Annotated in this window: 50 protein-coding genes and 4 tRNA genes (1 of these 54 running past the window's edge); 13 read left to right on the top strand and 41 right to left on the bottom strand. The window is 41.6% G+C overall.

Features of this window, described 5'->3' with window-relative positions; translation table 11 throughout:
• The 3 genes in view from ACFX4H_RS19450 to ACFX4H_RS19440 are tightly spaced (at most 7 nt apart) and all read right to left on the bottom strand, a layout consistent with a single transcriptional unit that may run on beyond the window.
• On the bottom strand, window positions 1–1297 hold the 5' portion of the coding sequence (locus ACFX4H_RS19450; protein WP_377436052.1) for an IucA/IucC family protein. 506 nt of this gene lie to the left of the window's left edge; only the first 1297 of its 1803 coding nucleotides appear in the window; its start codon is at window positions 1295–1297; its stop codon lies off the left edge, out of view.
• Window positions 1298–1299: 2 nt separating this feature from the next.
• On the bottom strand, window positions 1300–2808 hold the full coding sequence (locus tag ACFX4H_RS19445) for a pyridoxal phosphate-dependent decarboxylase family protein (RefSeq protein ID WP_377436051.1): 1509 nt from the start codon (window positions 2806–2808) through the stop codon (window positions 1300–1302).
• Between the two features lie 7 nt (window positions 2809–2815).
• A complete protein-coding gene (locus ACFX4H_RS19440) occupies window positions 2816–4168 on the bottom strand; it encodes an aspartate aminotransferase family protein (protein ID WP_377436050.1) in 1353 nt (450 codons plus the stop codon).
• Window positions 4169–4355: 187 nt separating this feature from the next.
• On the opposite strand from ACFX4H_RS19440, the gene ACFX4H_RS19435 reads away from it, so the two are divergent.
• From ACFX4H_RS19435 to pepT, 3 genes are all read left to right on the top strand, one after another.
• Window positions 4356–4556 (top strand): hypothetical protein, encoded by a 201-nt coding sequence (locus tag ACFX4H_RS19435; protein WP_377436049.1) that lies wholly within the window; start codon window positions 4356–4358, stop codon window positions 4554–4556.
• A gap of 497 nt (window positions 4557–5053) precedes the next feature.
• A complete protein-coding gene (locus ACFX4H_RS19430) occupies window positions 5054–6517 on the top strand; it encodes an alpha-amylase (RefSeq protein WP_063589602.1) in 1464 nt (487 codons plus the stop codon).
• Between the two features lie 143 nt (window positions 6518–6660).
• On the top strand, window positions 6661–7896 hold the full coding sequence (pepT, locus tag ACFX4H_RS19425) for a peptidase T (RefSeq protein WP_377436048.1): 1236 nt from the start codon (window positions 6661–6663) through the stop codon (window positions 7894–7896).
• A gap of 63 nt (window positions 7897–7959) precedes the next feature.
• On the opposite strand, the gene ACFX4H_RS19420 is transcribed toward pepT, so the two are convergent.
• Window positions 7960–10029 (bottom strand): catalase, encoded by a 2070-nt coding sequence (locus tag ACFX4H_RS19420; RefSeq protein WP_328138557.1) that lies wholly within the window; start codon window positions 10027–10029, stop codon window positions 7960–7962.
• A 483-nt stretch (window positions 10030–10512) separates the two neighbouring features.
• Window positions 10513–11961: a DEAD/DEAH box helicase gene (locus tag ACFX4H_RS19415; protein ID WP_377436047.1), complete on the bottom strand. Its 1449-nt coding sequence runs from the start codon at window positions 11959–11961 to the stop codon at window positions 10513–10515.
• 294 nt (window positions 11962–12255) lie between these two features.
• On the opposite strand from ACFX4H_RS19415, the gene ACFX4H_RS19410 reads away from it, so the two are divergent.
• The gene (locus tag ACFX4H_RS19410) at window positions 12256–12588 is read left to right on the top strand and encodes a heme oxygenase (protein ID WP_057278265.1); all 333 of its coding nucleotides are present in this window, start codon (window positions 12256–12258) and stop codon (window positions 12586–12588) included.
• A 59-nt stretch (window positions 12589–12647) separates the two neighbouring features.
• On the opposite strand, the gene rlmN is transcribed toward ACFX4H_RS19410, so the two are convergent.
• The 25 genes from rlmN to ACFX4H_RS19285 form a co-directional block, all read right to left on the bottom strand.
• Window positions 12648–13715, bottom strand: coding sequence for a dual-specificity RNA methyltransferase RlmN (gene rlmN, locus ACFX4H_RS19405; protein WP_377436046.1), 1068 nt, complete (start codon window positions 13713–13715; stop codon window positions 12648–12650).
• Window positions 13716–13796: 81 nt separating this feature from the next.
• Window positions 13797–14276, bottom strand: coding sequence for a 23S rRNA (pseudouridine(1915)-N(3))-methyltransferase RlmH (gene rlmH / locus ACFX4H_RS19400; protein ID WP_034316119.1), 480 nt, complete (start codon window positions 14274–14276; stop codon window positions 13797–13799).
• Between the two features lie 361 nt (window positions 14277–14637).
• Window positions 14638–14799, bottom strand: coding sequence for a CxxH/CxxC protein (locus tag ACFX4H_RS19395; RefSeq protein ID WP_065310847.1), 162 nt, complete (start codon window positions 14797–14799; stop codon window positions 14638–14640).
• Between the two features lie 175 nt (window positions 14800–14974).
• Entirely contained in the window at window positions 14975–16195 is a 1221-nt protein-coding gene (locus ACFX4H_RS19390) for a S1C family serine protease (RefSeq protein ID WP_377436045.1), read from the bottom strand.
• A 272-nt stretch (window positions 16196–16467) separates the two neighbouring features.
• Window positions 16468–17262: an MBL fold metallo-hydrolase gene (locus ACFX4H_RS19385; protein WP_063574578.1), complete on the bottom strand. Its 795-nt coding sequence runs from the start codon at window positions 17260–17262 to the stop codon at window positions 16468–16470.
• 6 nt (window positions 17263–17268) lie between these two features.
• The gene (locus tag ACFX4H_RS19380) at window positions 17269–18063 is read right to left on the bottom strand and encodes a two-component system regulatory protein YycI (RefSeq protein WP_328138559.1); all 795 of its coding nucleotides are present in this window, start codon (window positions 18061–18063) and stop codon (window positions 17269–17271) included.
• Window positions 18050–19384 carry a YycH family regulatory protein gene (locus ACFX4H_RS19375; protein WP_377436044.1) on the bottom strand — a complete coding sequence of 445 codons (1335 nt, stop codon included), beginning with the start codon at window positions 19382–19384 and terminating at the stop codon, window positions 18050–18052. The genes ACFX4H_RS19380 and ACFX4H_RS19375 overlap by 14 nt, the downstream gene beginning before the upstream one ends.
• On the bottom strand, window positions 19381–21213 hold the full coding sequence (gene walK, locus ACFX4H_RS19370; protein ID WP_328138561.1) for a cell wall metabolism sensor histidine kinase WalK: 1833 nt from the start codon (window positions 21211–21213) through the stop codon (window positions 19381–19383). Before walK ends, ACFX4H_RS19375 begins: the two co-directional genes overlap by 4 nt.
• Before the next feature lie 5 nt (window positions 21214–21218).
• On the bottom strand, window positions 21219–21926 hold the full coding sequence (gene yycF, locus ACFX4H_RS19365) for a response regulator YycF (RefSeq protein ID WP_034316131.1): 708 nt from the start codon (window positions 21924–21926) through the stop codon (window positions 21219–21221).
• A 281-nt stretch (window positions 21927–22207) separates the two neighbouring features.
• On the bottom strand, window positions 22208–23626 hold the full coding sequence (locus ACFX4H_RS19360) for a peptidoglycan DD-metalloendopeptidase family protein (RefSeq protein ID WP_377436043.1): 1419 nt from the start codon (window positions 23624–23626) through the stop codon (window positions 22208–22210).
• 409 nt (window positions 23627–24035) lie between these two features.
• Window positions 24036–24108: transfer RNA gene (locus ACFX4H_RS19355), tRNA-Phe, on the bottom strand.
• 29 nt (window positions 24109–24137) lie between these two features.
• Window positions 24138–24213 (bottom strand) — tRNA-Asp (locus tag ACFX4H_RS19350).
• Between the two features lie 23 nt (window positions 24214–24236).
• Window positions 24237–24308, bottom strand: a tRNA-Glu gene (locus ACFX4H_RS19345).
• 9 nt (window positions 24309–24317) lie between these two features.
• Window positions 24318–24393 (bottom strand) — tRNA-Lys (locus ACFX4H_RS19340).
• Window positions 24394–24660: 267 nt separating this feature from the next.
• On the bottom strand, window positions 24661–25953 hold the full coding sequence (locus tag ACFX4H_RS19335; RefSeq protein ID WP_034316136.1) for an adenylosuccinate synthase: 1293 nt from the start codon (window positions 25951–25953) through the stop codon (window positions 24661–24663).
• 281 nt (window positions 25954–26234) lie between these two features.
• A complete protein-coding gene (dnaB, locus tag ACFX4H_RS19330; RefSeq protein WP_034316139.1) occupies window positions 26235–27599 on the bottom strand; it encodes a replicative DNA helicase in 1365 nt (454 codons plus the stop codon).
• 140 nt (window positions 27600–27739) lie between these two features.
• Window positions 27740–28189 (bottom strand): 50S ribosomal protein L9, encoded by a 450-nt coding sequence (gene rplI, locus ACFX4H_RS19325; RefSeq protein WP_034316140.1) that lies wholly within the window; start codon window positions 28187–28189, stop codon window positions 27740–27742.
• Entirely contained in the window at window positions 28186–30156 is a 1971-nt protein-coding gene (locus ACFX4H_RS19320; RefSeq protein ID WP_377436042.1) for a DHH family phosphoesterase, read from the bottom strand. The genes rplI and ACFX4H_RS19320 overlap by 4 nt, the downstream gene beginning before the upstream one ends.
• A 41-nt stretch (window positions 30157–30197) precedes the next feature.
• Window positions 30198–31145, bottom strand: coding sequence for a YybS family protein (locus ACFX4H_RS19315; RefSeq protein WP_034316145.1), 948 nt, complete (start codon window positions 31143–31145; stop codon window positions 30198–30200).
• Between the two features lie 226 nt (window positions 31146–31371).
• Window positions 31372–31611 carry a 30S ribosomal protein S18 gene (gene rpsR, locus ACFX4H_RS19310; RefSeq protein WP_053348323.1) on the bottom strand — a complete coding sequence of 80 codons (240 nt, stop codon included), beginning with the start codon at window positions 31609–31611 and terminating at the stop codon, window positions 31372–31374.
• Between the two features lie 48 nt (window positions 31612–31659).
• Window positions 31660–32184: a single-stranded DNA-binding protein gene (ssb, locus tag ACFX4H_RS19305; protein WP_057278276.1), complete on the bottom strand. Its 525-nt coding sequence runs from the start codon at window positions 32182–32184 to the stop codon at window positions 31660–31662.
• 69 nt (window positions 32185–32253) lie between these two features.
• Complete coding sequence (rpsF, locus tag ACFX4H_RS19300) at window positions 32254–32538, bottom strand: 30S ribosomal protein S6 (RefSeq protein ID WP_034316153.1); 285 nt, start codon at window positions 32536–32538, stop codon at window positions 32254–32256.
• A 194-nt stretch (window positions 32539–32732) separates the two neighbouring features.
• Window positions 32733–33833, bottom strand: a complete 1101-nt coding sequence (gene ychF, locus ACFX4H_RS19295) for a redox-regulated ATPase YchF (RefSeq protein ID WP_377436041.1) — start codon at window positions 33831–33833, stop codon at window positions 32733–32735.
• Between the two features lie 166 nt (window positions 33834–33999).
• The gene (locus ACFX4H_RS19290; protein WP_034316158.1) at window positions 34000–34197 is read right to left on the bottom strand and encodes a DUF951 domain-containing protein; all 198 of its coding nucleotides are present in this window, start codon (window positions 34195–34197) and stop codon (window positions 34000–34002) included.
• A 20-nt stretch (window positions 34198–34217) separates the two neighbouring features.
• Entirely contained in the window at window positions 34218–35054 is an 837-nt protein-coding gene (locus tag ACFX4H_RS19285) for a mechanosensitive ion channel family protein (RefSeq protein WP_098185079.1), read from the bottom strand.
• 371 nt (window positions 35055–35425) lie between these two features.
• On the opposite strand from ACFX4H_RS19285, the gene yyaC reads away from it, so the two are divergent.
• Entirely contained in the window at window positions 35426–36061 is a 636-nt protein-coding gene (gene yyaC / locus ACFX4H_RS19280; protein WP_053536995.1) for a spore protease YyaC, read from the top strand.
• 48 nt (window positions 36062–36109) lie between these two features.
• On the opposite strand, the gene ACFX4H_RS19275 is transcribed toward yyaC, so the two are convergent.
• The 11 genes from ACFX4H_RS19275 to rpmH all read right to left on the bottom strand — a co-directional run bounded on the left by ACFX4H_RS19275 (window position 36110) and on the right by rpmH (window position 46506).
• Window positions 36110–36811 (bottom strand): DUF554 domain-containing protein, encoded by a 702-nt coding sequence (locus ACFX4H_RS19275; RefSeq protein ID WP_377436040.1) that lies wholly within the window; start codon window positions 36809–36811, stop codon window positions 36110–36112.
• A gap of 52 nt (window positions 36812–36863) precedes the next feature.
• Complete coding sequence (locus tag ACFX4H_RS19270) at window positions 36864–37724, bottom strand: ParB/RepB/Spo0J family partition protein (RefSeq protein WP_057278280.1); 861 nt, start codon at window positions 37722–37724, stop codon at window positions 36864–36866.
• Window positions 37717–38478 (bottom strand): ParA family protein, encoded by a 762-nt coding sequence (locus ACFX4H_RS19265; RefSeq protein ID WP_034316249.1) that lies wholly within the window; start codon window positions 38476–38478, stop codon window positions 37717–37719. Before ACFX4H_RS19265 ends, ACFX4H_RS19270 begins: the two co-directional genes overlap by 8 nt.
• Before the next feature lie 260 nt (window positions 38479–38738).
• On the bottom strand, window positions 38739–39599 hold the full coding sequence (gene noc, locus ACFX4H_RS19260) for a nucleoid occlusion protein (protein ID WP_034316169.1): 861 nt from the start codon (window positions 39597–39599) through the stop codon (window positions 38739–38741).
• A gap of 380 nt (window positions 39600–39979) precedes the next feature.
• Entirely contained in the window at window positions 39980–40696 is a 717-nt protein-coding gene (rsmG, locus tag ACFX4H_RS19255) for a 16S rRNA (guanine(527)-N(7))-methyltransferase RsmG (RefSeq protein WP_034316171.1), read from the bottom strand.
• A 29-nt stretch (window positions 40697–40725) separates the two neighbouring features.
• Window positions 40726–42612, bottom strand: a complete 1887-nt coding sequence (gene mnmG / locus ACFX4H_RS19250) for a tRNA uridine-5-carboxymethylaminomethyl(34) synthesis enzyme MnmG (RefSeq protein WP_054398447.1) — start codon at window positions 42610–42612, stop codon at window positions 40726–40728.
• 21 nt (window positions 42613–42633) lie between these two features.
• Window positions 42634–44019: a tRNA uridine-5-carboxymethylaminomethyl(34) synthesis GTPase MnmE gene (gene mnmE / locus ACFX4H_RS19245; protein ID WP_034316175.1), complete on the bottom strand. Its 1386-nt coding sequence runs from the start codon at window positions 44017–44019 to the stop codon at window positions 42634–42636.
• A 335-nt stretch (window positions 44020–44354) separates the two neighbouring features.
• Complete coding sequence (gene jag, locus ACFX4H_RS19240; RefSeq protein ID WP_034316177.1) at window positions 44355–44975, bottom strand: RNA-binding cell elongation regulator Jag/EloR; 621 nt, start codon at window positions 44973–44975, stop codon at window positions 44355–44357.
• Window positions 44972–45760: a YidC family membrane integrase SpoIIIJ gene (gene spoIIIJ, locus ACFX4H_RS19235; RefSeq protein ID WP_034316178.1), complete on the bottom strand. Its 789-nt coding sequence runs from the start codon at window positions 45758–45760 to the stop codon at window positions 44972–44974. The genes jag and spoIIIJ overlap by 4 nt, the downstream gene beginning before the upstream one ends.
• A 174-nt stretch (window positions 45761–45934) precedes the next feature.
• Window positions 45935–46291: a ribonuclease P protein component gene (gene rnpA / locus ACFX4H_RS19230; RefSeq protein ID WP_034316181.1), complete on the bottom strand. Its 357-nt coding sequence runs from the start codon at window positions 46289–46291 to the stop codon at window positions 45935–45937.
• Window positions 46292–46371: 80 nt separating this feature from the next.
• Window positions 46372–46506, bottom strand: a complete 135-nt coding sequence (gene rpmH, locus ACFX4H_RS19225; protein WP_034316183.1) for a 50S ribosomal protein L34 — start codon at window positions 46504–46506, stop codon at window positions 46372–46374.
• Between the two features lie 931 nt (window positions 46507–47437).
• Between rpmH and dnaA the strand changes: the two genes are divergently transcribed.
• From dnaA to ACFX4H_RS19185, 8 genes are all read left to right on the top strand, one after another.
• On the top strand, window positions 47438–48787 hold the full coding sequence (gene dnaA / locus ACFX4H_RS19220) for a chromosomal replication initiator protein DnaA (protein WP_034316187.1): 1350 nt from the start codon (window positions 47438–47440) through the stop codon (window positions 48785–48787).
• A 192-nt stretch (window positions 48788–48979) separates the two neighbouring features.
• The gene (gene dnaN / locus ACFX4H_RS19215; protein ID WP_034316189.1) at window positions 48980–50116 is read left to right on the top strand and encodes a DNA polymerase III subunit beta; all 1137 of its coding nucleotides are present in this window, start codon (window positions 48980–48982) and stop codon (window positions 50114–50116) included.
• Window positions 50117–50338: 222 nt separating this feature from the next.
• A complete protein-coding gene (gene yaaA, locus ACFX4H_RS19210; protein WP_034316192.1) occupies window positions 50339–50551 on the top strand; it encodes a S4 domain-containing protein YaaA in 213 nt (70 codons plus the stop codon).
• A gap of 21 nt (window positions 50552–50572) precedes the next feature.
• Window positions 50573–51691: a DNA replication/repair protein RecF gene (gene recF, locus ACFX4H_RS19205; protein WP_034316194.1), complete on the top strand. Its 1119-nt coding sequence runs from the start codon at window positions 50573–50575 to the stop codon at window positions 51689–51691.
• A gap of 12 nt (window positions 51692–51703) precedes the next feature.
• Window positions 51704–51967, top strand: a complete 264-nt coding sequence (gene remB / locus ACFX4H_RS19200; RefSeq protein WP_034316197.1) for an extracellular matrix regulator RemB — start codon at window positions 51704–51706, stop codon at window positions 51965–51967.
• Between the two features lie 75 nt (window positions 51968–52042).
• Window positions 52043–53968 carry a DNA topoisomerase (ATP-hydrolyzing) subunit B gene (gene gyrB / locus ACFX4H_RS19195; protein WP_034316251.1) on the top strand — a complete coding sequence of 642 codons (1926 nt, stop codon included), beginning with the start codon at window positions 52043–52045 and terminating at the stop codon, window positions 53966–53968.
• Window positions 53969–54063: 95 nt separating this feature from the next.
• Complete coding sequence (gene gyrA, locus ACFX4H_RS19190; protein ID WP_063574565.1) at window positions 54064–56616, top strand: DNA gyrase subunit A; 2553 nt, start codon at window positions 54064–54066, stop codon at window positions 56614–56616.
• Between the two features lie 67 nt (window positions 56617–56683).
• Complete coding sequence (locus ACFX4H_RS19185; RefSeq protein ID WP_377436039.1) at window positions 56684–57175, top strand: HD-GYP domain-containing protein; 492 nt, start codon at window positions 56684–56686, stop codon at window positions 57173–57175.
• Window positions 57176–57671 lie beyond the last annotated feature (496 nt).

Genomic DNA, 57671 nt, shown 5'->3' with positions numbered 1-57671 from the left:
CATACTCTTCAAATAGCCAAAGCATCGGTTTCAATGTCATTGACAGATAGGTTTTGAACCAATCCTCACTTACTACTTCGGTACTGCGGTCTTCATCAGCTGATAATTTCCGGATGATCGCTCCAAGCCTTGATGGTGCACCATAGGCATTATCCTGACATAAGCCGGCAATCAGGCTTGCTTGTTTATCGTTTTCATAAAAAGGATTTTCCCGGATATCAACATCGAATCCCGATTCTTGCTCGGTCGTTTTAATCGTTAAGTAAGCAGGGTCCTTGATGATACGGAAGGAGGGGTGCCGTTCTTTTAGATCGTCGCCCACTTTAGAATCTATTAATTTTGCAATTTCGACACCACGATCTAATTCTTTTTGCAGATTTGCACGTAAAGAATTCGTGATTTTTACCGGAACGGAAAATTTGTACATATATCTCGATGTGGCACTATATACCGTTCTAAATGAAGAGGTGGCCGTGAATTTTTTCCCAAGCGGTCCTGCATAAACTAGTGTCCCTTGCTCGATCAGCCTCTTGACCTCCTCTTTTTCGATAAGGGCTTTTGCCTGGAGCGGGTGTGCCGGGATAATGATGTATGGGCTTTCCTTTTGGCAATACGTGTCACGAAATTCACTGGAAATCTCCAAGTCACCGGCTAATTCCTGTTTAATGATTTCACTTGCCGATCGGCCTTCACTGGAATCCTGGATGACGATCGAAGGTTCTGCCAGGAAGTAGTGCAGCTGGAACTCCCCTTTTAATTCAGGAGAATAGATCCATTCATCTTTTGCCGAAATGCCTTGCTTGCTTTTCGGTGTCGGATGGAACAGATGTCCGAATAAAAGTGACTGCTCTGCTTCGATGTAGGTGAAATCAGGACTTTGAAGGGCATCAGCGTCTTCCGTCCTCGCTTCCACATACCGTTGAATGTTTTGGCTGCTAAGGATGACACGCAGCATCAATTCATCTTCACTATCCGTCCGGCCCTGTTCATTCAATAATTCTTTAGAAACGATCGAGACCATTGTCACGTAATCTAATTCAAGTACTTGCTTGGATGCCGTTTGATAGTAAATCGGGAAGTTGAAAATATGACGCCCCGTTTCCGACCAATATTTCAGCGGAACAAGCATTGCAATATCTTGGGACATGAGCTTACTGACCACTAATGAATCCCGGATGGCCCCATCTAAGTTTGGCCAGTTTTTCGTTTCTTCTAAATTGTAATTTCCGGTTTCCCGGAAATAACAATTCAGAAAGCTTTGCATCGTTGCCCTTTCAGCTATTTGCTTACCATTCATCTTCATTCCTCCATTATCTTGAACATTTCACCTAATACTCGGATTTCATCTAAAATTCCCTCTATGTGTTCAAGGCTTGTCATTGGATTCAATAGTGTCATTTTTAAATATACCTGTCCGTCAAAACGCGTTTTTGCTAAAAATGCCCGTCCGCTTTTCAGTAACTCCTGCTGAATCTGTTTATTTAATAGATTGACTAACTGATCACTTTCTCCCTCGGGATTATAACGGAATACAACCGCATTCAATTCGGGTTCTTTATTTAATACTGTGAATCCTTCCTCCTTATCAATCTTCGCTGCCACTTTACGTGCAAGATGACAAGTATAGTCGATCATTTCGGCAAAGGTATCCAGTCCAACGACCTTCAATGACATCCAGAGCTTCAATGCGTCGAACCTTCTCGTCGTTTGAACCGATTTATTGACTAAATGAACCATGCCCTCGGCTTCATCTTCCTGTGGATTCAAGTAATCGGCGTGATGCTGGATATATTGAAATGAGTTGCTGTCAGAGACAAGAAAAGCACCACAACTGATGGGTTGATAGAATAATTTGTGAAAATCAACCGTAATCGAGTCGGCCCGTTCAATTCCGCTGATTAACTCTTTGTAATCCTTACTTAAAATCATCGCGCCTCCATATGCGGCGTCCACATGCAGCCATATCCCATTTTTCCTTGCCGCTTCGGACAATTCATGTAAAGGATCGATTGAACCGAAATCCGTTGTTCCACAAGTTGCAACGATGGCAAATGGCAGTAAACCCTGTTCCTCTAAAATCGACATTTGATGATTTAATTCATCCATGGACAGACGGTGGTTTGAATCCGTTTTAATCGTGACTACAGACTGTTCACCAAGCCCCAGCTGTGCCGCTGATTTACGGACCGTAAAGTGGGCAGCCTCGGAGCATAGGATCCGCAATTTTTTCGCCTCGACTGGCAAACCTTGCTGCTGAACATCCACACCCCAGAAACGCTTGCAATAAGCGTCCCTCGCCAATAGCAGTCCCATATAATTGGATTGGGTTCCACCGCTTGTGAAAATCCCATCCGCTTGTTCAGGTAACCCCACCTGGCTGCACAGCCAATCTATTAAACGCTCTTCAACGAAGGTGGCAGCAGAGCTTTGGTCCCATGAATCCATGGATTGATTCAACGTGCCGATAATCATTTCGGCAGCCACGGCAGGTATTAATGTCGGGCAATGCAAATGTCCGATACAAGCGGGGCTGTGTACATTGATGCTGTCATTAATAACAAACTCCGCCAGCTCATCCGCTACAGCTTCCATTGTCTTCCCTTTTGGAGAAGCAAGGGATAGCTCGTTTAATCTTGCTTCGATTTCATACGGTTTTTTCCCAGAGTATGGTGAATCGTTCCCTTTTAAAAAGTCTGTCAGCCTTTTTTCAATGATTTTCAATGACTGGCTGTAGTTGTTGAAGCCTTCTTCGTTATTCAAGAAAATCCGAGAATATGCAAAATCCGTTTTATTTATCATTTCGATCATTGATCATTCACCCTCTTGCAACTGCTGCACGAACAGCTTGTTCAAAAATTGCAGTGGCTTCGCGAAGCTGGGATTCCGTTACGATCAATGGAGGCAGGAACCTCACTACACTTCCATGTCTGCCGCCAACTTCCAGAATCAACCCTCTTTGAAAACATTCCTGTTGAATGGCACTGGCAAGTTGCGAATCAGCAGGATGGCTTCCATTCGCATTTTGCGGTTCTTCATGATTGATCATTTCTACACCGACCATTAATCCCCGGCCCCTGACATCGCCGATTTGCTTAATATCTTTTTGCAAATCTTTAAGAATATCCTTTAAGATTTCTCCCATTTTAGCGGCATGCTCCACAAGATTCGTCTCTTTCATGTATTTTAAAGTCGCTGTTCCTGCTGCCATCGCCATTTGATTTCCGCGGAACGTACCGATATGTGCACCTGGTGACCATAGGTCCAGCTCTTTGTTATAAATCACCACCGATAATGGAAGACTTCCGCCTATTGCTTTGGATAGGACAAGAACGTCCGGGACAATACCTGCATGTTCAAAGGCAAACATCTTCCCTGTACGGCCGATACCTGATTGAACTTCGTCGATAATAAGCGGAATGCCCTTCTCTTTCGTTATTCTCCTGATTTCCTTAAGCCATGGAATTGGAGCTGGAATGGAACCTCCCTCGCCTTGTACTGCCTCCAAAATCATCCCTGCAGGTGCCAATAATCCTGATTCGGGATCATTCAATAGATTTTCGATATACTGGCTGCTGATTTTATGGCTTTCTTCTCCGCCTACTCCGAAGGGACACCGATATTGATAGGGATACGGCAGAAATTGCACATCTGGCATTAACCCTTGGATTTTTTCCTTTGGTTTTGTATTGCCGCTAATTGACATCGTTGCATGCGTTGCCCCGTGGTAAGCTCCCTGGAAAGATAAAATGCTTCTGTTGCCTGTCGCTGTCTTAACCAGTTTAAGTGCTGCCTCGATGGCATCTCCGCCAGTAGGTCCGCAGAATTGAATTTTTGCATTTTTTCTGAATTCCTCTGGCAGGCATTCAAAAATTTCATCGACGAATTGTTCTTTGATCGGCGTCGTAAAGTCCAATGTATGTAAAGGACGTTTATCCTTAAGAACTTTTTCCATTGCTTCAAGCACTGCCGGATGATTGTGTCCGAGCGCTAATGTTCCAGCCCCGGCAAGAAAATCGATATATTGTTTCCCATCCATGTCTGTCAGGTAAATTCCCTCCGCCTGATCAATCGCCATGGGTAATCTTCTAGGATAAGACCGGGCATTTGATTCCCTTGTATTTTGTTGTTCCAGTAGTTGGTCATTTTTTGTGAGCGTGTTCGTTATCATAGTGAACCTCCATGTATTGAATTAATTGAGAATAATTATCATTATCATGAACCTTATTTTACTGATAATGATAATTGTTCTCAATGAGTAAATCCACTCATTTTTCTTCTAGTAAATTCCAATAAAATTAAGAAAAGGTTAAAAATGGGGCCTATTCTCTATTTATCTATTAAATATAAAAAAGTTTGTGGAAGCCAAGACAGAAAGCAGTATGGGCGGCGGAGCGAATGGTGCACCTCCTGGTATAAACGGGAACATGGGCCAAAAGGGGGCAGGTAACAGCAGCTCCTCAAAAGATATGATCATTCTATCTTCCATGCTCCTAATCTTATTATTAGGTGCAATGGCTTTCGCCCACTTCTTTAGACGAAGAGGTAAAAAAGGATAAGGGCGATACCCTTCCAATATGAACAAGCCATCCCAAAATATTCGGGGTGCCTTATTTTATAGGCAAAAGAGATTCTACTAAATTTCATAACGAAGTGGATTGAAACGGAGGGTGCGAGACTACTGCGGGAGATACGCGTACATGGGAGACCCCACAGGCGCAAAGAGCCGAGGAGGCTCCCGGACCGCCCGCGGAAAGCGAGCGGCCGCAGTGGAAAGGAACGATTGATATCCACCCACTCCCCCAAAATTATTGAATGGGCGTCTAGACTTTTCCCGGTTATTCCTACACATTTGAATTATTTTTAGCTGCTAACCAATATAAAATATCCTTATTTGGTATAAAATAGTAAAATAGAGGGGTGAATGAACCTCACTCAAGAGGGTTATTCACTTGTTTATCATTTGAATTTAGGGGGTAAAGATTTTCATTATTACTTTATCCGATCGTACAGTTTCACTTTTGTTAAAATCGGGTCGGTGTCAGGGGGGAAACGGATGAAAAGAAATCATACGATGATGCAATTTTTTGAGTGGCATCTTGAGGCAGATGGTTCTCATTGGGACAGATTGAAATACGCAGCCTCTAAGTTGAAGGATATAGGAATTGATTGCGTTTGGCTTCCGCCAGTTACCAAAGGGCAATCCGTTGGGGATAATGGATATGGAATATATGACGGTTACGATTTGGGGGAATTTGACCAAAAAGGAACAGTTCGTACCAAATACGGGACCAAAGATGAATTGCTGCAAGCAATAGCCACTTGCCATAACTACGGACTTTGCGTTTATATCGATTTAGTCATGAACCATAAAGCAGGAGCTGATGGAACCGAAAAATTTGAAGTGATTGAAGTCAATCCAGACAACCGGATGGAAGATATCTCAGAACCATTTGAAATGGAAGGCTGGACAAAATTCGATTTCCCGGGCCGTAAAAATAAATACTCTGACTTTAAGTGGAACCATACCCATTTTAACGGTACAGACTATGATGCCGAGAACGACAAAATGGGTGTATTTCGAATCACAGGCGAAAATAAGCACTGGAATCAGCATGTCATTGATGAATTCGGAAACTATGATTATTTAATGTTTGCCAACATCGATTACAGCCTGCCGGAAGTTCGTCAGGAAATGATTCGCTGGGGAAAATGGATGGTTGATACGTTAAAGTGTGATGGTTTTCGTTTGGACGCCGTTAAGCATATCGATTATGAATTCATCAATGAATTTCTCCAAGAACTCATTCCTTATACAAAGGAACATTTCTTCATGGTCGGCGAATTTTGGAAGGCGGATGTTAAAGCTTGTCAAACTTACTTAGAGCAAACCAATCATGACCTCAACTTGTTCGATGTTTCCCTGCATTATAAATTTCATGAGGCCTCAAAAGCAGGAGCTGACTTCGACCTCTCAACCATCTTTGATGATACCCTCGTCCAAACCAATCCGGCACAGGCCGTCACTTTTGTCGACAACCATGACTCCCAGCCTCATGAATCACTGGAATCTTGGGTAAAGGACTGGTTCAAACCATCGGCATATGCACTTACCCTGCTTAGACTTTGCGGTTATCCTTGTGTCTTTTACGGGGACTATTATGGAATCGGCGGACCTTCTCCCGTGCCTGGGAAAAAGGATATCCTGGATCGCCTACTATATGCCAGGTATGAAAAAGCTTACGGAGAACAGACCGACTACTTTGATGATCCAAATACGATAGGATGGGTCCGGCACGGAGTTGAAGAGCTAGAAGGCTCGGGGTGTGCCGTCATTATCTCCAATGGAGATCACAACAGTGAAAAAAGGATGTTCGTCGGTGAACATCGTGCTGGTGAAATCTGGATTGATTTAACTTGTCATAAAGATGACCACATTACCATTGAAGAAGATGGTTTCGCGACCTTCCCCGTTCATGGGAAAAGCGTATCCGTATGGGCCTTGAATAATCCACTCTAAAAAGGGGATATCAAAGAACGGCATGTCGCTTTCAGATATGCCGTTCTTTGCTGATGACACCGCCCTTGAGGATTTCAAATAAAGATAATTTTTCCATTTTAATTAATCATGGTAAGATAAGGGCGAAAGGAGTTGAAGGAAAAGTGAAAAATGAAATCATTGAAAGATTCACTTCTTATGTGAAAGTGGATACCCAATCAAATGAGGAAAATCCCTCATGCCCCTCTACACCCGGACAGCTGACATTGGCAAATGCATTGGTCAAGGAACTTCAATCCATTGGGATGAAGGAAGTGACTATTGATCCGAACGGCTATGTCATGGCAACCTTGCCAGCCAATTCAAATAAGGATGTCCCGACAATCGGTTTCTTGGCCCATGTCGATACAGCAACGGATTTCACTGGAAAAGATGTAAAACCGCAAATCGTTGACAACTATGATGGCAAAGATCTTACTCTACATGAAAAACTGGATGTCATTCTTTCACCTGATGATTTTCCTTCGCTTAAGAACTATATAGGGCATACCTTGATTGCAACGGATGGGACAACCCTGTTGGGAGCAGATAATAAGGCTGGAATTGCCGAAATCATGACTGCCATGGATTATTTGATCCAGCATCCGGAAATCAAGCATGGAAAAATCCGTGTTGCTTTTACTCCCGATGAGGAAATCGGCAGGGGACCCCATAAGTTTGATGTAGATGCCTTTGATGCCCAATTTGCCTACACCGTGGACGGTGGCCCGCTTGGAGAACTTGAATATGAGAGCTTCAATGCAGCATCGGCCAAAATCCTGATCAAAGGGACGAATATTCATCCTGGAACGGCTAAAGGGAAAATGGTGAATTCGGCGAAAATCGCCATGGAATTCCATAATAAGCTCCCAGCGGCAGAAGCACCGGAATATACGGAGGGTTACGAAGGATTTTTTCACCTGCTTTCCTTTCATGGTGATGTGGAAGAGACCAAGCTTTCTTACATCATCAGGGATTTCGACCGCCAAAAATTCAATGAACGCAAGGAATATATAACAAAAGTAATCGAAGATTTGAAAGAAAAATATGGGCAAAACCGAATCCAGCTCGAATTACACGATCAATACTTCAACATGAAGGAAAAAATTGAGCCCGTGAAGGAAATCGTGGATATCGCCCATGAAGCAATGGAGAAACTCAATATAAAACCGAAAGTCTCGCCAATACGCGGTGGTACGGACGGATCTCAATTATCGTATATGGGCCTGCCAACACCCAACATCTTTACGGGCGGGGAGAACTTTCATGGAAAATATGAGTTTATTTCCGTTGATAATATGATACTGTCCACTAAAGTGATCGTTGGCATTGCATCACTTTTTGAAGAAAAAGCAAAGTAGCTTGATACGAAATATCTATTGAAATAAACCCCCAGACTTCAAGTCTGGGGGTTTTCAATAATATTAAGCGCGTTTCCAGTGACGGTGCTTGGCAATTGCCTCGATAAAGGCAGAACCGCTATTTTTATCCGTAATAGCTACAATGCCTGAAGCTGGATCATTGGAAACGATGCCTGCTTTCGATAAGATCATGGCTCCTTCTCTTCCCGCACCAATCGCTTTGAAATGATTGTAGGCTTCATCAACAAAGTAAATGGGTTCCTTGGATGCCATTAAAGCATCGACACTCTCCTGCCCCCCTGCTACATATACAGCATCGAAAAGTACCGAATCGGCTGTCAGGAATGTCTGGTTCACCTCGACCTGCTGTCCTTCAGAACTTGTAACCACTCCACGATTATGACTGATGAATTCAGCCGTTATACCTGCCGATTTAAATGATTCCAAGACTTGATTAACCTCTGAACCGTTGAAACCATCTGCAGCCAAGATTGCCACTTTTCTTGTTGCGGCCGTGTTCACTTTCATTTGCTCCTGGCTTAAAGCCGGAGAAGCCAAGTCCATTTGAACCTCACTTTTGTTGGCTGGAGGATTCACGCCCACTCCCATGGCAATCGTTTTGGCCAGTTCAACATCCACATTGCTGAACATCTCGACAATTTGCTGCTGAACATCCTTACTTTTCACTTTTCCCACTTCAAAGTGGAAGGCCTGAATAATATGCTCCTTCTCCACTTCCGTCATGCTATTCCAAAATAATTTAGCCTGGCTGTAATGATCCTTGAAGCTTTCACTGCGCTGCCGGACCTTCCTGCCATCAACCTTTTCCTGGTAATGTGCATAGCCGCCTTCCCCTTCCGAAGCAGGTTCAGGAGAGTTGCCTGCAAGGGAATTTTTGTGGTAGCTGACCGGCCCTGGATTTATTGACATCCGGTGCATGCCATCGCGCTGATTATTATGAACGGGGGCAACCGTCCTATTAATCGGTAGCTCATGGAAGTTCGGTCCTCCCAATCTGGATAGCTGGGTATCGGTGTATGAGAATAAACGTCCCTGAAGCAGCGGATCATTTGAAAAATCAATACCCGGTACAACATGCCCCGGATGGAAAGCTATCTGTTCCGTCTCTGCAAAAAAGTTATCCGTATTTTGATTCAAAACCATTTTTCCGATTATTTTAACCGGGATTTGTTCTTCCGGCCATAGTTTAGTAGGATCAAGGATATCAAAGTCGAATTTGAATTCATCTTCCTCCTTAATCATTTGGACGCCAAATTCAAATTCAGGATAATTCCCGGTATCTATCGCTTCCCACAAATCTTGGCGGTGAAAATCAGGATTCTTCCCTGCAATTTTCTGTGCCTCATCCCAGACAAGGGATTTAACTCCCAGTACAGGCTTCCAATGGAATTTAACGAAATGGGCCACGCCTTGTTCATTTACAAAACGGAATGTATGAACACCAAACCCTTCCATCATCCGGAAACTTCTCGGTATGGCCCTATCAGATAGATGCCACATGACCATATGTGCCGTTTCTTCATTGTTGGCGACGAAATCCCAAAACGTATCATGAGCAGATGCGGCCTGAGGTATTTCGTTATGAGGCTCCGGTTTAACCGCATGAATTAGATCCGGGAACTTAATGGCGTCCTGGATAAAAAATACCGGAATATTATTTCCCACCAAATCATAGTTTCCTTCCTCCGTATAAAACTTTGTGGAAAATCCTCTTACATCACGGACCGAGTCTGCCGATCCGCGGGAACCTGCCACCGTGGAGTAACGAACGAATACTGGTGTCTTGACTGAAGGGTCTTGAAGAAACTTGGCTTTTGTATATTCGGTCATCGGTTCATATACCTGAAAATATCCATGTGCCCCTGATCCACGCGCATGGACAATCCGCTCAGGAATACGCTCATGGTCAAAATGAGTCATTTTTTCACGAAAATGAAAATCCTCCATCAAAGTTGGACCACGGGTTCCCGCTTTCAAAGAATGCTCATCCTCAGAAACACGCAAACCTTGGTTAGTCGTCATCTTTTTCCCATTATCGTCCACTCGATATTGATCCAACTGCCGCTGCTTACTTTGCCCATCGATTCTTCCGCTTTCATTTGCTTTCGTCATCCCACTCAATCCCTCCATGTCTAAGAATTCAGATTAAATCGCGTTGTTTATTATCTACAGGATCGTTGACTTCCACTCCAGGCACTCACTGTCGGCGGGCGGTCCGTGAGCCTCCTCGGCGCCTTTGCGCCTGCGGGGTCTCCCCTGGACTCGCTTTTCCCGCAGGAGTCCCGCACCTAACGTTCCAATCAACTTTGTTTTAAAATTAGATAAACCCTTTTTTCTACAAACAGATGTATTTATTGTTTCGAAATAATCGCGTAATCCTTCTTCATATACCACTCTGTTTTAATGGATAAACAGAATTTAGAGAAAGAATCTTAACCTCCTCATAAACAAAAAAACTACTATTTCAGTAAGGACGGATTATTTCGGGGGAGGTCGAATCATCTGTGTATGGGTCGAAAAATTCCTGTCCCAAGTCATATAAAAAAGAAGCGGAAGACCGATTTTCGGTCTTCCCGCTTCTTTCATTCGACATCTTTAGTTCTTAAAGGCCTCTGAAACCTTCAAAAGCTTGCCTTTCACTTTCGTATTTTTCATCACTTTCAAGACAAGCGGTCCTTTTTCATTCAATATTTCCACATAAGAAACATTATCCTGGATCGTTATGATCCCGATGTCCTCTGCATTCACTCCATCAATCTTTGCGATGGTTCCGACAAAATCCACAGCCCTGAGTTTCTTTTTCTTGCCGCCATTAAAATACAGCTTCATGATTTGTTTATTCAATTGTTCACTTTTATCTTTTTTGATTTTTGGACGGGCTTCCAGTTTGGCTTCGAATTCCGTTTTTTTATTGGAAACTTCCTCTTTAGATGGAGCAGTCATCTTAGGGACTTCAAAACCGATATATCCTTGGATCTCGGTAAGGAATTTGTCTTCGTACGGCGTCACAAAAGTAATGGCTTTTCCTTTTTTACCGGCACGGCCCGTTCTTCCCGTTCGATGTACGTAACTTTCCTTTTCCAATGGCAGGTCATAGTTAATTACATGGGTTATATTGTCGATATCAATTCCACGGGCAGCAACATCTGTTGCAACCAAATAGCGGAATTCACCTCTTCTGAATTCATTCATCACTGCAAGGCGATCTTCCTGAAGCATGCCGCCGTGAATCATGTCACACGGATATTCCAGTTCCAGCAGCTGTTCACATACTTGGTCCACCCTATCTTTCGTCCGGCAAAAAATGATGCAGCTATCGGGGTTTTCCGTGATGGTTACGTCTCTAAGCAGGGAAAACTTGTCATCTTCTTTCACTTCTATAAGGGCATGTTCAATTTTCTCCGTCGTTAAACCCTTTGCTTTGATTTCAATATCCAAAGGATCCTTCATATATTGCTTGCATAGTTTTTTTATACTCTCAGGTAATGTAGCAGAGAACAGCATGGTTACTCTATCTTTCGGAAGCTCCTTAATAATGGCTTCCACTTGTTCGATGAAGCCCATATTCAGCATTTCATCCGCTTCATCAATAACTAAATGAGTTAAGCGTTCCAAGGCAAATGTCCCTTTCTCGATATGATCCAGAACACGACCCGGGGTTCCGACGACTACATGGCTTTTTTGTTTCAATTCCGCTTTTTGCAGTGCGAATGGATGTTTTCCATAAACTGCAGTAGCCTTTATCCTCTTAAATCTGCCAATATTCGTAATATCCTCTTTTACCTGCACGGCGAGCTCACGTGTCGGTGTTAAAATAAGCGCCTGAGGCTTATTCTCTTCCCAATCGACCATTTCGCAGATCGGTATGCCGAATGAAGCGGTCTTGCCGCTTCCTGTTTGCGATTTAACGACAAGATCCCGCTTTTTCAGCGCCACTGGAATCACTTCGCGCTGTACTTCGGTTGGATGTTGATATCCCAAGCTTTCTAATGCCCTAACAATTTCATCGCTTAATGTATAGTCAGTAAAACTCAATTCATTCATATAACAGCCTCTTTTGTTGTTTAGTATGTTGCTTTATTGTTCCCATAATCGTAATTTCCTTATACAGAGTTCTATTATACGCGATATGCACCAATAAACCTTGTAATATCCAAATTCAATAGTTCTATTTCAATATAATGAAACGTCCGTCTTCATTGAAACAATGTCTTCAGGGCCCACATGATTGGAGTTAATCAAAATGGACCCTGCTTCTTTCAATATGCTAAAATATGTATGAAATTGCGGAAATAAAGGGTGTATATTCCAAACCGATGGCCAAAAGGAGGACTCATTATGATAATCGTAACGAATAGAATCAGAGTCAAAAAAGGGATGGGTGCAGTCATGGCCCCAGGATTTACTGCACCAGGTCCACTTGATACGATGGAAGGCTTCGTAAAAGTTGAAGTATTATTAACGCAGAATTTGACGGATCACGATGAGCTTAGCGTTAATATGTACTGGGAAAACCTTGATAACTTTACGGCTTGGAGAAATAGCGATGCATTCAAAGCTGCACATAAACGGCCTGAACCAGGTTCCGGTGAAGCAAAAAAAGAATCTCCAATTCTAGGCAGCGAGCTTACAACGTATGAAGTCGCCTCGGTAAAGGAAATAGCTAAATAATGAAATCACACAAAAAAGAGGCCGCAAAATATGCGTCCTCTTTTTGTTTTTTAATGAATTTACTTAGCTTCGGCTTTTTTGATTTGTTTACTTCTAAGCTGACCGCAAGCTGCATCAATATCCGTTCCATGTTCTTGGCGGATTTTACAATTGATGCCTCTCTTTTTCAGCGTATCATAAAACGAGAGAACGGACTCTTTGTCACTTCTTTGGTATTGGCTATGCTCATCTACAGGATTATATGGGATCAGGTTGACATAAAGACGATGTTTTTTGTCATCAAGAAGATCGGCAAGTTGCTCGGCTTCTTCTTGATGGTCATTGACATCTTTCAATAGGATATATTCGATCGTAATTCTCCTATTCGTTTTCTCTAAATAATAATCAAGAGATTTCATCAATTTTTCTATCGGGATGCCTCGGTTTATCTTCATGATTCTTGTCCTGAGCTCATTATTCGGCGCATGCAATGAGATGGCCAGATTCACCTGTAATTGAGTATCTGTGAATTCATAGATTTTATGGGCAAGACCGCTTGTCGAAACAGTAATGCGCCTGCCCGCGATAGCAAGACCCTTATGGTCCATGAGCACTTTCAAAAAGTCTAACATATTTTCGAAGTTATCGAACGGTTCGCCAATACCCATTACAACAACATGGCTTACAACATCACCTTGTTCCAATTTATCAAGATGCAGTTGGACGTTCATGATTTGTTCCACTATCTCCCCGCTGGATAAATCACGGCTTTTGGCCAATAATCCACTTGCACAGAAACTGCAGCCAATATTACAGCCCACTTGGGTGGTGACACAAACCGAAATTCCATATTTATGTCTCATCATGACCGTTTCGATAAGGTTGCCATCCTGTAATTTAAACAGAAACTTGATCGTGCCATCCGCTGCTTCTTGCTTGACGTGCTCAGTCAAAGTCTGGATGACAAAGTGCTCTTCAAGTAATTTTATGCACTCTTTATTAACATCCGTCATTTCAGAGAAACTCGTCACACGTGTTCTATAAAGCCACTCCCAGACTTGGGAAGCTCTGAATTTTTTATGGCCATGGTCCGAAAGCCACACTGTCAATTGTTCGAATGTTAAACCATAAATGGACTCTTTATTCATTCGTTACCCTCTTTTCATTACAGTAAGATTTAATACTTTAACCCATTACATTAAGGGGAACTCCCCCGGGATCAGTCTCTATCATTTATGATATGGTTCATTTCTATTTATCCGAAAAGCCCGATATATTTGCTCCACAAGAACCAATTTCATTAATTGATGCGGAAAGGTCATTTTCGAGAAGGAAAGGGCATAATCGCTTCTTGATAACACCTCGGTGCCAAGTCCAAGCGACCCGCCAATAATAAAGGCAATTTTGCTCTTTCCATAGGTGGCGAGCTGATCCATATGAGTGGCCAGCTGTTCTGAGGTAAGCTGTTTTCCATTGATCTCAAGCGTTATTACGTAGGTGTCCGGGCTGACTTTTGCCAGGATTCGTTCACCCTCCTTTTGCTTTACAATGTCCATGTCCGCTGTACTCAGGTTCTCCGGAGCCTTTTCATCCGGTACTTCGACAAGTTCTATATTAGCATAGGCGCTTAACCTTTTTGTATATTCAGCAATTCCTTGCTTTAAGTATTTTTCCTTTAGCTTGCCAACAGTAATAATCGTTATTTTCATATATATCCTCTAGCTTTCATTATGTTTTTACTATCAATTGTTGGATTTGCCTACCTATTATCATACCTTACAGTGACCTATAAGCAAAACAAGCATATCCTTTCCAATTTTTTATGCTTTTAAAATAAAAACCGCTGCCCCCTGAAAGCGGCAACGGTAACTTTCATTATTGAAGAAATTCGGCTGGACTTAGTTCCAATCCGAACAATTATCTTGATTATTCGTATAACAAATGCTTGAATCTAAACCATTCCACCCGCCGGATTAATCTTCGGAAAATGTTAAGAACAGGTTACAAACATGTTATCCACAAAAGTTATCCACATATCCACAAAATCTATCCACATCTTGTATGGGAATATTAGTTCCCTACTAGATATATTGCCACGTTTCGACAATATTCACAGGTTGTTGATAACTGATTTTCTTCGGGAACAAGCGTTAAAACAGGATAGGTTTCACATTCGTATACCACTTCATCCAGCGCCATGTCCACGTGTTCCTGACAGCAATATAATTTCATCTTACATATCTCCTTTCCCATTCATTATTCCCAGTACTTCCATTCCCAATTATCCACAAGTCACTTGAGATCTTTAATTTCACTATATATCCACAGGTAATCGTAACAAAAAATAAGAAAAGCGCAAGGAAATAGAAAGGACAGGAGGCATTTTTGCCCCCTGTCCTTTTGTGCTTTAAATTTCGCTGCTTGAAAGCGTGACTTCCGTTGTTTCTTTCTTTCCGTCACGGTAATAAATGATTTTAACTTTATCACCGACTTGTTTTTCATTGTAAAGGTATTTTCTTAATTCCACGACATCATGGATTTTTTCATTATCCATTCCAACTACGACGTCAAATTCCTTCAATCCTGCTTTTGATGCTGGAGAATTGCTTTGAACGCCTGTTATTGCAACGCCTGAAGTAACTTTCCTTGGCAGCTTTAATGTATTTTGTTGATGATATTGGGAAATTTCTTCTACAGATGCCAGGTTAACACCCAAGAAAGCACGTTTCACTTCACCAAATTCCTCTATATCATTAATAATCGGGATTACTGAATCGATCGGAATGGAAAGACCGATTCCTTCCACTGCATTTTCTGCAATCTTCATCGAATTTATTCCGATGACCTGCCCTGACATATTAACGAGTGCCCCTCCGCTGTTACCTGGATTAATCGCCGCATCGGTCTGGATGACCTCCGCATTCCAATCCACTTGTCCGTCCTCGTTGATATCCACCTCTATCGTGCGCTCCAAACCGGAGATGATCCCTTGTGTGATCGACCCGGAGAATTGAAGGCCTAATGGATTACCAATGGCAATGACGGGCTCACCAGGTTTCAATTTGCCGGAGTTTCCGAATTCAGCAATGGTTTTGACTTTTTCACCATTAACGACAATGACAGCTAAATCAGTCCATGGGTCACTGCCTTGTAGTTCAGCTGGCAATTTAGTGCCATCACTTAATGTCACTTCAAGTTCATTAGCTCCTTCAATGACGTGATTATTCGTGACGATATAGGCCTTGCCGCCATCTTTCTTGTAGACGACTCCAGATCCAGTTCCGGCTTCTGCCGAACTGTCCTCGGCGTTGCTCCCTTGACCCCAGAAGTTCGTTTCCTGAATGTTAGTGATGCCGACCACTGCGTCGCTGGCTTTGTCAACGGCATTGGTGACGGCACTTGTTACATCAAGAGTAAGGTTTTGCTGGGACTGCTCCGTGGTCCTTCTCTCCGTTGATTTTTCCGTTGTAGTTTCTTTTTCATCGTTATTTAACAGTCCGCTTCCCGGAAAGGCTAATAAAATAAGTAAGGCCCCGATGATGGCGCCCCCCAAGCCTGCTAGAAAATAGCTCGTATGGCTTTTTTTCCGTTTATTTTGGTTCTCATCATTCTGATCATAATAACCCAAGACCGCCCCATCCTCTCATTTTAGGAATGTATTATAGCAATTCTATTGTTTGGTATCCTCCCTCAATTATACTCAATTACCGAAATTTTTCTAAAAAAATGCATGCTTAATTTAAGGGGCAACATAAAATTGACTAGTATCAGCCCTTTTCCTTTTACCTATACAGTTCTAACCAAACGATACCCCTTTTAATCCGATTCGTAACTTACGAATCGAAATTTTTTAAAAATAAAAAAGGAATGAACAAGGTATCCCTCATCCATTCCTTTCATTTATAATGTAACAAGTTCCGTTGGTCTTTTCGGGTCAGTATCATATAAGGAAAATTGTTCACCCACGATGATCCCCTTTGTCTTTAACGTCTGTTCCACCGACATTCTTGCTAGATCCTTCATATTGTTATCAAGGCTTAAGTGGGCCAAGTAAATCCGCTTGGTCTTATCACCGGCCACTTCGCTCATTGCAAGGGCAGCGTCTTCATTACAAACATGTCCGACATCACTTAAAATCCGGCGCTTGATGCTCCATGGATATTTTCCCATCCTCAGCATGGACACATCATGGTTACTTTCGAATACATAAGCATCGGCATTTGAAATGATTCCTTTCATCCGATCGCTTACGTACCCTGTATCGGTAATGACCACAAGTTTCTTATCTTCATGATGAAAGACGTAAAACATCGGCTCTGCCGCATCATGTGAAACGCCGAAAGATTCTATATCAAGGCTGCCGAACGTTTTGACCTGTTCCATTTCAAATGTGAATTTTTGTTCAGTTCCAATTTCACCGATCGATCGCTCCATGGCATTCCATGTTTTTGCATTCGCATATATCGGGAGTTTATGTTTTCTGGCAACCACGCCAAGACCTTTAATATGGTCGCTGTGTTCATGGGTAACAAGGATACCGGATAGCTTGGACATATCACGGCCTATATCCTGAAACAATGCTTCCAGGGCTTTACCGCTTAAGCCGGCATCGACGAGGAATGATTGATCCTCCGTTTCCACGAAAAAGGCATTTCCCGTACTCCCGCTTGCGAGAACACTAAAATGCATTGTCATCTATACTCACTCCAGTATTTTTTCTTCTGTATTCAATTCAATGACCTCTCCATCAAAAGCATTCACGAAGAGATCCGTTTCGTCATCAATGACCACCCACCATGTTGGCACAAGTAAATGTGACACAGATGTCGTCTGCAGCGAATTGTAATATCCCAATTTTACATTCGTGACTTTACTTTTGGGATTAATATCACCATTGTCATACAATGCTCCAATAGCAGTTATGGCAGATTTCAATTCTTTAGGTTTATTGAATTTTTTGATTTCCTCTAAATACATCTGTTCATAGGAAACGATTTCACCCTTCTTGTTCAGATATAAAGTGACCTTCCCTTTACTATTATTATAAAACATCTTTTTATCTTCCACTTGATAGCAGGTGATGGTCTGGCTGATTTCATCAAAGCTCCAGAAATGATACTCACTTCCATTTAATATATACTCCTTCAGGAATATATCAAGGTCTGCAGCATTAATTTCCGCTTTCATGCCAACCGGTGTTTTAAATGTACCAACAAGCTTCTTATCATCGATGATTTTTGCTTTTTGATTTTTCAGGTACTGTATATCTTTCTTCTCGAAAGTCTTGCTTTGGGCAATCAGGAATTGATCCGACTTTTGTTTCGGAAGTGAGGTTTCTATGGAAATCTCATCTTCTTTCAACAGTTCTTCCGTAGTGGACTCCGTGAAACTTTCATATTGGGAGTCATTAATCTTTTCCAGGAATTGATAAAGAAGAAAAATATTCAAAACGAAGAAAACCATGATGAAAATCGACTTTGTATTATTCCAATCCACTTCGATCGCCTCCCGTGTCATCAAAAGGCACAATAAACCATTTATCGCCGATACGATAATACCAAGTGGGCTCAAGTGTAACTAGAGTTACAAGTTTGGAATCCAGGGATTTATCCAGTTTATAGCCTATCGAGATGTCCTCCACGCTTTTGAAATCGATATTATCTTTCGATTTCAGCTGATTCACTACTTCTTTACCGCTTCGTAAAGTCTTTGCCGATCCTACTGAAGGGAGGACTGAGTCCAGTTTAAAATATGGACGGTCATAGCTATAAATTTCTTCTTTCCCCCAAATTTGCTCGATTTCCGTCATTCCGGATTCATTGAAGGCCGGATAACCATTCACGAATAAGCGGAATACCACTCGTTGCTCATTCTCCGACATATAGGCAAAGCGGTAATTGTTATTTTCCCAACCGGCATGTTCATTGATGAAATCAATGCTTTTTTGCAAAAGGTCACTGGAACTGTCAAATAACTTGCTCTTTTGTGCCGGATTGATATAAGAAATTAAGTAATTATCTTTATTGACCGTCATCAGTCTTGTTCCATCCGTATATTCCTCACCGACCGAAACCGATTCCTGGCGAACGAACTTCGGAAAACTAAATAACGCATTTTTCAAGTTTCCAATATCCAAAGGGTCAATATAATATTCAAGTTTGTTGATTTCCACTGGGTTTTCCGGGACGAACAGTGTCCTTTTACTGTTTATCGTTTCGGCCGTGTATTCAGGATACTTATCGTAAGAACCCCGATAAAATGAATCCATGAAATTCCTTAGTTTTTTAGAGTTGACCATACCTTGATAAATCTTCCCGTGATCGTAGGAAACAAAATAAACAGCAGATTCATTACCACTGATATCCTTTTGTTTAATGATGATTCGATCAAACGAAAATTTAGGCACTTCCGTATCCGTTATATTCAATACCGTTTTATAAAGGGCAATGGGAATATCATCGGAAAATTCGATTTCAATCGATCCATCTTCATGGACAAAATCGTCAAATTTCCTTTGCAGCCTGTTTACGGATACCTCTTTTAGGCCTCTGAAACGCCATTGCGAAAATTCCTTTTCCATTTCATTGATTTCTGCCGGATTGGAAGTCTGGAAATGCTGCCCATTGCCATGGAAAAGGATACTGACTGGTTTAATGACATCACTGACAATCTGGACATCGCTTTTAATCTTTATGAATTCCGACGATTGTTCAAATGAATCATACTCAGGCTCGTACGTCCAAATGCTCCATGTCAAAAAAATGCTTGTCCCAACCAAAATAATCAGTATGATACTTTTTGCACGTTCAAAATTCATGACCAATCATCCTCTTCTTCCTGTTCGTAAGGAAGTGTAAAGAACACGGTAGTTCCTTTTCCATCCACACTTTCCGCCCATATTTTCCCGCCATGCGCCACGACCATCTCTTTTGCAATCGCTAAACCAAGCCCTGTCCCGCCTAAGTTACGGGCCCTTGCTTTATCCACACGGTAGAAGCGGTCGAATATTTTATCAATGACGTTTTTCGGGATACCCACTCCTTGATCTGTAATGCTCACAATGATAAAGCCATCAGATGCCCTGACGCGGAAAGTCACTTGACCCCCTTCAGGTGAATACTTTAATGAGTTGGAGATTACATTATAGAGAACCTGGGTGATTTTATCTTCATCAATATCCACAAAATAAGCTTCCTTTGGCAAATCACGCTTAAACGTGATGTCATCATTTTTCGACATTTCAAAACGATCGATGATGTGGTCGTAGAATTTATTGAAATTCACCCAGCCGGTTTTAAGCCTATAATCTTTACTGTCCATTTTCGAAAGCTGTAACAGATCATTAACAAGCCTGATCATTCGCTCCGTTTCATTTTGGGTCACACTTAAAAACGATGGAGCGATTTCCTCGTCCTTCCATGCCCCTTCCGCCAATGCTTCCAGGTAACTTCTCATCGTCGTTAGCGGAGTTCGCAGTTCATGTGATACATTGGCAACGAATTCCCTGCGTTCGCTCTCGATTTTTTCCTGCTCTGTTATATCATGCAAAACAGTGATCAAACCATTAACGAATCCCGTTTCCTTTTGAATGACCGAAAAATTCCCCCTCAAAATGAAAGGCCGATTTTTTTTGCTGTAATCAAGGATAATGGACTCTCGCTCTTCCAATAAATCCTCAAATTTATATTCTTCTTCAAGACCCAAAACCTCAATGATCGGTTGGTTCATGACGGTTTCACTCGAGACATTCAATAATTGTGCCGCCGGTTCATTAATCAAGTTCACCCGACCGCGCCTGTCCGTTGAAATTACGCCATCCGTCATATTGGCAAGGACGGATGATAGCTTTCGCCGCTCTCCCTCTGTGCTTGATTGCGACTCTTGAAGCTTTTTGGTCAAATTATTGAAAGTGACGGCAAGCTGGCCAATTTCATCATCGCCATATACCCTGACTTTTCTGGAGAAATTCCCTTTCGCCATCACCAGTGCCTGTTTTCTCATATCAGACATGGGTCTGGTGATCGTTCTTGCAAGCAGGATCCCCAAGATGGCCGTAATGACCAAAGCGATGGCCGTACCCGTCATGAAGATGCTATTGATTTCATCCATCTGCTCAAAGACATTTTCCATCTCCGCTATTACATAGACGGCGCCAATGACCTCCCCATTTGCTTCAATGGGTGTCGAAAGGACCCAGAGCCGCCTGCCTGATTTCTTATCCCGAAATATATCACTATCTTCTTTTCCAAAAGTGAGCGTATTCTTGATAAGGACCTCTGTCGTCCTCTTCCCTACAATATCCTGGTTACCTCGGGCTGAAGTTCCGATCACGCGTCTGCTGCGGGTGTCGATGACACGTACTTCCGAAATATCATTCGATGAATTATCCCGGTCTCTCAATATCGCATCAATCGCTTCTTCGAGGGTCGGATCTTCCTCTCCCCTCTCTTTTTCCATTTCTTCACCAATACTGTAGGTAAGCAGGTTAACGTGACCTTTTATTGATTTCGTAAAGTTCCCGACAAGATTTTCTTCCAATTCCCCAACAAAATATACCCCGATTATTTGCATCGCCACGAAAATGAGCAATACATAAATCAGAACAAATTTAAAATGAATTGAGCGAAAAAAACCAACCTTTTTCATAGAAACTACTCCTGTTCAGGGTTACGCAGGTAATAACCGACCCCTCTTCTAGTTACAATCCAGCCAGGATGGCTTGGATTGTCTTCAATCTTCTCACGAAGACGTCTGACCGTTACATCGACCGTCCGCACATCACCAAAATAATCATAGCCCCACACGGTTTGTAATAAGTGCTCCCTTGTCATGACCTGACCGATGTGCTTCGCTAAGTAATGAAGCAACTCAAATTCACGATGCGTCAATTCTATCGTATCGCCGCGCTTGGATACCACATAGGCATCCGGATGGATAGTGAGCGTGCCTATCGTAATTTCCTTCGGTTCATTTTCTTGATCGGGAACCGGAACAGCTTGCTGACGTCTAAGGTTCGCCTTAACGCGGGCAATTATTTCCCGGGTACTAAATGGCTTTGTCACATAGTCATCTGCACCAAGCTCCAATCCTAACACCTTATCTATCTCCGAGTCTTTTGCCGTTAGCATGATGATCGGCGTCTCATACTTCTTCCTTACTTCCCTGCATACTTCCATCCCATCGCGCTGCGGCAGCATGATATCAAGTAAAATCAAATCAGGTTGCCGTTCTTCCACCATTTTGAGGGCTTCATTGCCATCATAAGCACAAAAAACTTCGTAGCCCTCCTTTTTTAGATTGAATTGTAATATATCAGCAATTGGCTTTTCGTCATCCACTACCAGAATCTTTTTATCCATGTACTTATCTCCTTTTTAATAACTGAACTAAATCTATTAAAAACCGTGTCCTTATCCGGGACCTTATTCACTTTTCCTTCTGCTTGCACAAAGCTTCGCAACCTAGTTTCGGCAAAGTTACATATATATACCCAATAAAAGGGGCTGAACACCGGAATGAAAGCAAATTGTCTCTATTCTACTTTATCATTTTATAGGCATTAAATCACCTTTTTCCTATTATTCTCATCTATGAATGAAGCAGAAGAAGTCTTCGAATAATTTTCGAAGACTTCCAGCGATTACTGACTTATATAGTTTAGCGGATTAACGAGAGACCCGTTTTTATATATTTCAAAATGGAGGTGGACACCGGTCGAGTGACCTGTTGAACCCATCATGCCAATTTTCATGCCTTTTTCAATCTTTTGTCCCGCTTTTACATCTATTGAATCCAAATGGGCATACACTGTCTTATACCCATTATTATGATTGATCGTTATCTTATTTCCATATCCTCCGGAATTCCCGGCAGTTTCGATTATCCCATGATCTGCAGCCGTTATGGTCATGGTGGCTGGCCGTGCAATATCGATACCTTTATGAAGTTTCCCCCAGCGCTGGCCCTGCTTACTGGAAATATAGCCCCCATCTGCAGGCCATGAATATGTACCGCTGCCCTGTGAAGGTATGACCTTGGTGCCTTTTCTGGTGATTTCCGTTTTAGCTTCTTCCGTGACTTCTTTTTTTACGATCGTTTCACTGATTTTCTTTCCATTTGTTTCAGATACATTATAGGTGAACGCAAGAATCCCCTCATTCCCCATTTGTTCAGTAATGAGTTCGCCCTTTGGAAGTTCGTCATCCTCCTTCACTTTCTTTTCAAAAGGAATCCTCTCTTCCTTTAATACTTCTCTTTCTACCATTACGTTCACATAGGGGGTACGTTGGGTCACATAGAGACGCTCGCCCTCTTTAACACCTTTGTCCTCATCCTGTCCCGGATTCAGCTCCAGCAGTTGATCCAGGTCCATATCATGGCTAGTGGCAATGGCTTCAAGATCTTCATCTTCCTTAGCCTCATAGATCGTCGTTTCTTCCTTTCCTTCTTCTATCATGGAAAGGGTTTTATCGACACTCTTGATTTCGTCTGGATATACCATTGTCTCTTTAAACGTAACGGGAAGTGAAAATTCGATGTCCAGAATTCTGCTTCCTGGCTCTTTTAACGAATCGGCATCTTTTTCACTTTCCTTTTTACCTGATTCGTATTCAGCGTATTCCTCTTCATTTACATATAATAAAGTGATTTTCTCCAGAACGTCCTCTGCATCTTCCTTTGACGCAACATAAGCGACCGCCTGGTTATCTATGTCGATTTCATATGCCTCGGCCTTCACATTCAACTGATCTTGAATTCCCTTAACAGCCTGTTCCTCTTTAACATCTTCATCGAATACCTCTTCAGGTACGAACTTCAGCTGTGTCTCCTTATCGAATGTAAAGTCAGGATAATCTTCCTGTGCTTCCTCTACCTTATCGGCTACGATGTTTTCGATTTCCGTTTCATCCGTTACACTGCCGACGAACTCATCATTAAGATAAACATGCTGTATGGTTGTAGTTTCCGATATCCCAGCAGCAGTTACCCGATTGCCCGCAAGCACCAAAATGACGGAAACCATCAACAGGATGATCCCCTTGCCTTTTGAGCTAAACATATATTGTCCTCCTTAACGGCTCAGTCACCAATTAAGAAACTAATCAAATTTATTTGAGATTTATTAGTCCAATTTAAATATCCAGATGCTTATGACTGATTTCTATAATGATTTTTATCACTCATAACTCTACCATATTAAGAAAAAAAACAAGAAACAGACTTCATAATGTAATAGAACTGTATAAATGGTGACAACATGTACCAATGGATATGGTAATGGGGACAGTTCAATAAACTGCGGAAAAAGGAGTGGGCCTAAGCCCAGCAAGGGGAAAAGCGAGTTTTATTCCGAATTGGCCGAAAATGGTATGTTACAAATCGTTAACAATCTATTAACAAGATTTCATTCATAATCCTCTGGACGCATAACAAAAAAACGCCCTAAAGGAAAGGCGTTTATACAAGGATGGCTCAGGACGGAATCGAACCGCCGACACAAGGATTTTCAGTCCTTTGCTCTACCGACTGAGCTACTGAGCCAAATATTCTATTTTAGAATAAAAATAAAATGGCGGTCCCGACGGGAATCGAACCCGCGATCTCCTGCGTGACAGGCAGGCATGTTAACCGCTACACCACGGGACCAGTAAAGCATATATATAAAGAAGTGACCCATACGGGATTCGAACCCGTGTTACCGCCGTGAAAGGGCGGTGTCTTAACCGCTTGACCAATGGGCCGGAAAAAAATGGTGAGCCATGAAGGATTCGAACCTTCGACCCTCTGATTAAAAGTCAGATGCTCTACCAACTGAGCTAATGGCTCGTTCTAATGAAATGTTTCTTTGCTGGATGTTAACCAGCTTGTTAATGGCTTGTTCTATTGTGACGACGCTTTTGATAATATCATGGTTCTTATAGTTTAGGCAATAGTTTTTTGAAATAAAATTATTTTTTTCTTATCTTTTTTATTTTCCCTCCAGTTTTTATCCACATTCATTCGGCAACCCGGTCCTCCCTAACGTGACATATAATGCATCGATCTTAAAAATGAAAGAAGAGCCGGCAAAAAAAGCCAGCTCCTTTTCATGAATTACGCTAGACGCCAAGGGCTTCTCACGACATTTGTTTGGTTACGGTCAGGACCGACAGAGAAAGTGGTCAAAGGAATGCCTACCAATTGAGATACGCGCTCTACATAGTGGCGAGCGTTCTCTGGAAGCTCATCCAATGATTTGCAGCCTGTGATATCTTCTGACCAGCCTGGCAGCTCTTCATAGACTGGTTTACATTCGCCAATCGCTTTCAAAGTCGCTGGTACCTCATGAATGATTTCGCCTTTGTATTCATAGGCCACACAAATTTTGACCGTATCAAGACCTGATAATACGTCAATCGAGTTCAATGATAAATCGGTAATCCCGCTGACACGGCGAGCATGGCGAACGACAACAGCGTCAAACCAGCCTACACGGCGCGGTCTGCCTGTAGTTGTACCATATTCACGGCCAATTTCCCGGATTTGGTTACCGACTTCATCATGCAATTCTGTAGGGAAAGGACCATCGCCCACACGGCTTGTGTATGCTTTACATACTCCAACCACATGGTTGATCTTCGTAGGACCTACACCCGAACCGATTGTAACTCCACCTGCAACGGGGTTGGAAGAAGTGACGAATGGGTATGTTCCTTGATCGATATCAAGCATGACACCTTGTGCCCCTTCGAATAATACCCGTTTTCCTTCATCAAGTGCGTCATTCAATACAACGGATGTATCACAAACATATTTCTGCACTTGTTGTCCGTACTCATAGTATTCTTCCAAGATATCTTCGATTTTGAAACCTTCCGTTTCATAGAAGCGTTCGAACATACGGTTTTTTTCGACAAGATTTTGAGACAATTTTTCCTCGAAAATTTCACGGTCCAAAAGGTCTGCCATGCGGATTCCGTTACGAGCAGCTTTGTCCATATATGCAGGGCCGATTCCCTTTTTAGTCGTTCCAATTTTGTTGGCGCCTTTACGGTCTTCTTCGACTTCATCCAATTTGATATGGTAAGGAAGAATGACATGTGCACGGTTCGAGATACGAAGATTATCCGTACTCACCCCATGGCTATGTAAATAAGCAAGCTCCTCTACAAGAGCTTTTGGATCAACTACCATACCGTTTCCAATGACACAAATCTTATCACTATAAAAAATCCCTGACGGAATTAAATGCAGTTTATAGGTAACGCCGTTAAATTTAATTGTATGCCCTGCATTATTCCCACCTTGATAACGAGCGATGGCTTCCGCATTCTGGGATAGAAAATCTGTTATTTTACCTTTACCTTCGTCTCCCCATTGTGTACCGACTACTACAACTGATGACATCTGAATAAAGCACCTCCAAAGGTTCACGTAATACCGATCATTAACCGGTTCTTATCAAACAAACCTATTTTATCAATAATCCAAACTGGAAGTCAATACAAAATCCGAACAATACACTTTTTAAAAAATTCTTTGTTCGTAAATATAAGAAATTTCTTTCCGGTTTTTTTAGGATCGTCAATCATTATTGTACCCTTTGATTTCTTTTTCTATTATCATTAGGACCTTTCTTTTTCCCGAAACAGGGAAAGCCCGCCATTGCATGAATGGCAGGCAGTCCCCTATGCGCCGGGAGACATCGAATCATCATCGAAACGGCGTTCGAGATTAACGAATTTATTATATTCTTTTACGAATGCAAGCGAAACCGTGCCGACCGGACCATTACGCTGTTTCGCTATAATGATTTCAATGATATTTTTATTCTCGGATTCTTTATCATAATAATCATCACGGTATAAGAATGCGACGATATCAGCATCTTGCTCGATACTCCCGGACTCCCGGATATCAGACATCATCGGGCGCTTATCCTGACGCTGCTCCACTCCCCGCGATAGCTGGGAAAGGGCGATGACGGGCACTTTAAGTTCACGGGCCAGCGCTTTGAGTGAACGTGAAATCTCGGATACCTCTTGCTGACGGTTGTCGCCTGAACGGCCATCGCCTTGAATTAACTGCAGGTAATCGATCAATATCATGCCAAGGCCATGTTCCTGCTTCAAACGACGGCATTTTGAACGGATTTCACCAATCCTGACACCTGGCGTATCATCGATATAAATGCCGGCATTCGACAAGCTTCCCATCGCCATCGTCAGTTTACGCCAATCCTCATCAGTTAAGGAACCTGTCCGTAAATTCTGGGCGTTGATATTCCCTTCAGCACAGAGCATACGCATAACGAGCTGCTCTGCACCCATTTCAAGACTGAAAATCGCTACATTCTCCTCCGTTTTGGTCGCAACGTTTTGAGCGATGTTCAATGCAAAAGCGGTTTTACCAACCGAAGGGCGGGCACCAACTATGATGAGGTCATTACGTTGGAACCCCGCTGTCATTCGATCCAGTTCAGCAAACCCTGTCGGTATTCCCGTGACATCCCCTTTACGGGTAGTCAAAATTTCTATGTTATCGTAAGTCGCAACCAATACATCCTTAATATTTTGAAAAGACCCGGAATTCTTACGCTGGGCCACTTCCATGATCGTTTTTTCTGCTTCACCGAGCAGCTCCTCGACCTCGTCCTCGCGACTGTAGCCTTCCTGAGCGATGTTCGTCGCAGTCCGGATCAAACGCCGCAGCAATGACTTCTCCTCGACGATGCGGGCATAATATTCAATATTGGCCGCGGTAGGCACCGATCCGGCCAATTCACTTAAATAAGAAACCCCGCCAACTTCTTCAAGGTTTTTTGTCGCAGCCAATTCCTCTGTCACCGTAATCAAATCGACAGCTTTTCCTTCGTCATTCAATTTAAGCATCACATTAAAGATCTTTTGATGAGAGCTTCTATAAAAATCCTCCGGAATCAAAACTTCCGAAGTTACGGTCAATGAAGAGGGCTCAAGAAAAATGGCTCCTAGCACAGCCTGTTCGGCTTCTATATTTTGAGGCGGAATCCTATCCTGAAATTGTTCTATCATATCTTAAAACCTCCCATTCTAAGAGGATACCTTTTATATGTTTCTAGTAAAAAAGAAAAAAGTGAAAGGACAACGTGCCCAATCACATTTTTCGTCTATCTCTATTTTATCAATTTTTCACAGATATGAAACAGCTAAAATTAGTTAATTTCTTTCACATGCACAGTCAGTGTTGCAGTGACTTCAGGATGAAGCTTCACCGGAAGCTTTGTATGCCCTAAAGTGCGGATGCCTTCAGCAAGCTCCATTTTACGTTTATCAACCTTGATACCGTGTTTTTTCTGAAGCTCAGATGCAATTTGTTTAGTCGTGATGGAACCGAATAAACGCCCGCCCTCACCGGCTTTGGCAGATAGTTCAACCGTTAATTTCTCCAGCTGCACTTTCAATTCTTCAGCCTGCTGCAGCTCTTCTGCTGCAAGTGATTCTTCTTTATTTTTCTGTGCTTCCAAAGTTTTCACGTTTGAATTATTTGCTTCAACGGCCAATCCTTGTTTAAGCAGGAAATTATGTGCATAACCATCCGCAACATTTTTAACTTCCCCTTTTTTCCCTTTACCTTTAACGTCTTTAAGAAATATCACTTTCATTCTTTATATCCCCCTTCTAAATATTCATCAATAGCTGCTTTCAATCGACTTTCGGCTTCATCAATGGAGCATACCTGTTGAGTGGCGGCATTCGTTAGATGTCCGCCTCCATTCAACATTTCCATGATCACCTGTACATTGATATCACCAAGAGAACGCGCACTTATCCCCACCGTATCATCAGACCGCTTAGCCATTACAAAGGAAGCGACAACGCCATCCATCGTCAATAGGGTGTCCGCAGCCTGAGCAATGAGCACCTGATTATGAACCTGATCGGTTTTTGCCGCGGCAATGGCAATTCCCTTTTTATAAAAGATGACTTCTTCAATGAGCTTCGATCGTTTGATATAGGTGTCCACGTCTTCTTTTAAGAATTTCTGGACAAGTACCGTATCAGCTCCATGCGCCCTTAGATATGAGGCTGCATCGAAAGTGCGTGATCCTGTTCTTAAGGTGAAGCTTTTCGTATCGACGATGATACCTGCAAGAAGCGCCGTCGACTCAAGCATATCAATTTTTGAGCGTTTCGGCTGATATTCAAGCAGTTCCGTCACAAGCTCTGCCGTTGAAGATGCATATGGCTCCATATAGACGAGCAATGAGTTCTTGATGAACTCCTCACCCCGCCGATGATGGTCGATGACCACAACCTTATCGATTCTATTCAATAACCGCTCTTCAATCACCATGGAAGGTTTATGGGTATCGACCACAACCAGCAAGGTCTCATCCGTAATCATTTCTAATGCATTATCAGGTGTTATGAACCTGGCATACAGCTCTTCTTTATTTTTGATCTCTTCCATTAAACGAAGGACACTGCTGTCGAGCTGCTGGGTGTTTATGACAATATAGCCTTCACGTTCATTCATTTGGGCAACTTTCAAGATGCCGATCGCCGAACCGATTGCGTCCATATCCGGGTTTTTATGGCCCATGACAATGACTTTATCGCTATCAAGGACTATATCCTTCAATGCACGGGAAATCACACGGGCACGGACCCTCGTGCGTTTTTCCATCGGATTGGTTTTGCCGCCATAGAATTTCACTTTTCCATTCGCTTGCTTTATGGCTACCTGGTCACCGCCCCGCCCTAAAGCGAGATCCAAGCTGGACTGGGCAAGCGTACCTAGTTCCGGCAAGGATGACACGGCCGAGCCGACCCCGATGCTCAATGTCAGTGGTACATTTTGCTTGGCCGTCGTTTCCCTGATTTCATCCAAAATCGAGAATTTCCCCTTTTCAAGCTGCTGAAGGATATGCTCATTAAAGACAGCGATGAATCGTTCCGAGGAAACCCGTTTAAAGAAAACGCCATTATCCCTTGCCCACTTATCGAGAAGTGAGGTAACCAAGCTATTAATGCTGCTTTTACGCTGATCATCCATACCCTGTGTCAAATCATCATAATTATCAAGAAGAATGATCGCAATTGCCGTTCTCTCATCTTCATATAATTTCTCAATTTCCACTTGCTCCGTCACATCAAAAAAGTAAAGAAGCCTTTCATCACGCTTATGGACCACCTTGAATTTCCGATCGTGGAGCGTAAGTGTCTCTGTCTCGATCTCTTGCTTGATTAACGGTACTATCGAGTCCGCAACATCGTATAGCGATCTTCCTGCCAAGGAGTCCTCACTAAAACAAGAAGCCAGGAATGGATTGGTCCATTCAATGTAATAATCCTCATTAAAGAGCATGATCCCAATCGGCATTTCCAATAACGCTTCCTCGCCCACCTTCTTTAAACGGTAGGATAAAGTCGTTATATACTCTTCTGTCTTCCGTTGCTTTTTTTCTACCATTCTTAATGTTAAATAAAATAAACCAGCAAGAATCAATAGTCCAACAAGTGCAATAACCCAATTATAATAAGCCAGTACGCCCAAAAGTAAAACGACTGCGGCCAGCACCCCATACAATGGGGACTTAATCGAGTATTCTTTCAAATAAGATGGCATAGTTTCAGCTCCTAAAAGCATCTGTTTTACAAAAAAGTCTTCTATTCCTTTTTCTTGATTGTCTCCCTAAAAGGAAAGCCTAAATCTATTATACCTAAAAATCGGACGGCCGTCGTTATAATCGGAATCGGCAGAAGTAAAGAAAAAACCACAATTAAAACAGGTATCGCCTTAACCCATGACTTAACATGAGCGATATAGAATATCAGGGAATATCCTTGTAATAAAATGAAGAACTGCAGTATGAAAAATAGGTTCGTTATGGCCATATATACAAAACTGTTCTTGTCCGTATTCACAAAAAGAGCAAGAAGCATCGTAATTAAATAATACCATAAAAGGCTTTTCGGGAGTCGCAGATCTCGAAAATGAGGCCATTTTAACGCCTTATCACTGAACCTCTTCACAATGGGATGCGCTGCAAAGAAAATCAATAAAACCATGATGACGGACATCAAGACGAACAAACTTGGCATCAGCGTGTTCATCATATCGATCGATTCATACATCCGCTTTTTGACTTGCTCCGTCGGTGCCTGTCCAAAAGTATCCATAATGCCGATTGTATTTTCAAGGGACTCCTCGGCCATGTTCATCGATTCCTCTATGTAATTAACATCCGTTATCAACACTGAAGCTGCATATATTAATAAAATGCCTCCCAGGAAGACAAGGACTGCGCTTATGAACATAGGTGCCATCGGTTTGTCCTTTTTCAAAAAATAGCCGATCGCAATTCCCGTTGCCCCCATGAGCAATGTCAGCGGAACAGACAATATCGTCCCGATGAGGATCGACAATAACGAGGCTACAAATAAGTAACCAAGGCTCCACGATAACTTTTGTTTGATTGTGACCAGTATGAATGGAATGGGTAAAAAGAAAGTAGTGAAAATACCCAATAGTGGGATTTGAATGGTGATGAACAATAAAATGCAATATAGTGCCAGAAGTGCTCCGCCCTCGGCAATTCGTCTCCCGCTATTCATCTTTATTTCACCCCCTGTTATGATTGATGTCTTATCTCCATCTTTATATTGTATCCGTTACGGCCAGGATATTTCAAACATCACAGTCTTTTTTGGGATATGATTATTTTTTCTGAGGAAAACGCGCGGATTGAAATAAAAAAACCGCAATTCAGCGGTTTACAGGCATAAGTGAAAACTTATTAAAAAAGGCACATTAAGGATAACTCCTCAACGTGCCAATTTATTATTCACCAGATACGTATGGTAGTAATGCCATAGTACGTGAGCGTTTAATAGCAATCGTTAATTTACGTTGATATTTAGCGCTTGTGCCAGTTACACGACGTGGTAAAATTTTACCGCGTTCTGAGACGAATTTTTTAAGAAGATCTGTATCTTTGTAATCAATTTTAGTGATTCCGTTAGATGTGAAATAACAAACCTTTTTACGCTTACCGCGTCCTTTACGTCCACCCATTGCCATAATATATTTCCCTCCCTGCTTTTTTGAATTTTCATTTTAAACGGCTGTTTAAAACGGAAGATCGTCATCTGAAATGTCGATTGTTTTACCGTCATTTGCAAATGGATCATCATCTACACGAGTGTAGTTGTTATTGCTTCGTTGATTCTGATTAGGATTTTGTCCATACGAATTGTTGTCATTTCCGTTATTACCATAACTTCTTTGACCTCCACCGTAAGAACCGCCTTCATTTCTTTCACCCGCTGAACTGCTTCGTGGTTCAAGGAATTGAACGCTCTCAGCCAGAATCTCCGTCACATATACGCGTTTGCCGTCTTGTCCTTCATAATTACGTGTTTGGACACGTCCATCCACGCCAGCTAAACTGCCCTTTTTCAAGAAGTTAGCTACATTTTCTGCCGGTTTACGCCAAACTACACAGTTAATGAAATCCGCTTCACGTTCACCTTGCTGATTCGTAAAACTACGGTTGACAGCTAAAGTAAAGGTAGCTACGGGAACTCCATTAGGTGTATATCGTAATTCAGGATCTTTAGTTAAGCGTCCTACCAAAACTACGCGATTCATCATCAGAATCAACCCCTAGGTTTCAAGCTTGTTTCATGTGAAACAAGATTAGAATTTATATTAATTATCGAATTAAACTTCTTCTCTAGTAGCCATGTGGCGAATAATGTCTTCACTGATTTTAGCTAGACGATCGAATTCTTGAATCGCAGCACTTTCAGCGTTAACTTTAAGAAGCATGTAGTAACCATCACGGAAATCATTGATTTCATATGCTAGACGGCGTTTACCCCATTCTTTTGCTTCTACTTCCGCACCATTATCAGAAAGGATTGTGTTGAAACGTTCAACTAAAGCTTTTTTAGCTTCTTCCTCAATGTTTGGACGGATGATATACATAATTTCGTATTTTCTCATCACTGTCACCTCCTTTTGGTCTAAGCGGCCCAATTGGGCAAGGAGCAATTATTTATAATTACTCACAAGATAAAATTATAGCATAGTTAAAGAGGCTTTGCAACGAACGGTTCGACTTATTACAATTAAATGTAATCTAATGATTTAAGTCTATAAAAAAGACCCTACATATGGAATGGTAGGGTCTTTGATTCTTATACGTTGAAACGGAAATGGATAACATCGCCATCGTTAACGATGTATTCTTTACCTTCCAAACGAACCTTACCCGCTTCTTTTGCGGCACTATGACTGCCCGCTTCAAGTAAATCGGTATAAGAAACCGTTTCGGCACGAATGAAACCGCGTTCGAAGTCCGTGTGAATGACACCGGCACATTGAGGGGCTTTCATTCCTTTACGGAATGTCCAAGCCCGCACTTCCTGTACGCCAGCTGTAAAGTATGTTGCCAATCCAAGCAGATAATAAGAAGCACGGATCAGCTGATCTAGACCTGACTCCTCGATGCCAAGTTCAGATAGGAACATTTCCTTTTCTTCACCTTCAAGCTCTGCAATTTCTTCCTCGATTTTGGCACAAATCACGATTACTTCGGCATTTTCCTTAGCGGCATATTCACGAACTTGCTGAACATATTCATTATCGTCAGCATTCGCCACTTCATCTTCGCTCACGTTCGCCACGTAAAGCGTTGGCTTAGCTGTAAGTAAATGCATGCCCTTCACGATTTTTTGCTGTTCTTCGGTAAACTCGACGGAACGTGCAGGCTTTTCATCTTCCAATGCTTCTTTTAAAGCCACAAGGATTTCATGTTCTGCCACAGCGGCTTTATCTTTTTGCTTGGCCATTTTTCCGACACGGTCGATGCGTTTGACAACAGATTCCAAATCGGCAAGGATCAATTCAAGATTGATGACCTCGATATCATCGATTGGATTTACTTTTCCGGAAACATGGGTAATGTTATCATCTGCAAAGCAACGGACGACTTGACAAATTGCATCCACTTGACGGATATGGGAAAGGAATTTATTACCTAAACCTTCTCCTTTACTTGCTCCTTTTACAATCCCGGCGATATCCGTGAATTCAAATGCTGTCGGAACCGTTTTTTTCGGTTTTACCAATTCAGTCAATTTTTGCAGACGGTGATCTGGCACTTCCACAATCCCTACATTCGGGTCGATCGTACAGAAAGGGTAGTTGGCAGATTCCGCACCTGCCTGAGTTATTGCATTAAATAAAGTGGATTTACCTACGTTAGGCAAACCGACTATACCAGCTGTTAAAGCCATTTATATTTCACTCCTTCAAGATGATTCGTACATATGGGAAAAGAACTGATCTTCTTTAAAGACCATCCAATACCTAAACCTTTCCCAATTATAGATTTCGCTTCCTAAAAAGACAAGTAAATCATGAGAAACGCCGGACTACTTTCACTCCAAAAAAAAAGCATGATCACTCCTCATGCTTTTGCAGAACTTTTTTCATTTTCTTCGCGAATTCACGTCGAGGCAGCATCACACTATGACCGCATCCTTCACATTTTATCCGGATATCCATTCCGAGCCGTATAATTCTCCACTTATTCACTCCACAGGGATGTGGTTTCTTCATTTCCACAATATCCTTAAGTGCAAATTCCTTTTCCTCCATAATCATGAGCCCCCCAATTCCTATGACTCGCTGCCATTGTACGTAGATTTAATCCCACTTGCATCAAGCGCAGCACTTATTTCTTTTCTTAATATCCTACTGATTTCAATGTGATGCATCGGCTTTGTTTCCGCTTTAATCCGAAAGACGATTTCTTCAGGACTGATTTTTTCAATTCCCAAAAATTCAGGTGCTTTGATCAAGGCTTCGTATTTGCCTTCCATACTGTTTAAAAGATCAATCAGCACTTTCTCAGCACGCTCGGTCGATCCATCGTTAGGTATGGTCACATCAACAATTGCCATACTATTTAAAATGGAATAATTCGTAACCTGGATGATGCTGCCGTTGGGTATGAAGTGCAATTCACCTGCACCGCTTTTAATTTTCGTCGTACGAAGCCCGATTTCAAGGACTTCCCCTTCAAAAGTATTGATTTTAATATAATCCCCGACCGAGAACTGATCTTCAAAGATAACGAAAAACCCGGTAATTATATCCTTGACCAAACTTTGTGCGCCAAATCCAATGGCCAAACCGAGAACACCGGCACCAGCGAGTAATGGCATTACGTGAAGACCAAGAATCTCCAGAATCATCAACAAGGCAATGAAATTGATGACATAGGTAATGATATTTTCCAGCAATTTAATGAGTGTCGCTTCCCTGCGTTCCGTTACCCGAATGGGACTTCTTAAACGTGCTTTGAAAAATTTATTCAGAATAGTCTTTCCTATTGTAATAATAATACGCGATAACAGCAGAACAAGGAAGATTTTAATAATCCCCTCGCCCATCAGCAGCCATATCTTTTCATCCAATATCTCTTTTGCAACGCTATCATAAATGCGATCCATATTTTCCTCCTGCCTAATGCAAATAACAGCAAAACTATTATATCTTCGACGTATTCCTCTACCCTCCATGCATGGAGGTAACCATGAAATAGAGAGATTTTCTCTATTTTATCAATAAATAATGGTTTCTGTACAAAAAAATTATGGGTATATAGTTAATAGAATTTAGAAATTTTTTCCCGAACATTCAAATGATTATTTACTAGAAAGTATAGATGAAAGCAATTGGTAGAGGATAACATCGATTCATATCCCCTTCACCTGTTTGCATGTTTTGCAAAAAATTCCCTCACCCATCATGTTAAATACCGTATATTTTCCCCTTTTTATCCGTATACTGTAATACCAAATAAAGTAAAGGAGTTGAGCCGATGAATCTGAATTCTAGTCTATTTAATAATAATAAAAATAGATTGAGTCGCATCCTGCATGAAGATACGGATGCATCCAAACAAATTTCCCAGGAATTAATCAACCTCCTCCCAACAGGAAAGCTTCAACCAATCGTCATCGTCTGCATAGGCACAGACCGTTCCACAGGCGATTCACTCGGACCACTTGTCGGCACTCTGCTTAGTGAAAAGGCTGAAAACAGTTCTTCTTCATTCCATGTTTATGGTACTCTGGATGACCCTATACATGCGATGAATTTACAGGAAAAATTAAATGAAATTAAAAAGCTGCATGCCAATGCCTTTATAGTCGGAATCGATGCTTGCTTGGGGAAAATGAAAAGCGTCGGCATCGTTCAGATCGGCCAGGGACCAGTTAAGCCGGGTGCCGGGGTCAATAAAGACCTTCCTTCCGTCGGAAATGCCCATATTACAGGAATCGTGAATGTAAGTGGATTCATGGAGTTCATGGTCTTGCAGAACACGCGTCTTAATCTTGTGCTAAAAATGGCGAAAACCATTGCCGAGGGGATTTATGAAGCACAAAATCATTATCCAATAAAACCTTCCATCACTCCTTTCACATGGTCATTCAAGCAAGAAAAAACCCTTTGATCGGTTTTTTCATAAAAAAAAGGAAGGGGCCAGCCCTTCCTTTTTTTTTTATGCATAATACATGAAAGTAACCAGAATGGCAGTGATCATTATGCCCGGAAGCAGATTCGCCACCCTGATTTTGGTGACACCGATAATATTCAAACCAATCGCCAAAATCATGACTCCACCAGTTGCCGTCATTTCCAATATGAAGGAATCCATTAATGCAGATGGGATCATCGTATTGATTTGCCTTGAAAAAACCGCCAGGAATCCCTCATAAAGAATGATAGGAAATGCTGAAAAAAGTACCCCTATGCCTAACGTGCTTGCGAGGACAAGTGCTGTGAATCCATCGATTATCGCTTTTGTTATCAAAACGTCATGATCATTCCGGATACCGCTATCCAGGGCACCGATAATGGCCATCGCCCCAATCCCAAATATGAGCGTAGCTGTTACAAACCCCTGAGATATCGAGGTTCCTTCCTTCGCTTTCATCCTGTGTTCAATCCAATTGCCTAAAGAATTAAGCCTGCCCTCAAGATTCATCCATTCACCGAGGACCGCCCCGCCGACAATACTTAAAATGACAACAAGGAAATTATCGCTTTTAAACCCCATCTGCAAACCTAAAACCATCACGGCTAAACTGATACCGCTCATGACCGTTTCTTTAATCTTCTCAGGTATATGTTGTAAAAACCTTCCTAAAATCGAGCCGATTAAAATGCAGGCACCGTTCACCAAAGCCCCTAATAATACCATCTCATCCACCTAATTTTCTGCATATGTCTTCATGATCTTTTCATAAGGGGAGCTAAGAGGAAAGGTTCTCTTGATCGATCAAGTTCAAAATTCTCTCTAAATCTTCTTTTGAAAAGAATTCTATTTCTATTTTTCCTTTTTTCTTGCTTTGTTTTATCGTTACGCTCGTTCCTAGTCTTTCACGCAGACTTGTCTCCCTTTGCTTTATGAAGATATCTTTTTTCTCTTGTTTCTTAGGTTTGGTTTCACGTGAAACGGTATCATTCAATTGATGTATATACTGCTCCAGCTGTCTGACATTCATCCCTTCCTTGAGGACTTTATCCGCTACCGGCTTGAGCATCTCTTTTTTCTTTAAACCCAGCAATGCCCGGCCATGTCCCATGGAAATTTCACCGTCGGATATATATTTCCTAATTCCTTCAGGCAAAGATAGTAATCTAACATGGTTCGCAATATGGGGTCGGCTTTTCCCCAGCCGGTTGGCCAGCTGCTCCTGGGTGAATTCCAATTTTTCAAGAAGCGTTTGATAAGCGGCAGCCTCTTCGATCGGATTCAAATCTTCCCGTTGCAGGTTTTCCAAAATGGCCAGTTCCATCATCTGCTGTTCACTCAATTCCCTCACAACGACTGGAACTGTCTTTAAATCGGCTTCCTTGGCAGCACGATAACGCCTTTCCCCAGCCACGATTTCATATCCCTTAATACTTTTCCGGGCAATAATCGGCTGTAATATCCCATGCTCCATGATGGATTGCTTCAATTCCTCTATAGCTTCTAGCCGAAAGCTCTTTCGGGGCTGATAAGGATTTGGCCTTAATTCCCTTAATTTGATTTCGCGCACGATTTCATCTTTACTGATCTCCCCACTGTTGAAAAGTGCGTTAAGTCCTTTGCCAAGCCCTTTAGCCATTTGATACCACTTCCTTTGCCAATTCTAGATAGACCTCCGCCCCTCGTGACTTTGGATCATATATAATTATCGGTTCTCCATGGCTCGGTGCTTCACTCAAACGGACATTGCGGGGAATGATGGTTTGGTAGACTTTATCCTGAAAGTATTTTTTGACTTCTTCTATGACCTGGAGACCTAAATTTGTTCTTGCATCCAACATCGTCAATAGCACACCCTCGATTTTCAAATCATGGTTCAAATGCTTTTGGACGAGGCGGACCGTATTCAATAGTTGACTCAAACCCTCCAATGCATAATATTCACATTGTACTGGGATCAAAACAGCATCGGCAGCCGTTAAGGCATTAAGCGTAAGCAAACCCAATGATGGAGGGCAGTCAATCACAATGTAATCATACTGGCTTTGCACCTCTTCTAACGCCCTTTTTAATCGGACTTCCCTTGAGATGGTTGGAACAAGTTCAATTTCTGCACCTGCAAGTTGAATTGTCGCAGGTATAGCATATAAGTTTTCCACCTTTGTTTCCATGATAACGGTACTGGCCTCAACATCATCAACCAATACATCATAAATACATTGTTCCACATCTGCTTTGTCAATACCTGCACCGCTTGTCGCATTTCCCTGCGGGTCAATATCGACCATTAAGACTTTCTGTCCAATGTATGCAAGACAAGCACTTAAACTGACAGAAGTTGTCGTTTTTCCAACACCGCCCTTTTGATTGGCAATGGCGAGAATCTTACCCACGAATTCACCCGCTTTCAACTATCTTCATGACGCTATATCTATTGATTTTTACCGTGAATCCAATTATTTCTTTCTATTTTATCATGAATGTTACTGGAAGAAATCGTTTTCTGAAATTCCTCTTAAAATTTGAAATACTTCTAAAAGCATTAAAAATCCAGGAAAAATTGAATGTTATAAAAGTGGAAAATGCCAGTTTTGGAGAGAAAATAAAAAAAGCTTGGTAATCGGAGACTACCAAGCGGGCTAAGGATGGGGAATCAAGTTTTTTTCTTGGGTATTTTAATCGTGAACTGATAATACTCCTCGAATTCTTCTTCCTCTGCATCCAGATTTATTCCATTGTCTGTAACCATACTGAGTGATTGGCGGATAGTATTCACGGCAATCCTCATGTCTTTACTAAACGCTTTTCGCTTAGGTTTCGGCTTCTGCACAGTACCCGTTAAGAGCTTGACGACCTGCTCTTCGGTCTGCTTGACGTTTAACCCTTTTTCGATGATTTCCAAAAGCAGTTTCAACTGCTTTTCAGGACTCTTTAACGGTATCAACGAGCGGGCATGGCGTTCCGTAATTTGCTTTTGAAGAAGTGCATCCTGAACCTCCTGCGGCAGCTTAAGCAGCCGAAGCTTATTCGCCACGGTAGATTGACCAATTCCCAGTCTTTGTGCCAGGGCTTCTTGGGTTAAACTATGCAGCTCCAATAGTTTTCCGTAAGCCAAAGCTTCTTCAATCGGTGTCAGTTCTTCACGCTGAAGGTTTTCTATCAGCGCAACGGAAGCCGTTTCTGTATCGGTGAAATCTTTGATTATAGCAGGTGCCAATTCCCAGCCAAGCTTTTGCATGGCCCGGAAACGACGCTCACCTGCAATGATTTCATATTTTCCCTGACCATAAGCCCTTACTACAATTGGTTGAATGATCCCATGTGTATGGATCGTTTGAGCCAATTCGGCAATTTTATCGTCATTAAAAACGGTCCTTGGTTGAAATCGATTAGGCACAATGTCGGAAATGGAAATTTTTCTTATTTCTTCATTATTATTGCTAGGTGTCTCCATCTCTAGTTGCTCTTCTTCTTTTTCGCCAAACCCAAAGAACCGCGAAAAAGGATGCTTCATCTTCCTACACCACCTTTTAAAACTCCCAAATAACATATTCTCTATTTAAAGGACAAGTCCTGCATACATTTCCCGACATGGTTATACATATGTCCCTTCACTGTAAAAAACATGTCGACTGGCGCCATCAAGGCAATAATGAGGGTCGACGGCCAGTTTTTATAAATATCGGCCGGCTTTCCCAAAATTATTTCCCTGAATCAGCAAGCTAAGGGCACACGTCTTAACCTGTACCGAAAATGCCTTCTTGTTGGCAAATGCAGTATTAAGTGAAAATAATAAGGTCATACATTTATAGTAAAAGAAAATAAGGGCAAGTACCAGCCATATATATCTGAATCCTCTGCTCTTACTATGAAAACATACTCATCGTACAGAAGTTATTCAATAGGCTGCTTATTCGGTGTCCCTGGTTTTCTAGGGTATTTTTTAGGAGTCTTCTTCACTTTTTTTACAGTAATGATGTTCCTTTCACTATTTTCCTCTGGCAATGTGAAAGGATGAATTTCTTCGATTTCTCCGCCTAATGTAAAAATGGCCTTCTTCCCTGTGTCCATTTCATCTTGTGCACTAGCCGCTTTCATGGCAATGAACGTCCCATCCAGTTTAACAAGCGGCAAACATAGTTCACTTAAAACCGACATCCTGGCTACAGCCCTCGCCATGACAATATCATAGGATTCGCGATGCTCCGGTTTTTGGGCGAAGGTTTCCGCCCGGTCATGATAAAAGGAAACTCCCTTTAATTGCAATGAATCCGCAAGGTGATTCAAAAAAGAAATTCGCTTATTCAAGGAATCCACAATCGAGACATGGATATCAGGGAAACAAATCTTCAATGGAATACTCGGAAATCCAGCTCCAGCCCCAACATCGCAAATTCGATAGGATTCGTTAAAGTCAAAATAGAAGGCTGCACTGATTGAATCATAAAAATGCTTTAGATAAACTTCTTCTTTATCTGTGATGGCTGTTAAGTTCATCTTTTCGTTCCATTCCACCAATAATCGATAATACGTGTCAAACTGATCAAGCTGTTGAGGAGAAAGCTCGATCCCTTTCTCCAGCAGTGCTTGTTGGAACTGTTCAATATTCATGTTTTTTCAATCCTTTTCGGGTATTTCCGTTACTGAGATACTCTGGCAATCTTACCTTGTTCCAAATAAACAAGCAGAATGGAAACATCAGCGGGATTCACACCGGAAATTCTTGAAGCCTGAGCTACTGATAGCGGGTGGACCTGCTTTAATTTTTGACGTGCTTCCGTTGCAAGACCAGAAATTGCATCATAATCGATATTCTCTGGAATCTTTTTGTTCTCCATTTTTTTCAGGCGATCGACTTGCTGCAAGGATTTTTCGATATATCCTTCATACTTGATCTGGATTTCGACCTGTTCCGTCACTTCTTCACTCAGTTCGACATCACTTGGCGCCAACTTCTGAATATGGGAATAATCCATTTCAGGCCTTTTCAATAAATCGGAGGCACGGATTCCATCCTTTAATTCACTGCCGCCACTTGCAGTAATGACTTCTTGCACCTCTTTGGTCGGTTTGATGAAGTTTGATTTCAATCGTTCCTTTTCTATTTCTACCGCTTCTTTTTTCATAAGGAAACGTTTGTAGCGTTCTTCTTTGATCATTCCGATATTGAATCCAATTTCCGTTAAGCGTAGATCGGCATTATCATGACGCAATAATAAACGATATTCTGCACGTGAAGTCAGCAATCGGTATGGTTCATTCGTACCTTTCGTTACAAGGTCATCAATGAGAACACCAATATAGGCATCCGAGCGGCTTAAAATCAGTTCTTCCTTACCCATTGCATTCAATCCTGCATTAATACCGGCCATCAATCCTTGTCCTGCTGCTTCTTCATAACCGGATGTCCCGTTAATTTGACCTGCAGTATATAGATTTTTGATTTTCTTCGTTTCAAGTGTAGGCCATAGCTGCGTAGGAACGATGGCATCATATTCAATTGCATATCCAGCACGCATCATTTCCGCTTTTTCAAGTCCCGGAATTGTTTGCAGGATTTTCACTTGCACATCTTCAGGCAGACTGGTGGATAAACCTTGCACATAAACTTCCTTTGTATTGCGACCTTCAGGTTCCAAGAAGATTTGATGCCGTGGTTTATCATTAAAACGAACGACTTTATCTTCTATCGATGGACAATAACGCGGTCCGGTTCCTTTAATCATTCCGGAATACATTGGTGAACGGTGTAGATTCTCATCAATGAGCTGATGTGTACCCTCATTCGTATACGTTAACCAGCATGGTAATTGATCCGTTATGAACTTTGTCGTTTCATAAGAAAAGGCACGAGGCACTTCATCGCCAGGCTGAATTTCCGTTTTGCTGTAGTCTATGGAAGAACTATTCACACGTGGAGGCGTTCCTGTTTTAAAACGGACCAAATCAAATCCTAACTGCTCCAAGTGTTCGGAAAGCCTGATGGAAGGCTGCTGATTATTAGGGCCGCTTGAATATTTCAGTTCCCCTAAAATGATTTCACCGCGTAAATATGTTCCCGTCGTAATTACGACAGTTTTCGCACGGTACACCGCACCTGTTTTAGTGATGACACCCGTACATACGTCGTTTTCAACAATTAATTCCTCTACCATTCCTTGAATCAATGTCAAATTTTCTTGGTCTTCTATCGTCTTTTTCATTTCTTGCTGATAGAGAAATTTATCTGCCTGCGCCCGCAGCGCACGAACGGCCGGACCTTTTGCCGTATTGAGCATCCTCATTTGAATATGGGTTTTGTCGATATTTCTTCCCATTTCACCGCCTAAAGCGTCAATTTCCCTAACGACTATCCCTTTTGCCGGCCCGCCGACGGAGGGATTGCATGGCATAAAGGCGACCATATCCAAGTTAATGGTGATCATCAACGTTTTAGCTCCTACTCTTGCAGCTGCAAGGCCCGCCTCACTGCCAGCATGACCGGCACCAATAACAATGACATCATAGCTACCTGCTTCGTATTGCATATCCTTTTCCTCCTTTTACGCTTATTTTCCTAAACAAAATTGAGAGAACAATTGGTTGATCAAATTATCCTGAACGCTTTCGCCAATGATTTCTCCAAGTAACTCCCATGCTTTCGTGAAATCGATTTGAACCAAATCAACCGGCGTACCCATTTCAATAGCATCAATTGCATCTTCGATAGCCTGTAATGCCTGTCCCAGCAAAGCTATATGCCTTGCATTGGACACATAGGTCAGGTCTCCCGTTTCTAAAGAACCTTCGAAAAATAAAGAAGCGATCGCTTCTTCCAATTCATCGACCCCTCGATCTTCCAGTAATGAAGTCGTAACAACTTTATGGGATGCCGCCATTTCCTTAACTTTTGCCATATCGACTTTTTGTGGAAGGTCTGTTTTATTGATGATAACGATAACATCCATTCCCTCAACCGCTTGGAATAGTTTCTCATCTTCAGTAGTGAAATCATCGGAATAGTTCAATACAAGCAATATTAAATCCGCTTCTTTTAATACTGCACGAGACCGTTCAACTCCAATTCGTTCAACGATATCTTCCGTTTCGCGAATTCCTGCTGTATCGACAAGTTTAAGCGGTACACCGCGAACATTGACATACTCTTCAATAACATCACGTGTTGTACCTGGAATATCAGTGACGATCGCTTTGTTTTCATGAACTAAGCTGTTAAGCAATGAAGATTTTCCGACATTAGGACGACCTATGATAACGGTCGCAAGTCCATCCCGAAGTATTTTCCCCTGTTGGGCCGTGTGAAGCAGCTTCTCTATTTCATGCTTAACATAACTGCCTTTTTCCAAAAATAAACGATGCGTCATTTCTTCGACATCATCATATTCCGGATAATCTATATTTACCTCGACTTGAGCGAGGGTCTGTAAAATTTCCTGACGCAGATTTTGGATTAATTTCGAAAGCCGGCCTTCCATTTGACCTAATGCAACATTCATGGCTTTATCCGTTTTAGCACGGATTAAGTCCATAACGGCCTCAGCTTGGGAAAGATCGATCCTGCCATTCAAAAAAGCCCGTTTCGTAAATTCACCAGGTTCCGCTAAACGAGCACCTTGTGAGAGAATAAGCTGCAGTACCCGATTGACCGAAACGATTCCACCGTGACAATTTATTTCAACTACATCTTCCCTTGTAAATGTCTTTGGACCCATCATGACCGAAACCATGACTTCCTCTATGATTTCACCTGTTTTAGGCTGGATAAGGTGGCCATAATGAATCGTATGTGATTTCACTTCAAGCAATCCTTTTCCACCTGGTCCTTTAAAGATCCTATCGGCTATTTCTATGGCCTCATCACCGCTGATTCTAACGATGGCGATTGCCCCTTCCCCTAAGGGAGTAGAGATAGCGGTGATTGTATCGAATTCCATGCTTTCACCTCTTATATATTGATGGTTCTATTTTTTTCTGATAATAAAATCGTCGAATCCTAAATTACTACAATACCACAGTATATTCATGAAAAAAAGTAGATACTCCTTCCTTCCAAGAGTTATCCACACGCCATCAATCCATATTCTGTAACAACCATTTTAACTTATCCACATGTGAATAACAAATATCGCCCGCTTCAATTTCTTCCCTCCCCTTTAAGGATCAAGAAAATATAAAAAGTTTGTCACTTATTGTTGAATGGAAAATTCGCAAAAAAAATATTCGACATTCAGGGCCTAAAAAAAAGAACCCCTGCTTAAAGGCAGAAGGTTCATTTAAGTGGAGTGATGACCAAGTGACGATATGGCTCCGTCCCACTTGAGGTTGTTTTTATTTTTGGATAATCCAGCAGAGCATTATGGATGACCTTACGTTCATAGGATGGCATCGGCTCCAGTGAAACAGCTTTACCTGTTTTCGTGGCTTTATTTGCCATTCTTTCAGCCAATTGGATTAAGGTGTCATTGCGGCGGCTTCGATAATCTTCTGCATCTACGGTAATATTCAAAAACTGCTTCGAATATCGATTTGCTACCAGCTGTGCTAAATACTGAAGTGAATTTAGTGTTTGACCCCTTTTTCCAATCAATAATGCAATTTTATCACCTGATAAATGGAATGTTACGTTCTTACCTTTACGGGTGACATTTATTTGTGCATTGACTCCCATTTCGACGCAGACATTCTTCAAAAATCCAAGTGTCTCTTCAATGGGATCCGGAGGCAATGTCACATGGACGATTGCCTTCCTTGCACCAAATAAACCAAAAAACCCTTTTTTTCCTTCATCTTCTACTTCAATCTCCACGCGATCCTTAGTGCTGTTCAGTTGAGCTAAAGCTAAATTTACTGCTTCTTCGACAGATTGTCCTGTAGCAGTCACTTTTTTCACTTTTTCTTTGCCCCTCCCGCGTTTTCCGCAGCTGCTTTTCTAAGATCCGGACCTTTGATGAAATATGTTTGAACGATACCAAAAATGTTACCAACTACCCAGTAAAGAGAAAGAGCAGCGGGGAAATTAATAGCAAATACAACAATCATGATTGGCATGATGTAAAGCATCATCGTCATTTGTGCCGCCATTTGTGGATTCGAGTTCATTCCAGCCATGGACATCTTTTGCTGGATGAAAGTGGTGATACCAGCAACGACCGGTAAAATATAATAAGGATCCGGGGAACCTAAATCAAACCAAAGAAAACTATGTAAAGCAATTTCTTCCGTACGGCTGATTGCATGGTAAAATCCGATCAAAATCGGCATTTGCACCAATATCGGCAAACATCCCGCCAATGGATTCACATTATATTTCGAAAATAGAGCCATTGTTTCTTGCTGTAGTTTTTGTTGTGTGGCAGCATCTTTTGAGCTGTATTTAGCTTGAAGTTCTTTCATTTCAGGCTGAATGGCCTGCATGGCTTTCGAGCTTTTCACCTGTTTGATCATTAATGGAAGTATTGCTAAGCGAATGATTAGTGTAACACCGATGATTCCCAAACCATAGTTCTCGCCCAATGCTTCAGAAAGCCAGATGATCAGGGCTGATAATGGATAGACAATGTATGAATTCCAAAAACCTTCACTATCCGCAGTAATAGGTTCTTTAATTTCCGTACACCCTGCCAACAGCATCATTATCGAGGCTAGTCCAATAATGAGTAATATTCGTTTTTTCAACCGTAATTTCCTCCTAACTGCAATCAATCTTTTTTGAAACAATTGTGAACTGTTTATTAGAAGATTTCAAGGAAAAGTAATCCACTTTTTCCACAGTTACAATCGGAATTTTCTATGTCATCTTACTCAAGTAACCATATGATACGAGGAGTCTTATTCGATATTAAGGGGACTTTATTGTTTTTTCATTTTAAAGTTTAGTGATTTAGAACGTTTCAGGACATGTATCAAGCTGCTTTTCACCTGGGAAAAGTCCATCTCCGCCGCTGGTTTTCGAGCAATCACAATATAATCCTTACCCTCTTCTATATCTTCTTTCAATTCCAAAAACGCTTGCCGTATGTATCTTTTAATTTGGTTCCTCATAACGGCGTTCCCGATTTTTTTACTGACAGAAAGGCCGATCCTAAAATGATCCTGACCCGGCTTTTCAAGGACATAGACAACGAATTGCCGATTAGCAGAAGATTCACCTTTTTTAAACACAAGCTGAAATTCATCCTCTTTCTTAATCCTTAACTTTTTTTTCATTTTTACACCTTCATTACATGAATTGAGTCTCAGTAAATCCCTTATTTTGCGAAAAAAGACCACTGAGACTTTTCAGTGGTCTATGCAGATAATACTTTTCTGCCCTTACGGCGACGTGCAGCGATTACTCTACGTCCGTTTTTCGTGCTCATACGTGCACGGAAACCGTGAACTTTACTATGTTTGCGGTTATTCGGTTGATAAGTTCTTTTCATTATATGACACCTCCCTGAGGAATAACAGTTAAAGACAGTCTTTACAATTATATAGATGGAGGTTTCTACTTGTCAACCTCATCCATAAAAAATTTCTTTTTTTAATGCTCAATGTCCAGTAGGCCTTTTTTTACTACCTAGCCTATTGTAAATGATTTTGCTCCGAACTGATATAGAAATTTTTGGGGAAAGGGAAATTTCCATCATTTTATCCATGGGCACGAATATAGATTCGCAAGTAATCCTCCCTTACGACACACCATTCGACAAATTATAAGAACGAACCTGAATCCCTTTCGATCTTTCCCCATGCAGGTCTTCCGGCTTGAACACCTGGTTCATATCAAATTAATTCGAGCCTATAATCATGGTCTGTGGATAAAATTCGACATGTTTTTTTCTATCCACATCCCATTTTAGAGACTTTTGCACATAACAATGGCCTGTGGAAAAGTTTTTCCCACAAGCCCGGTAAGTTGTGGATAAAGTTTTCTAACCCATTGCAAGACGCCTGAATTTCTGATATTATATTTGTGTTTTCACTCTGAATAACTTTATCAACAGGTAACGTTTATCCACAGACTGTGAATAACTTGTGGATAGTTTATCCGACCTGTGTATATTAATCTGTCCACAGATGGTGGATATTGTCGAAAACCCTTTTTTCTTCTTTATTATATATTTCTTAAAATACCTGTTGATGAATAAACATTCAAATCTGCACTGGCTCACCAGATGTAGTCTGTACAAAGGTTGTACAGCGCAAGATATAGTTTTGGGCACTTCACATTACACAACACAAAAATTCCTTAATACAGCTCACCGAACCTTTGCTGTCAAAATTAATATGAAGACGGCAATCGATGAGTTTATTTGTGCCTATACATTTAGATACAATGATTAAAATTTTTTTTGCAAAGGAGGGATAAGTTTGGATAACATCGATAGCCTCTGGAACCAGGCGCTCGGAAAAATCGAAAAGAAAATCAGTAAACCAAGCTTTGAAACTTGGCTTAAATCAACCAAGGCTTATTTACTGCAAGGTGATACATTAACAGTCACCGCTCCCAATGAATTTGCCAGGGATTGGCTTGAAGAACGCTATTCCCATCTTATTTCCGATGTATTGTTTGAACTTACCGGTGAGGAATTGGAAGCAAAATTCATCATTCCCCCCAATCAAGAAGATGATGATTTTGCCGTTCCTGTTCAGCCTAAAAAGATAAAAAAACAGGATAAAGAGCATGCTGCATTTCCACAGCATATGCTTAATGCGAAAAATACATTCGATACATTTGTCATCGGCTCCGGCAATCGTTTTGCCCATGCCGCGTCTCTCGCTGTCGCAGAAGCTCCGGCCAAAGCCTATAATCCCTTATTCATATACGGGGGCGTCGGCCTTGGAAAAACTCATTTAATGCATGCAATCGGGCATTATGTTCTAGAGCATAATCCGAATGCGAAGGTCGTTTATTTATCGTCTGAAAAGTTCACGAATGAATTCATCAACTCGATCCGGGACAATAAAGCTGGGGAATTCCGTGATAGATACCGAAGCGTGGATGTTTTATTAATTGATGATATTCAATTTCTTGCGGGAAAAGAACAAACTCAAGAAGAGTTTTTCCATACATTCAATGCGCTGCATGAAGAAAGCAAACAGATCGTCATCTCGAGTGACCGCCCGCCAAAAGAGATACCTACACTAGAGGATCGCCTCCGTTCAAGGTTTGAGTGGGGCTTGATTACGGATATCACGCCACCTGATCTGGAAACGCGGATTGCCATATTGCGTAAAAAGGCAAAAGCTGAGGGTCTTGATATCCCGAACGAAGTCATGCTCTATATAGCCAACCAAATCGATTCCAATATTCGTGAGCTTGAGGGTGCACTTATTCGTGTCGTCGCTTATTCTTCATTGATCAATAAAGATATAAATGCCGATTTGGCAGCTGAAGCATTAAAAGATATCATTCCTAGCTCAAAACCTAAAATAATCACCATCTTGGAAATCCAGAAGACGGTCGGTGAACATTATAGTGTCAAACTTGAGGATTTCAAGGCGAAAAAACGGACTAAATCCGTGGCCTTTCCAAGACAGATTGCCATGTATCTTTCCAGGGAATTGACGGACTCATCCCTGCCCAAGATAGGTGATGAATTTGGAGGCCGCGATCATACGACCGTCATCCATGCGCATGAAAAAATCTCCAAACTCATGCAAACGGACACCCAGCTTCAACGTCAGGTTAAGGAAATCCAGGACCAGCTGAGGGTATAATGGATTCTGGATAATGTGAATAACTGGCGACTACTTACACACAGTCTGTCCACATGTGGATAGACTGTTTTTCCTTAGGTTGAGTGGACTTATCCACATATCAACAAGGCCTACTACTATTACTACTATCTTTTTTAATAAAAATTATTAATAAATATGCCTATTCGGCAATAAAAAATTGGAGGATGAAACATGAGATTTATAATCCAAAGAGATCGATTAGTTCATAGTGTCCAAGAAGTAATGAAAGCTGTCACATCAAGAACGACGATTCCAATCCTAACAGGGATAAAGATAAGCGTTACTAGTGAGGGAGTCACTCTAACAGGTAGTGATTCTGATATTTCCATCCAATCATTCATTCCTGCTGAGGTTGAGGGAGATGAGATAGTTGAAGTTAAAAGCAGCGGCGGTATAGTCCTGAATGCCCGTTTTTTCAGTGAAATTGTCAAAAAGCTGCCGATGGATACTGTAGAAATTGAAGTGGAGAATAACTTTCAAACGATTATTCGCTCGGGAAAAGCTGAATTTAATCTAAATGGACTGGATCCTGAGGAATATCCTCATCTTCCGATCATTGCAGAAGAAAATATTTTCAAACTTCCAACGGACCTTTTAAAGACCCTTATCCGCCAAACTGGCTTTGCAGTGTCCACGTCAGAAACACGCCCCATCTTAACAGGTGTAAACTTGAAGGTTCAAGATGACGAATTGACCTGTATTGCAACAGATAGTCATAGGCTTGCAATGAGAACAGCCAAAATAGAAAATAAAATTAACGGGACCTATAGCGTTGTCATCCCAGGTAAAAGTCTGAATGAGTTAAGTAAAATCCTTGATGATACAAATGAACTCATTGAAATCGTCATTACCGAAAATCAAGTACTTTTCAAAGCTGAAAATTTATTATTCTTCTCAAGACTTCTTGAAGGGAATTATCCCGATACATCACGCTTGATTCCATCAGATAGCAAAACCGATGTGACTGTTCACACCAAGGATTTCCTTCAAGCGATCGACAGGGCTTCTTTATTGGCGAGAGAAGGAAGAAATAATGTCGTTAAATTGACAACCCTGGAAGGCCGTATAATCGAAGTCTCTTCCAATACTCCTGAAATTGGTAAAGTAATTGAGGAAGTTCAGGCAGAAGCCATTGAAGGTGAAGACCTGAAGATCTCATTCAGTGCCAAATTCGTAATGGATGCTCTAAAGGCATTGGAAGGTTCCGATATAAAAATTAATTTCACAGGTGCAATGCGTCCGTTTGTCATTCGTCCGCTACATGACGATTCCATGCTGCAATTAATTCTCCCGGTAAGGACTTATTAAGCTAAAATAATAATATTTCAAAAAAATTAAAGGCTTGTATAGCAGGTCTTTAATTTTTTTATATGTAAACATAGGTTTCCAAAGGGTCTTTGCCGTTTTTTCAATTCTGTACGAGACTCTCAATCGCTAAAAACAAGAACTGAAAAAGCTATACTTTGTCTTAATGGGATTAATTTAGTAAAATGAAATATTAAAGACTACTTAGAAATGAGTGAAGCATGAATGGACTCCATAAAAATCAATACTGAATATATTACGCTTGGACAATTCCTGAAATTGGCCGATTTGATCCAAAGCGGCGGAATGGCGAAATGGTTCTTAAGTGAATACGAGGTTTACATTAATGGCGAATTAGACGTGAGAAGAGGCAGGAAATTAAGATCAGGTGATAAAATAGAGATTCCTGGATTTGGCACCTACACAATTACAAGCTAAAACATAAGGGAAGAGCGGAATATGTATATTGAAAATATAAGTTTGAAAAATTACCGCAACTATACCGAATTGAATCTGGCTTTTGAGAATAAAGTCAATGTTATCCTCGGCGAAAATGCTCAAGGAAAAACAAATGTCATGGAATCCATTTTCGTTTTAGCAATGGCAAAATCCCATCGGACCTCAAATGATAAAGAACTTATTCGCTGGGATGAAGAGTATGCTAAAATAGAGGGAAGAGTTAGAAAGAGAAATACCTCAATACCACTTGAGCTGACCATTTCAAAAAAAGGGAAAAAGGCGAAGTGCAACCATATTGAACAAAGAAAGTTGAGTCAATATGTCGGAAATATGAATGTGGTCATGTTTGCGCCTGAGGATCTTAACCTTGTAAAGGGAAGTCCTCTAGTCAGACGCCGTTTTATAGATATGGAAATTGGCCAGGTTTCTCCCGTATACCTTCATGATATGAGCCAATATCATAAAATACTTCAACAAAGAAATCATTACTTAAAGCTTCTGCAGACCCGGAAACAAACGGATACGACGATGCTTGACGTGCTGACCGATCAATTTATTCAGTATGCAGCGAAAATTGTCGAAAGAAGGTACGAGTTTCTTTTAAAGCTCCAGCAATGGGCAGAACCTATTCATTCGGGGATCTCCAGAAATCTAGAAGTATTGAAAATCCAATATAAACCGTCGCTTGATGTATCAGAATCTATGGATTTGACGAAAATGATAGAAGTATACACAGAAAAATTTGATAAAATAAAAACAAGGGAAATTGAACGGGGTGTTACACTGGTAGGTCCTCATCGTGACGACCTGGTTTTTTTTGTGAATGACCGTGATGTCCAGACATATGGTTCACAAGGACAACAGCGTACGACTGCCTTGTCTTTGAAACTTGCCGAAATTGAGCTGATCCATGAAGAAATCGGCGAGTATCCCATTTTATTATTGGATGATGTGTTATCGGAACTCGACGATTTCCGCCAATCCCATTTACTGAATACGATACAGGGGAAAGTGCAAACATTTGTGACGACACCCTCCGTTGATGGAATCGATCATCAAACCCTACGAGAAGCGTCCACCTTTTATGTTAGTCAAGGAAGTATAAAAAAGGTTAAATGATGAGGTGAATGTATGTATCTCCACATTGGTGAAGACATTCTTGTGAAAACGGACGATGTCATAGCCATTTTAGATAAGAAGCTGCTTCAGGCCTCTCCAATCATGAGTGAATTTTTGGAGAAAAAGTCCGATGTAACTTCCCATTTAGCAAAAAACTCGGTTAAATCGATTGTAGTGACGGACAAACAGGTTTATTATTCACCGCTCGCGTCGTCCACCTTGAAAAAGCGTTCACTGCAGCCATCGCTCTTAATCGATGATATAGATATTCTTTGAATTGTAGCTAAACGTTATAATTACTCCTGAAAATTGATAAATGCCAAAAGAAAAGTGTAGGTGATACGTATGACAATGGAACAAAAAGAAGTACAAGCTCAGGCATACGATGAGAATCAGATACAGGTTTTAGAAGGCTTAGAAGCAGTTCGTAAACGTCCGGGGATGTATATCGGCACTACCTCTGCAAAAGGACTTCACCATCTTGTTTGGGAAATTGTCGATAATAGTATTGATGAGGCACTGGCTGGTTTCTGTACGGAAATCAAAGTGACGATCGAAGAAGATAATAGCATAACCGTAGTCGATAATGGGCGGGGAATTCCAGTGGGGATCCATGAAAAAATGGGACGTCCGGCTGTAGAAGTAATCATGACGGTCCTTCATGCGGGCGGTAAATTTGGCGGCGGAGGTTATAAGGTCTCCGGCGGTCTGCATGGTGTGGGGGCATCAGTAGTTAATGCCTTATCCACGGTATTGGAAGTTTACGTTCATCGTGAAGGTAAAATCCATTATCAGCAATTTAACCGTGGTATCCCAAAAGAAGATTTGAAAATCATCGGGGAAACCGATCATACCGGAACGACTGTACACTTCATTCCTGATGGTGAAATCTTCACGGATACCTTGGAATATGACTTTGATACATTAGCCACGCGAATCCGTGAGCTTGCATTCCTGAATAAAGGGTTGAAGCTGATCATTGAAGATAAACGTGAAGAAGAAGAAAAAATCAGGGAGTTCCACTATGAGGGCGGTATCAAATCTTATGTTGAGCATTTGAATCGTTCTAAAGAGGTATTGCATGAGGAACCGATTTTCATGGAAGGCGAGAAAGATGGAATTTCCGTTGAATTGGCCCTGCAATATAATGACAGCTATATCAGCAATGTCTTTTCTTTTGCCAATAATATTCATACCTATGAAGGCGGTACGCATGAATCGGGATTCAAGACTGCTTTGACCCGTGTCATCAATGATTATGCACGGAAAAATGGTCTTTTAAAAGAAGCGGATGCCAATTTCTCAGGTGAAGATGTCCGGGAAGGTTTAACGGCAATCATTTCGATTAAGCATCCTGATCCGCAATTTGAAGGTCAGACGAAAACCAAACTCGGAAACTCTGAGGTAAGGACGGTTACTGATTCCATTCTTTCGGAACGACTTGATGCCTTCTTATACGAAAATCCTGCCGTGGCCCGAAAAATAGTAGATAAAGGGCAAATGGCAGCGAGAGCCCGTTTGGCAGCGAAGAAAGCACGTGAATTGACCCGGAGGAAAAGTGCTTTGGAAGTATCGAATCTACCAGGTAAATTGGCAGATTGTTCTTCTAAGGACCCGAGTATCAGCGAATTATACATCGTTGAAGGAAACTCTGCGGGAGGCTCGGCAAAACAAGGGCGGGACCGCCACTTCCAAGCCATATTGCCGCTAAGGGGTAAAATCCTGAATGTTGAAAAAGCGCGATTGGACAGAATCCTGCACAATGAAGAAATAGGTACGATCATCACAGCACTTGGAACGGGCATTGGTGATGAATTCAATACTGAAAAAGCCAGATACCATAAAATTGTTATCATGACCGATGCGGATGTGGATGGTGCACATATCAGAACACTGATGTTGACATTCTTCTACCGGTATATGCGAAAAATCATCGAGTATGGATATATATATATTGCTCAGCCGCCACTTTTCAAGATTCAGCAAGGGAAAAAAGTGGATTATGCTTATAATGACCGCGAGCTTGAAGAAATCATGGCAAGTTTGCCAAGTACTCCAAAGCCTAACCTGCAGCGTTATAAAGGGCTGGGGGAAATGAATCCGGAGCAATTGTGGGAAACGACCATGAACCCAGAAACGAGAACGCTGCTTCAAGTCAGTTTGAAAGATGCCGCCGAGGCAGATGAAACTTTCGAGATGCTGATGGGCGACAAGGTGGAACCGCGACGTAACTTCATTGAAGAAAATGCAATTTATGTAAAAAATCTTGATATCTGATTTTTGACAGGATGCTTTTTACATCCTGTTCTTTACATAGTGCACGAACAGTTAAACTTAAATGAGATATAAGCTTTTAATAGGAGGTTGGCTCCATGTCAGAAAATGAAAGATCAGGTGTTAAAGAAATAAATATAAGTACCGAGATGCGGACATCGTTTTTGGATTATGCGATGAGCGTTATCGTGTCGCGGGCTTTGCCTGATGTAAGGGACGGCTTGAAACCGGTACACCGAAGAATTCTTTATGCAATGAACGATCTTGGAATGACTTCGGATAAACCATTTAAGAAATCAGCCCGTATTGTCGGGGAAGTTATCGGTAAATATCACCCGCATGGTGATTCGGCAGTATATGAAACGATGGTACGGATGGCGCAACCTTTTAACTATCGCTATATGCTTGTAGATGGCCATGGGAATTTCGGTTCGGTCGATGGTGACCAAGCTGCCGCAATGAGGTACACCGAAGCGAGAATGTCGAAAATCTCGATGGAGTTACTCCGGGACTTAAATAAAGATACGGTCAATTTCCAGGATAACTACGATGGTTCAGAAAGAGAACCAGCCGTCATGCCTGCCCGTTTCCCGAACTTGTTGGTGAATGGTTCATCAGGAATAGCGGTAGGAATGGCAACCAATATTCCGCCCCATCAATTAGGTGAGGTAATTGACGGCGTATTGGCTTTAAGCAAGAATCCTGAGATTACAATTCCAGAGTTGATGGAATATATTCCTGGTCCGGACTTTCCGACAGCCGGTTTGATTTTAGGGAGAAGCGGAATCAGAAAGGCGTATGAAACCGGTAAAGGGTCAATCATTCAACGGGCGAAAGTCGAGATTGAAGAGAAACCGAATGGTAAACAGGTAATCCTTGTTAAGGAAATCCCTTATCAAGTGAATAAAGCAAGATTGATTGAAAAAATTGCAGAACTTGCCCGAGATAAGAAAATCGAAGGCATCACCGACTTACGGGATGAATCGGATCGCAATGGTATGCGTATTGTCATGGAGCTTCGAAAGGATGTTAATGCGAATGTCCTTTTAAACAACCTGTATAAGCACACCGCGATGCAGACCACCTTCGGAATAAATCTGCTTGCTTTGGTGGACGGTCAGCCAAAGGTGCTGAATTTAAAACAATGCCTGCGCTACTACTTGGAGCATCAGCAGGTAGTCATACGTCGCAGGACTGAATTTGAACTGCGGAAAGCGGAGGCCCGTGCCCATATTTTAGAAGGTTTGCGTATTGCACTTGATAATTTGGATGCAGTCATCTCGTTGATCCGCAGTTCCCAAACGACAGATATTGCCCGTGAAGGCTTAATGACACAATTCTCACTTTCCGAAAAACAGGCGCAAGCTATCCTGGATATGCGTTTACAGCGCTTGACAGGTCTGGAACGTGAAAAAATTGAAGATGAATATCAGGCATTAATGGCTATAATTGCAGAATATAAAGCGATTCTTGCCGATGAGGAAAAGGTTCTTGAAATTATCCGTGAAGAGCTTCTTGAAATTAAAGAACGTTTTGATGATAAACGGAGAACTGAAATCACATTAGCCGGCTTTGAAAGCCTTGAAGATGAAGATTTAATCCCAGAGGAAAATATAATCGTGACACTTACGCATAACGGTTATATTAAACGCTTGCCTGCAACCACATACCGCAGTCAAAAACGCGGGGGGCGTGGAATACAGGGTATGGGAACGAATACAGATGACTTTGTCGGTCACTTGTTAACCACTTCGACTCATGACACTCTATTATTCTTCACCAACAAAGGTAAAGTCTATCGTTCAAAAGGATATGAAATACCTGAATATGGCAGGACGGCAAAAGGATTGCCTCTTATCAACTTGTTGGAAGTCGATAAAGGCGAGTGGGTCAATGCAATCATACCTGTGAAGGAATTTGCGGACGATTGGTATTTATTCTTCACGACCAGACATGGGATATCAAAGCGTACACCTTTATCGTCTTTTGCAAATATCCGTAATAACGGTTTAATTGCCCTAGGTTTACGTGAAGATGATGAATTGATCTCTGTCCGACTTACGAATGGAGAGAAACAGATCATAATTGGAACGAAGTCCGGTATGATGATTCGTTTCCCAGAGACGGATGTACGGACAATGGGACGTACTGCAGCAGGAGTAAAAGGAATTTCCTTAGGGACAAATGATGAAGTTGTCGGAATGGAAATTCTTGAAGATGATGAAGAAGTCCTGATCGTTACGAAAAACGGTTATGGAAAAAGGACCTCAGCGGAAGAATACCGTATTCAAAGCCGTGGAGGCAAAGGAATAAAAACATGTAATGTCACTGAGAAAAATGGTGAACTTATAGCCGTGAAAACAGTTACGGGTGAAGATGAAGATTTGATGCTGATTACAGCAGCTGGTGTATTGATCCGAATGGAAGTCGAAGGCATTTCTAAAACGGGCCGTAATACACAGGGTGTTAAGCTCATCCGACTCGAATCTGCAGATAATGAATATGTTTCTACGGTGGCCATCGTAGGAAGGGAAGAAGAAGAAGAAAAAGACATGGAAATAGAGGCGGTAACAACTCTAGATCCGGATTCTGATCCTGAACCTACGGTAAATGAAGAAAATGAAGAAACTGAAAAAGATACGGAAGAATAATCTTTTACTAAAAAAGGGGTTCGGAATTTTAATTCCGAGCCCCTTTTGAAATTCCCTTTGATTTTTTTTGAAACAATGTATTGCATTTAAAATGAAGTGCAATAGGGCTGATGTCCATCAAGCTGCAATTGGAGGATGTCTGGCAGATTGCGGGATGGCAAAGCTGCCACCAAATTTATTAAATAAAAGGGAAAGCCTGACGGCAGATGATTATAAGGAGATACATGTCCATCCCATCTTCAGCTCCAAGGTGATCAAGGATAGTTCCATCATTAAGGATAGTGTGAAGGTAGCCGTTCTAGAGCAACATGGAAGGTTAGATGGAACGGGTTATCCCATAAGATTGAAAACAAAGCCCATGAACTCATTTTCAAAAATCATTGCTGTTGCAGATGTACTTCACGCCATGACTTCCGAAAGGGCATATAGAAAGAAACAGTCACCGTTTAAGGTATTGGAAATGGTCTTCCATGATGACTTTGGTAAATTTGATATTGCGGTAGTTAAAACCTTGTTATCAGCTTCGCTAATTATTCCATGGGAAGCCGGGTCAAACTGAACAATGGATTCATCGCTGAAAACATTTTTATTGATGCCGGCTCGCAAACATGACCAGTCATGAAGGTGATGGATAGTGGGATCGTGAATTATATATATAAAGAAATACATAATGTTTAAAGAAAAAATTCACTCTTGAAATCTAAGCTTATTCTTCTTGATCAGGGGTAAAGTCATAGTATTTAAAATCTATGAATGGATGAATATTATTTATTTTAAAATAACTATTGCTTTTATTCCTGATACTAGATATAATAACTAAGTCGACAGCGAAAGAATAAAGTCGTTGACAAGGAATAATATAGATGATATATTATTAAAGTCGCTTACGAAGTAACGACGATAAATCGCTCTTTGAAAACTGAACAGAACAAAGCGCCAACGTTAAATTTTAAGTGAGCACACACTATCAAAAAAGCGAATGAGCAAGTCAAACATTTCTTCGGAGAGTTTGATCCTGGCTCAGGACGAACGCTGGCGGCGTGCCTAATACATGC

The organism is Peribacillus sp. YIM B13477 (genome assembly GCF_042787955.1).
Lineage (GTDB): Bacteria > Bacillota > Bacilli > Bacillales > DSM-1321 > Peribacillus > Peribacillus frigoritolerans.
Note: the sequence above shows the minus strand (reverse complement) of the source record. Positions and strands in the feature narration are given on the sequence as shown.

What these genes read in the sequence shown, in the direction of transcription:
- dnaN (WP_034316189.1), top strand. Translation starts at nt 48,980, where the DNA reads ATGAGATTTATAATCCAAAGAGATCGATTAGTTCATAGTGTCCAAGAA.
- noc (WP_034316169.1), bottom strand. Translation starts at nt 39,599, where the DNA reads ATGAAGCATCCTTTTTCGCGGTTCTTTGGGTTTGGCGAAAAAGAAGAA.
- rlmH (WP_034316119.1), bottom strand. Translation starts at nt 14,276, where the DNA reads ATGAAAATAACGATTATTACTGTTGGCAAGCTAAAGGAAAAATACTTA.
- ACFX4H_RS19445 (WP_377436051.1), bottom strand. Translation starts at nt 2,808, where the DNA reads ATGATCGAAATGATAAATAAAACGGATTTTGCATATTCTCGGATTTTC.
- rlmN (WP_377436046.1), bottom strand. Translation starts at nt 13,715, where the DNA reads ATGAATAAAGAGTCCATTTATGGTTTAACATTCGAACAATTGACAGTG.
- ACFX4H_RS19360 (WP_377436043.1), bottom strand. Translation starts at nt 23,626, where the DNA reads ATGTTTAGCTCAAAAGGCAAGGGGATCATCCTGTTGATGGTTTCCGTC.
- ACFX4H_RS19430 (WP_063589602.1), top strand. Translation starts at nt 5,054, where the DNA reads ATGAAAAGAAATCATACGATGATGCAATTTTTTGAGTGGCATCTTGAG.
- ACFX4H_RS19315 (WP_034316145.1), bottom strand. Translation starts at nt 31,145, where the DNA reads ATGAATAGCGGGAGACGAATTGCCGAGGGCGGAGCACTTCTGGCACTA.
- ACFX4H_RS19290 (WP_034316158.1), bottom strand. Translation starts at nt 34,197, where the DNA reads ATGGAGGAAAAGGAATTTGCACTTAAGGATATTGTGGAAATGAAGAAA.
- ACFX4H_RS19415 (WP_377436047.1), bottom strand. Translation starts at nt 11,961, where the DNA reads ATGAATGAATTGAGTTTTACTGACTATACATTAAGCGATGAAATTGTT.
- gyrA (WP_063574565.1), top strand. Translation starts at nt 54,064, where the DNA reads ATGTCAGAAAATGAAAGATCAGGTGTTAAAGAAATAAATATAAGTACC.
- mnmG (WP_054398447.1), bottom strand. Translation starts at nt 42,612, where the DNA reads ATGCAATACGAAGCAGGTAGCTATGATGTCATTGTTATTGGTGCCGGT.
- rsmG (WP_034316171.1), bottom strand. Translation starts at nt 40,696, where the DNA reads ATGAATATTGAACAGTTCCAACAAGCACTGCTGGAGAAAGGGATCGAG.
- ACFX4H_RS19320 (WP_377436042.1), bottom strand. Translation starts at nt 30,156, where the DNA reads ATGCCATCTTATTTGAAAGAATACTCGATTAAGTCCCCATTGTATGGG.
- ychF (WP_377436041.1), bottom strand. Translation starts at nt 33,833, where the DNA reads ATGGCTTTAACAGCTGGTATAGTCGGTTTGCCTAACGTAGGTAAATCC.
- yaaA (WP_034316192.1), top strand. Translation starts at nt 50,339, where the DNA reads ATGGACTCCATAAAAATCAATACTGAATATATTACGCTTGGACAATTC.
- yyaC (WP_053536995.1), top strand. Translation starts at nt 35,426, where the DNA reads ATGAATCTGAATTCTAGTCTATTTAATAATAATAAAAATAGATTGAGT.
- ACFX4H_RS19410 (WP_057278265.1), top strand. Translation starts at nt 12,256, where the DNA reads ATGATAATCGTAACGAATAGAATCAGAGTCAAAAAAGGGATGGGTGCA.
- yycF (WP_034316131.1), bottom strand. Translation starts at nt 21,926, where the DNA reads ATGGATAAAAAGATTCTGGTAGTGGATGACGAAAAGCCAATTGCTGAT.
- ACFX4H_RS19420 (WP_328138557.1), bottom strand. Translation starts at nt 10,029, where the DNA reads ATGACGAAAGCAAATGAAAGCGGAAGAATCGATGGGCAAAGTAAGCAG.
- recF (WP_034316194.1), top strand. Translation starts at nt 50,573, where the DNA reads ATGTATATTGAAAATATAAGTTTGAAAAATTACCGCAACTATACCGAA.
- ACFX4H_RS19275 (WP_377436040.1), bottom strand. Translation starts at nt 36,811, where the DNA reads ATGGTATTATTAGGGGCTTTGGTGAACGGTGCCTGCATTTTAATCGGC.
- ACFX4H_RS19375 (WP_377436044.1), bottom strand. Translation starts at nt 19,384, where the DNA reads ATGAATTTTGAACGTGCAAAAAGTATCATACTGATTATTTTGGTTGGG.
- gyrB (WP_034316251.1), top strand. Translation starts at nt 52,043, where the DNA reads ATGGAACAAAAAGAAGTACAAGCTCAGGCATACGATGAGAATCAGATA.
- ACFX4H_RS19285 (WP_098185079.1), bottom strand. Translation starts at nt 35,054, where the DNA reads ATGGATCGCATTTATGATAGCGTTGCAAAAGAGATATTGGATGAAAAG.
- rpmH (WP_034316183.1), bottom strand. Translation starts at nt 46,506, where the DNA reads ATGAAAAGAACTTATCAACCGAATAACCGCAAACATAGTAAAGTTCAC.
- rpsR (WP_053348323.1), bottom strand. Translation starts at nt 31,611, where the DNA reads ATGGCAATGGGTGGACGTAAAGGACGCGGTAAGCGTAAAAAGGTTTGT.
- rplI (WP_034316140.1), bottom strand. Translation starts at nt 28,189, where the DNA reads ATGAAAGTGATATTTCTTAAAGACGTTAAAGGTAAAGGGAAAAAAGGG.
- ssb (WP_057278276.1), bottom strand. Translation starts at nt 32,184, where the DNA reads ATGATGAATCGCGTAGTTTTGGTAGGACGCTTAACTAAAGATCCTGAA.
- rpsF (WP_034316153.1), bottom strand. Translation starts at nt 32,538, where the DNA reads ATGAGAAAATACGAAATTATGTATATCATCCGTCCAAACATTGAGGAA.
- ACFX4H_RS19440 (WP_377436050.1), bottom strand. Translation starts at nt 4,168, where the DNA reads ATGATAACGAACACGCTCACAAAAAATGACCAACTACTGGAACAACAA.
- rnpA (WP_034316181.1), bottom strand. Translation starts at nt 46,291, where the DNA reads ATGAAAAAAAAGTTAAGGATTAAGAAAGAGGATGAATTTCAGCTTGTG.
- ACFX4H_RS19270 (WP_057278280.1), bottom strand. Translation starts at nt 37,724, where the DNA reads ATGGCTAAAGGGCTTGGCAAAGGACTTAACGCACTTTTCAACAGTGGG.
- ACFX4H_RS19395 (WP_065310847.1), bottom strand. Translation starts at nt 14,799, where the DNA reads ATGAAATTATATTGCTGTCAGGAACACGTGGACATGGCGCTGGATGAA.
- ACFX4H_RS19385 (WP_063574578.1), bottom strand. Translation starts at nt 17,262, where the DNA reads ATGACAATGCATTTTAGTGTTCTCGCAAGCGGGAGTACGGGAAATGCC.
- walK (WP_328138561.1), bottom strand. Translation starts at nt 21,213, where the DNA reads ATGAAAAAGGTTGGTTTTTTTCGCTCAATTCATTTTAAATTTGTTCTG.
- mnmE (WP_034316175.1), bottom strand. Translation starts at nt 44,019, where the DNA reads ATGGAATTCGATACAATCACCGCTATCTCTACTCCCTTAGGGGAAGGG.
- dnaB (WP_034316139.1), bottom strand. Translation starts at nt 27,599, where the DNA reads ATGATAGAACAATTTCAGGATAGGATTCCGCCTCAAAATATAGAAGCC.
- remB (WP_034316197.1), top strand. Translation starts at nt 51,704, where the DNA reads ATGTATCTCCACATTGGTGAAGACATTCTTGTGAAAACGGACGATGTC.
- ACFX4H_RS19335 (WP_034316136.1), bottom strand. Translation starts at nt 25,953, where the DNA reads ATGTCATCAGTTGTAGTAGTCGGTACACAATGGGGAGACGAAGGTAAA.